This is a genomic window from Salmonella sp. SAL04196 (assembly GCF_046550835.1).
Lineage (GTDB): Bacteria > Pseudomonadota > Gammaproteobacteria > Enterobacterales > Enterobacteriaceae > Salmonella > Salmonella enterica.
On record NZ_JBGDXE010000007.1, the window covers coordinates 113,795 to 171,390 of the forward strand.

At 53.9% G+C, this 57,596-nt stretch carries 46 protein-coding genes, 1 pseudogene and 1 riboswitch (1 of these 48 cut by a window edge); of the genes and pseudogenes, 21 read left to right on the forward strand and 26 right to left on the reverse strand.

The genetic code is table 11. From position 1 onward, the window contains the following. Positions 1–553 carry the 5' portion of a YiiQ family protein gene (locus ACLJPE_RS20035; RefSeq protein ID WP_000802241.1) on the reverse strand. Its footprint begins 44 nt before the window's first position, so only the first 553 of its 597 coding nucleotides appear in the window; it begins with the start codon at positions 551–553; the stop codon falls past the left edge of the window. A 100-nt stretch (positions 554–653) separates the two neighbouring features. Here ACLJPE_RS20035 and ACLJPE_RS20040 point away from each other — a divergent pair, with 100 nt between their 5' ends. Continuing rightward, complete coding sequence (locus tag ACLJPE_RS20040) at positions 654–1,082, forward strand: DUF805 domain-containing protein (protein ID WP_000155237.1); 429 nt, start codon at positions 654–656, stop codon at positions 1,080–1,082. A gap of 109 nt (positions 1,083–1,191) precedes the next feature. Here the strand turns inward: ACLJPE_RS20040 and fpr are convergent, their stop codons facing one another. From fpr to ACLJPE_RS20060, 4 genes are all read right to left on the reverse strand, one after another. Continuing rightward, the gene (fpr, locus tag ACLJPE_RS20045) at positions 1,192–1,938 is read right to left on the reverse strand and encodes a ferredoxin--NADP(+) reductase (protein ID WP_000796303.1); all 747 of its coding nucleotides are present in this window, start codon (positions 1,936–1,938) and stop codon (positions 1,192–1,194) included. Positions 1,939–2,034: 96 nt separating this feature from the next. Beyond that, the gene (gene glpX, locus ACLJPE_RS20050; protein WP_001250624.1) at positions 2,035–3,045 is read right to left on the reverse strand and encodes a class II fructose-bisphosphatase; all 1,011 of its coding nucleotides are present in this window, start codon (positions 3,043–3,045) and stop codon (positions 2,035–2,037) included. Positions 3,046–3,156: 111 nt separating this feature from the next. Next, positions 3,157–4,665: a glycerol kinase GlpK gene (gene glpK / locus ACLJPE_RS20055; RefSeq protein WP_000136809.1), complete on the reverse strand. Its 1,509-nt coding sequence runs from the start codon at positions 4,663–4,665 to the stop codon at positions 3,157–3,159. A gap of 20 nt (positions 4,666–4,685) precedes the next feature. Continuing rightward, a complete protein-coding gene (locus ACLJPE_RS20060; protein WP_000084285.1) occupies positions 4,686–5,531 on the reverse strand; it encodes an MIP/aquaporin family protein in 846 nt (281 codons plus the stop codon). 398 nt (positions 5,532–5,929) lie between these two features. Here ACLJPE_RS20060 and zapB point away from each other — a divergent pair, with 398 nt between their 5' ends. After that, positions 5,930–6,169 carry a septal ring assembly protein ZapB gene (gene zapB / locus ACLJPE_RS20065; protein WP_000051370.1) on the forward strand — a complete coding sequence of 80 codons (240 nt, stop codon included), beginning with the start codon at positions 5,930–5,932 and terminating at the stop codon, positions 6,167–6,169. Positions 6,170–6,390: 221 nt separating this feature from the next. Here the strand turns inward: zapB and rraA are convergent, their stop codons facing one another. The 7 genes from rraA to priA form a co-directional block, all read right to left on the reverse strand. Continuing rightward, on the reverse strand, positions 6,391–6,876 hold the full coding sequence (gene rraA / locus ACLJPE_RS20070; protein WP_000872918.1) for a ribonuclease E activity regulator RraA: 486 nt from the start codon (positions 6,874–6,876) through the stop codon (positions 6,391–6,393). 92 nt (positions 6,877–6,968) lie between these two features. Beyond that, on the reverse strand, positions 6,969–7,898 hold the full coding sequence (menA, locus tag ACLJPE_RS20075; RefSeq protein ID WP_000139639.1) for a 1,4-dihydroxy-2-naphthoate polyprenyltransferase: 930 nt from the start codon (positions 7,896–7,898) through the stop codon (positions 6,969–6,971). 66 nt (positions 7,899–7,964) lie between these two features. Continuing rightward, the gene (gene hslU, locus ACLJPE_RS20080) at positions 7,965–9,296 is read right to left on the reverse strand and encodes an HslU--HslV peptidase ATPase subunit (protein ID WP_001293360.1); all 1,332 of its coding nucleotides are present in this window, start codon (positions 9,294–9,296) and stop codon (positions 7,965–7,967) included. Between the two features lie 9 nt (positions 9,297–9,305). Beyond that, positions 9,306–9,836, reverse strand: coding sequence for an ATP-dependent protease subunit HslV (gene hslV, locus ACLJPE_RS20085; protein ID WP_000208240.1), 531 nt, complete (start codon positions 9,834–9,836; stop codon positions 9,306–9,308). 91 nt (positions 9,837–9,927) lie between these two features. After that, positions 9,928–10,917 (reverse strand): cell division protein FtsN, encoded by a 990-nt coding sequence (ftsN, locus tag ACLJPE_RS20090; RefSeq protein ID WP_000068800.1) that lies wholly within the window; start codon positions 10,915–10,917, stop codon positions 9,928–9,930. A 93-nt stretch (positions 10,918–11,010) separates the two neighbouring features. Then, positions 11,011–12,036 carry a DNA-binding transcriptional regulator CytR gene (gene cytR, locus ACLJPE_RS20095; protein ID WP_000841337.1) on the reverse strand — a complete coding sequence of 342 codons (1,026 nt, stop codon included), beginning with the start codon at positions 12,034–12,036 and terminating at the stop codon, positions 11,011–11,013. Positions 12,037–12,190: 154 nt separating this feature from the next. Next, positions 12,191–14,389, reverse strand: a complete 2,199-nt coding sequence (gene priA / locus ACLJPE_RS20100) for a primosomal protein N' (RefSeq protein WP_001528891.1) — start codon at positions 14,387–14,389, stop codon at positions 12,191–12,193. 203 nt (positions 14,390–14,592) lie between these two features. Here priA and rpmE point away from each other — a divergent pair, with 203 nt between their 5' ends. Beyond that, a complete protein-coding gene (gene rpmE / locus ACLJPE_RS20105) occupies positions 14,593–14,805 on the forward strand; it encodes a 50S ribosomal protein L31 (RefSeq protein ID WP_000715284.1) in 213 nt (70 codons plus the stop codon). 44 nt (positions 14,806–14,849) lie between these two features. Here rpmE and ACLJPE_RS20110 read toward each other — a convergent pair whose 3' ends face one another. From ACLJPE_RS20110 to metJ, 3 genes are all read right to left on the reverse strand, one after another. After that, the gene (locus ACLJPE_RS20110; RefSeq protein WP_000792791.1) at positions 14,850–15,512 is read right to left on the reverse strand and encodes a TIGR02117 family protein; all 663 of its coding nucleotides are present in this window, start codon (positions 15,510–15,512) and stop codon (positions 14,850–14,852) included. A 200-nt stretch (positions 15,513–15,712) separates the two neighbouring features. Beyond that, the gene (locus ACLJPE_RS20115) at positions 15,713–17,503 is read right to left on the reverse strand and encodes an aryl-sulfate sulfotransferase (protein ID WP_410966019.1); all 1,791 of its coding nucleotides are present in this window, start codon (positions 17,501–17,503) and stop codon (positions 15,713–15,715) included. A gap of 457 nt (positions 17,504–17,960) precedes the next feature. Further along, on the reverse strand, positions 17,961–18,278 hold the full coding sequence (gene metJ, locus ACLJPE_RS20120) for a met regulon transcriptional regulator MetJ (RefSeq protein ID WP_000852811.1): 318 nt from the start codon (positions 18,276–18,278) through the stop codon (positions 17,961–17,963). A gap of 264 nt (positions 18,279–18,542) precedes the next feature. Between metJ and metB the strand changes: the two genes are divergently transcribed. Further along, positions 18,543–19,703, forward strand: coding sequence for a cystathionine gamma-synthase (gene metB, locus ACLJPE_RS20125; RefSeq protein WP_000197212.1), 1,161 nt, complete (start codon positions 18,543–18,545; stop codon positions 19,701–19,703). A 2-nt stretch (positions 19,704–19,705) separates the two neighbouring features. Beyond that, positions 19,706–22,138 carry a bifunctional aspartate kinase/homoserine dehydrogenase II gene (locus ACLJPE_RS20130; protein ID WP_039514605.1) on the forward strand — a complete coding sequence of 811 codons (2,433 nt, stop codon included), beginning with the start codon at positions 19,706–19,708 and terminating at the stop codon, positions 22,136–22,138. A gap of 62 nt (positions 22,139–22,200) precedes the next feature. Here the strand turns inward: ACLJPE_RS20130 and ACLJPE_RS20135 are convergent. Further along, positions 22,201–22,631, reverse strand: a pseudogene (locus ACLJPE_RS20135) (hypothetical protein). A 234-nt stretch (positions 22,632–22,865) separates the two neighbouring features. Then, positions 22,866–23,990, reverse strand: coding sequence for a hypothetical protein (locus ACLJPE_RS20140; protein ID WP_023233055.1), 1,125 nt, complete (start codon positions 23,988–23,990; stop codon positions 22,866–22,868). 135 nt (positions 23,991–24,125) lie between these two features. On the opposite strand from ACLJPE_RS20140, the gene ACLJPE_RS20145 reads away from it, so the two are divergent. The 3 genes from ACLJPE_RS20145 (at position 24,126) to katG (ending at position 29,112) form a co-directional block, all read left to right on the forward strand. Beyond that, positions 24,126–25,682 (forward strand): bifunctional metallophosphatase/5'-nucleotidase, encoded by a 1,557-nt coding sequence (locus ACLJPE_RS20145; protein WP_023233056.1) that lies wholly within the window; start codon positions 24,126–24,128, stop codon positions 25,680–25,682. A gap of 194 nt (positions 25,683–25,876) precedes the next feature. Then, positions 25,877–26,767 carry a methylenetetrahydrofolate reductase gene (metF, locus tag ACLJPE_RS20150; protein WP_000007507.1) on the forward strand — a complete coding sequence of 297 codons (891 nt, stop codon included), beginning with the start codon at positions 25,877–25,879 and terminating at the stop codon, positions 26,765–26,767. A 164-nt stretch (positions 26,768–26,931) separates the two neighbouring features. Next, complete coding sequence (gene katG, locus ACLJPE_RS20155; protein WP_000108117.1) at positions 26,932–29,112, forward strand: catalase/peroxidase HPI; 2,181 nt, start codon at positions 26,932–26,934, stop codon at positions 29,110–29,112. 106 nt (positions 29,113–29,218) lie between these two features. Here katG and ACLJPE_RS20160 read toward each other — a convergent pair whose 3' ends face one another. The 3 genes from ACLJPE_RS20160 to ptsP are packed head-to-tail and all read right to left on the reverse strand — an operon-like array spanning position 29,219 to position 33,508. Further along, a complete protein-coding gene (locus ACLJPE_RS20160) occupies positions 29,219–30,322 on the reverse strand; it encodes a glycerol dehydrogenase (protein WP_000374031.1) in 1,104 nt (367 codons plus the stop codon). An 11-nt stretch (positions 30,323–30,333) separates the two neighbouring features. Further along, positions 30,334–30,996 (reverse strand): fructose-6-phosphate aldolase, encoded by a 663-nt coding sequence (fsa, locus tag ACLJPE_RS20165; RefSeq protein ID WP_000424861.1) that lies wholly within the window; start codon positions 30,994–30,996, stop codon positions 30,334–30,336. Between the two features lie 10 nt (positions 30,997–31,006). Then, the gene (gene ptsP, locus ACLJPE_RS20170) at positions 31,007–33,508 is read right to left on the reverse strand and encodes a phosphoenolpyruvate--protein phosphotransferase (RefSeq protein ID WP_001128494.1); all 2,502 of its coding nucleotides are present in this window, start codon (positions 33,506–33,508) and stop codon (positions 31,007–31,009) included. A gap of 308 nt (positions 33,509–33,816) precedes the next feature. Between ptsP and ACLJPE_RS20175 the strand changes: the two genes are divergently transcribed. The 5 genes from ACLJPE_RS20175 (at position 33,817) to ACLJPE_RS20195 (ending at position 38,826) form a co-directional block, all read left to right on the forward strand. Then, positions 33,817–34,896: a PTS fructose transporter subunit EIIC gene (locus ACLJPE_RS20175; RefSeq protein ID WP_000661597.1), complete on the forward strand. Its 1,080-nt coding sequence runs from the start codon at positions 33,817–33,819 to the stop codon at positions 34,894–34,896. 14 nt (positions 34,897–34,910) lie between these two features. Then, positions 34,911–35,231 carry a PTS fructose-like transporter subunit IIB gene (locus tag ACLJPE_RS20180; protein WP_000161258.1) on the forward strand — a complete coding sequence of 107 codons (321 nt, stop codon included), beginning with the start codon at positions 34,911–34,913 and terminating at the stop codon, positions 35,229–35,231. A 98-nt stretch (positions 35,232–35,329) separates the two neighbouring features. Continuing rightward, on the forward strand, positions 35,330–37,627 hold the full coding sequence (locus tag ACLJPE_RS20185) for a formate C-acetyltransferase (RefSeq protein ID WP_000149714.1): 2,298 nt from the start codon (positions 35,330–35,332) through the stop codon (positions 37,625–37,627). After that, complete coding sequence (locus tag ACLJPE_RS20190; RefSeq protein ID WP_000171728.1) at positions 37,593–38,471, forward strand: [formate-C-acetyltransferase]-activating enzyme; 879 nt, start codon at positions 37,593–37,595, stop codon at positions 38,469–38,471. The genes ACLJPE_RS20185 and ACLJPE_RS20190 overlap by 35 nt, the downstream gene beginning before the upstream one ends. Before the next feature lies 1 nt (position 38,472). Continuing rightward, the gene (locus ACLJPE_RS20195; protein ID WP_000290522.1) at positions 38,473–38,826 is read left to right on the forward strand and encodes a PTS fructose-like transporter subunit IIB; all 354 of its coding nucleotides are present in this window, start codon (positions 38,473–38,475) and stop codon (positions 38,824–38,826) included. Here the strand turns inward: ACLJPE_RS20195 and ACLJPE_RS20200 are convergent. From ACLJPE_RS20200 to argE, 4 genes are all read right to left on the reverse strand, one after another. Next, positions 38,813–39,664: a helix-turn-helix transcriptional regulator gene (locus tag ACLJPE_RS20200; protein ID WP_000274596.1), complete on the reverse strand. Its 852-nt coding sequence runs from the start codon at positions 39,662–39,664 to the stop codon at positions 38,813–38,815. The genes ACLJPE_RS20195 and ACLJPE_RS20200 overlap by 14 nt on opposite strands. A 160-nt stretch (positions 39,665–39,824) precedes the next feature. Next, positions 39,825–41,558: a phosphoethanolamine transferase CptA gene (locus ACLJPE_RS20205; protein ID WP_001192092.1), complete on the reverse strand. Its 1,734-nt coding sequence runs from the start codon at positions 41,556–41,558 to the stop codon at positions 39,825–39,827. 210 nt (positions 41,559–41,768) lie between these two features. Next, complete coding sequence (gene ppc / locus ACLJPE_RS20210; protein ID WP_001005549.1) at positions 41,769–44,420, reverse strand: phosphoenolpyruvate carboxylase; 2,652 nt, start codon at positions 44,418–44,420, stop codon at positions 41,769–41,771. 391 nt (positions 44,421–44,811) lie between these two features. Next, a complete protein-coding gene (gene argE, locus ACLJPE_RS20215) occupies positions 44,812–45,963 on the reverse strand; it encodes an acetylornithine deacetylase (RefSeq protein ID WP_000800208.1) in 1,152 nt (383 codons plus the stop codon). An 88-nt stretch (positions 45,964–46,051) separates the two neighbouring features. On the opposite strand from argE, the gene argC reads away from it, so the two are divergent. From argC to oxyR, 4 genes are all read left to right on the forward strand, one after another. Continuing rightward, complete coding sequence (gene argC / locus ACLJPE_RS20220; protein WP_039514938.1) at positions 46,052–47,056, forward strand: N-acetyl-gamma-glutamyl-phosphate reductase; 1,005 nt, start codon at positions 46,052–46,054, stop codon at positions 47,054–47,056. A gap of 7 nt (positions 47,057–47,063) precedes the next feature. Further along, a complete protein-coding gene (gene argB / locus ACLJPE_RS20225) occupies positions 47,064–47,840 on the forward strand; it encodes an acetylglutamate kinase (RefSeq protein WP_086776771.1) in 777 nt (258 codons plus the stop codon). Positions 47,841–47,957: 117 nt separating this feature from the next. Next, a complete protein-coding gene (argH, locus tag ACLJPE_RS20230; RefSeq protein WP_052893975.1) occupies positions 47,958–49,334 on the forward strand; it encodes an argininosuccinate lyase in 1,377 nt (458 codons plus the stop codon). Positions 49,335–49,617: 283 nt separating this feature from the next. Continuing rightward, positions 49,618–50,535, forward strand: a complete 918-nt coding sequence (oxyR, locus tag ACLJPE_RS20235; protein WP_001025919.1) for a DNA-binding transcriptional regulator OxyR — start codon at positions 49,618–49,620, stop codon at positions 50,533–50,535. On the opposite strand, the gene sthA is transcribed toward oxyR, so the two are convergent. Next, the gene (sthA, locus tag ACLJPE_RS20240) at positions 50,518–51,918 is read right to left on the reverse strand and encodes a Si-specific NAD(P)(+) transhydrogenase (RefSeq protein ID WP_001120789.1); all 1,401 of its coding nucleotides are present in this window, start codon (positions 51,916–51,918) and stop codon (positions 50,518–50,520) included. The genes oxyR and sthA overlap by 18 nt on opposite strands. Before the next feature lie 198 nt (positions 51,919–52,116). On the opposite strand from sthA, the gene fabR reads away from it, so the two are divergent. Further along, entirely contained in the window at positions 52,117–52,752 is a 636-nt protein-coding gene (gene fabR, locus ACLJPE_RS20245) for an HTH-type transcriptional repressor FabR (RefSeq protein WP_000971958.1), read from the forward strand. A gap of 15 nt (positions 52,753–52,767) precedes the next feature. Continuing rightward, positions 52,768–53,127, forward strand: coding sequence for a YijD family membrane protein (locus tag ACLJPE_RS20250; RefSeq protein WP_000813838.1), 360 nt, complete (start codon positions 52,768–52,770; stop codon positions 53,125–53,127). A gap of 46 nt (positions 53,128–53,173) precedes the next feature. Here the strand turns inward: ACLJPE_RS20250 and trmA are convergent, their stop codons facing one another. Beyond that, positions 53,174–54,274 carry a tRNA (uridine(54)-C5)-methyltransferase TrmA gene (trmA, locus tag ACLJPE_RS20255; RefSeq protein ID WP_000186966.1) on the reverse strand — a complete coding sequence of 367 codons (1,101 nt, stop codon included), beginning with the start codon at positions 54,272–54,274 and terminating at the stop codon, positions 53,174–53,176. A gap of 114 nt (positions 54,275–54,388) precedes the next feature. Further along, positions 54,389–54,582, forward strand: a riboswitch (cobalamin riboswitch). Between the two features lie 65 nt (positions 54,583–54,647). Here trmA and btuB point away from each other — a divergent pair. Together btuB and murI are read left to right on the forward strand one after the other, a co-directional pair. Next, positions 54,648–56,492, forward strand: a complete 1,845-nt coding sequence (gene btuB, locus ACLJPE_RS20260) for a TonB-dependent vitamin B12 receptor BtuB (protein ID WP_000591411.1) — start codon at positions 54,648–54,650, stop codon at positions 56,490–56,492. Then, a complete protein-coding gene (gene murI / locus ACLJPE_RS20265) occupies positions 56,437–57,288 on the forward strand; it encodes a glutamate racemase (protein WP_000201804.1) in 852 nt (283 codons plus the stop codon). The genes btuB and murI overlap by 56 nt, the downstream gene beginning before the upstream one ends. Positions 57,289–57,596 lie beyond the last annotated feature (308 nt).

Here is a 57,596-nt window from a genome sequence, read left to right on the forward strand (position 1 = left end):
GTTCAACCGCGAAGGTCAGCCCCTTTTCGCCGTTATCTGCGACAACATAACGTACCGCGCCTTCGGTCTCGGCGTAATAGTGTTTACCTTTACCGGCGATAAGCATCTTTTGCAGTTTTTTCTGGCTTTGCTCTTTTGTCAGCAACGGGGCGACAGTGCGAATAATGGCGGCCATATATTCCAGCGCTTTCGCTTTCGCCGCTTTCTGTTCCGGCCCCTGAATGGGCAGCCAGGTAATCTGCATACTTTTCACTTTGAGCGTACCGCGCTCCAGCGCCGTGGAGGCATACAGATTTTCGTTAATCTTACTGGCGGCGCGGGTCAGATTCGCCTTATCGCGGCTATTCTCAATGGCGCGAAATTCATTGAGCGGCAGATCGGGATTCTGGCGGTTAAAGTTCTCACGAAACTGGCTAATAGAAAGATCAAAGGTTGGCGAGCCCGCCAGCAGATAGGGCGCTGTCGTGGTCGATGAAGAGAGCTGCGCGTGCGCCGTTATGCTGGCGGTGAGAGCAGAAAACAACAGTAAAAACAGAGTACATCCTGGCTTCATCAATCTTACCTTTCGTTAGGACTGCTCACGATTAAAACGATAACTGTCGGGCTTGTCAAAAGGGTAAACTGTAGCGGAAGGCAAAATATAAGGAACTTACATGACCATACAGCAATGGTTATTCTCATTTAAAGGGCGTATCGGACGCCGTGATTTCTGGATTTGGATCGGCCTCTGGTTTGCCGGGATGCTGGCGCTATTTTCGCTGGCGGGGAAAAACCTGCTTGATATCCAAACGGCGGCATTTTGCCTGGTGTGCCTGCTGTGGCCGACCGCCGCCGTCATGGTCAAACGTCTGCATGACCGGGGACGCTCCGGCGCGTGGGCGTTGCTAATGATTCTGGCGTGGATGCTGCTGGCCGGAAACTGGGTGATGCTGCCGGGGATGTGGCAGTGGGTCGTCGGGCGATTTATTCCGACGCTGATCCTGGTGATGATGCTTATCGATCTGGGCGCGTTTGTCGGTGTTCAGGGGGAAAATAAGTTTGGGAAAGCGACACAGGACGTGAAGTTTAAGGCAGAACCGTGAACGGGCGGTAAACCGTAATTTGCCCGGTGGCGCTGACGCTTACCGGGCCCACAGATTGGTGATGATTTGCAGGAGGCCGGATAAGCCCCAGCCGCCATTCGGTAAAACATCACCAGTAATGTTCAGCCGTCATATGCCCCGGTCGGCGGCGCAGATGTTTAGTCATCTGTCGGGTCTCTTTCAGCAGTTGCTGCGTATCGCGCACCATCTGCGGGTTCCCGCACAGCATGACGTGGCTGGTCTCTTTATCCATCGGTAATCCAACGGCTTTTTCCAGCTCGCCGTTTTCAATGAGCGCTGGCACGCGTCCGGTAAGCGAGCCTGGCACGCTCTCCCGGCTGACCACCGTTTGGATGCGCAGCTTGCCTTCATAACGCTGTTGCAGTTCCAGCATTAGCGGCAGATAGCTTAAATCGGCGGCGAAGCGTGCGGCGTGGACCAAGACCAGATTTTTAAAGCGCGCGACATCCTGGCCATATTGCAGAATAGACAAATACGGGCCAATAGCGGTTCCGGTTGCCAGCATCCATAGCGTCTCGCAGTCAGGCACTTCATCCAGTACAAAGAAACCCGACGCGTCGCTGACCACTTGCACCTCATCGCCAGGTTTTAGCGCCGCCAGCCGCGGGCTGAGCTTTCCTTGCGGCACCGTCACCAGATAAAACTCTAAATTCGGATTGTCAGGCGCATTCACATAGGAATACGCGCGCTGAACGCGCTCGCCATCGATCTCCAGTCCGAGTTTGGTAAATTGGCCTGCAGTAAAAGGATTAATGGGGGCGTGAACGGTCAGGCTGAACAGTGCGTCAGTCCAGTTTTGCACCTTAGTGACTTTACCTGTTACCCAATCGGCCATGGTTTTCTCCTGTTCTGAATCGCTAACCTTATCTTCGTTCGTCAGGAGAAAGATTTCCAGCCCCGCGAGGCTGGAAGGCTCTAACTAACAAATGCGCTAGAGGATATGCGCCTGTACATCCGGATCTTTACGATCAAGATAGTGGATAGACTGAATGCGGCGGATGGTGCGTGATTTGCCGCGGATCAGCAGCGTTTCCGTCGTGGCAATATGGCCTTTCCGGCTAATTCCTTCCAGCAGATCGCCTTTCGTGATGCCGGTCGCGGAGAAAATAACGTTATCGCTACGCGCCATATCGCCCAGGCATAACGCCTTGCCCGCTTCAATGCCCATTGCTTTGCAGCGCGCCAGTTCCTGTTCGCCAATGCGGCGGTTTTCTTCGCTGTCGCCTTTCACGTCATGGCGCGCCAGCAGACGCCCCTGCATATCGCCGTCCAGCGCGCGGATCACCGCTGCGGATACCACGCCTTCTGGTGCGCCGCCAATCCCGTACAGCACGTCGACTTCGCTATCCGGCATACAGGTCAGAATTGAGGCCGCGACGTCGCCGTCAGGAATGGCAAACACGCGTACGCCCAGTTTAGCCATCTCTGCGATGACCTCGTCATGACGCGGTTTTGCCAGAATGGTCACGGTCAGATCGCCAAGCGGTTTACCCAGCGCATCCGCGATGTTGCGCAGGTTATCCGCCAGCGGCAGATTGAGATCAATTGCCCCTTTGGCGCCCGGACCGACAATCAGTTTTTCCATATACATATCAGGTGCATTCAGGAAACAGCCTTTATCGCCGACCGCCAGCACCGCCAGCGCGTTCGCCTGGCCCATCGCCGTCATGCGCGTGCCCTCAATCGGATCGACGGCGATATCTACCGCATCGCCGTGGCCGGTACCGACTTTCTCGCCGATATAGAGCATCGGGGCCTCGTCGATTTCGCCTTCGCCAATCACGATGGTGCCGTCAATGTTGACCTGGTTGAGCATGATACGCATGGCGTTAACCGCCGCGCCGTCCGCGGTATTTTTATCGCCGCGTCCCAGCCATTTGTAGCCAGCCAGCGCCGCCGCTTCGGTCACACGGGAAAATTCGATGGCAAGTTCTCGTCTCATAACAAACTCGTAGCAAAAAGGAGTGGCGCGCAGTGTAGCACAGGGGAAGGAGGGAATAATTGATGTGTGTGCGGAGTTGCCCCCGCACAAAGATTTTGCCGGATGGCGACCTTACTTGTCGTGCTCTTCCCACGCCATTGCGCGTTTAACCGCTTTCTTCCAGCCGCTGTAACGGTAGTTACGCTCGGTGGTTTCAATGCCGGGGCGGAATTCTCGTTCAATGACGGCTTTTTCCTGCAACTCGTCCAGGTTCTGCCAGTAACCGACGGCCAGACCAGCCAGATAGGCGGCGCCCAGCGCGGTCACTTCGCGCACTTCCGGGCGTTCCACCCGCGTGCCGAGAATATCTGACTGGAACTGCATCAGGAAGTTGTTGGCCACTGCGCCGCCGTCCACACGCAGAGCGTGCAGGCGGATACCGGAGTCGGCCTGCATCGCTTCCAGTACGTCGCGGGTCTGGTAAGCGATGGATTCGAGCGTCGCGCGGATAATGTGATTAGAGTTCACGCCGCGGGTCAGGCCAAAAATGGCGCCGCGGGCATACGGATCCCAGTACGGCGCGCCCAGACCGGTGAAGGCCGGAACCACGTAGACACCGTTGGTATCTTTCACTTTCGTGGCGAAATATTCGGAGTCGAACGCGTCGCTGATGAGCTTCATTTCATCACGCAGCCATTGAATGGACGCTCCCGCCATAAACACCGCGCCTTCCAGCGCATAGTTGACTTCGCCGCTTGGGCCGCAGGCGATGGTGGTCAGCAGGCCGTTTTCCGATTTTACCGCTTTCTCGCCGGTGTTCATCAGCATAAAGCAGCCAGTGCCGTAGGTATTCTTTGCCATTCCTTCCTTTACGCACAGTTGGCCGAATAGCGCGGCCTGCTGATCCCCGGCAATCCCGGCGATAGGAATACGTGTACCGCCTTTACCGCCAATATTGGTCTGGCCGTAGACTTCGGAGGACTTACGTACCTGGGGCAGCATCGCGCGTGGGATATCCAGCACGTCCAGCATCTTATCGTCCCAGTCCAAATCATGGATGTTGAACAGCATGGTTCGTGAGGCGTTGGTGTAATCCGTAACGTGGACGCGGCCCTGCGTCATCTTCCAGATAAGCCAGGTATCCACCGTACCGAACAGCAGCTCGCCACGCTTCGCGCGTTCGCGCGAACCTTCCACATGGTCAAGGATCCATTTCACTTTAGTGCCAGAGAAGTACGGGTCGACGACCAGACCGGTATTGTCGCGGATGTAATCTTCCAGGCCGTCGCGTTTAAGCTGTTCGCAAATATCGGCGGTACGACGGCACTGCCAGACAATAGCGTTGTATATCGGTTTGCCGGTTTCACGTTCCCAGACGATCGCGGTTTCACGTTGGTTGGTGATACCGATAGCGGCAATCTGATCGGAACTGATATCGGCCTTAGCCAGCACTTCTACCAGCGTTGAGCTTTGGGACGCCCAAATTTCCATCGGGTCGTGTTCTACCCAGCCTGGCTTAGGATAAATTTGCTCAAATTCACGCTGTGATACGCTGACGATATTCGCGTCATGATCCATAACGACCGCGCGGGAGCTGGTGGTACCCTGGTCGAGCGCAACGATATATTTTTTTTCAGTCATAATTTTGTCCCGTAATCAGATTACAGCGAAGCATTTTGTTGTGTGGTCGCGGTGGAGTCCTTCTCTTCCACGACGCAGGTATCGCACGGCAAATGACGGCCAATAAATTTGCGATAAGCAAACGCGCCCAGAATGGCGCCGACGATGGGGCCAAACAGTGGCACCAGGAAGTAAGGAATGTCTCTACCGCCGGTAAACGCAATTTCACCCCAGCCGGCAAGCCCGGCGAACATTTTGGGGCCAAAGTCACGCGCCGGATTCATCGCAAACCCGGTCAACGGCCCCATAGAGGCACCGATAACGGCGATCAGTAAACCAATGAGCAGTGGCGCAAGCGGACCGCGAGGTACGCCGTTTCCGTCGTCGGTCAGCGCCAGAATCAGCCCCATCAGAATAGCGGTAATCACCATTTCAACCGCGAAGGCCTGCACAAAATTGATATGAGGATTCGGGTAAGTTGAGAAAATGCCTGCGAGATCGAGACTTTCAACGCTGCCACGGACGATATGGTGGGTTTGTTCGAAGTCCACAAAAAGATTGTAATAAAGCCCGTAAACTAACGCCGCTGCGCAAAAGGCGCCGGCAACTTGAGAAATAATAAAAGGAACAACTTTACGTTTGTCGAAACAGGCAAATAGCCAGAGTGCGATGGTCACTGCCGGGTTCAGGTGTGCGCCAGAAACACCTGCCGTCAGGTAGATAGCCATCGCTACCCCCAGACCCCAGATGACGCTGATTTCCCACTGTCCAAAAGTAGCTCCGGCAACTTTAAGCGCAGCGACACAACCCACACCGAAAAAAATCAACAACCCGGTACCGAGGAATTCAGCAATGCACTGGCCTTTTAAGGTTGATGTTTGACTCATAATCGGATCCTGAAGAGTATGTAATGATTATTGGTATGCGAGGAGGTCATGGACATCCACGATGCCCTGTAGGCACACTGTTAATTTATCGTTAACGAGCAAAAACGAGAAATATCGAAATCAAAATGTGTGTACTGCGTCAATAAAATGAGCGTTATCGCGCCATGAGGCGCATTTTGAGACAGCAGAAGAGAGTGAATTGAATCATTTCATTAACCAATATGTTAACACTTTTAAGTTATTGAATGAATGTTACCAGGAGATGGATGAAAATTGCTGCAAACCGCGATCTACGCGGTATGTCGCTGGACAGCGAGAGCGGGGCTTCATACAATCGACACTATATATTGTGCGCGTTTACGTGAAGCGTCGCCTTGCAATTCAGGAGAGGTAAGATCATGTCTTTAGAAGTGTTTGAGAAACTGGAAGCAAAAGTACAGCAGGCGATTGACACCATCACCCTGTTACAGATGGAAATTGAAGAGCTGAAAGAAAAGAACAACAGCCTGACGCAGGAAGTGCAGTCTGCACAGCATCAGCGTGAAGAACTCGAGCGTGAAAATAATTCTCTGAAGGAACAGCAGAGCGGCTGGCAGGAACGTTTGCAGGCGCTGCTTGGTCGTATGGAAGAAGTCTAATCCTCGTCATATTTCACGTTATGGCGGCGTTGGCTGCGTGCGTTCACCCCAGTCACATAGTGGCCTATGCTCCTGGGGATTCACTTACTTGCCGCCTTGCCCTGACGCGAAATCTATAGAGGATTTAGAATGCGGATACCGGTGGGTCGGATAAGGCGTAAGCTGCCATCCGGCAATCAGCGACAACGCATAAAAAAGGCGCCTTACGGCGCCTTTTTTGATCACTCGATATCAAGCGGGTCTTCGGAAAGGATAATCCCGGTGTTGTCGGCATAGAGATGATCGCCGGAGAAGAACGTCACGCCGCCGAAATTGACGCGCACATCGCTTTCCCCAATGCCTTCACCTGCGGCGCCAACCGGAATGGCGGCGATCGCCTGAATGCCGATATCCAGCTCTTCCAGATCGTCCACCTGACGCACCGCGCCATAGATAACCAGCCCTTCCCATTCATTTTGCGTAGCCAGACGCGCCAGCTCCGCATCGACTAATGCACGACGGACAGAACCGCCGCCATCGACCAGCAGAACCCGACCACGGCCATTTTGTTCGAGCAGATCGTACAGCAACCCGTTGTCCTCGAAACATTTTACCGTGATGATTTGTCCGCCAAACGACGACCGTCCTCCAAAATTGGAGAACAGCGGTTCCACGACGTTGACATCTTCCTGATAGATGTCACAAAGCTCGGAAGTATCGTATTTCATAGGCTTAACGTTCAGTTGCTGCGAGAATTTTTAGTATATCGCGCTAAGTATACTGTTGGCAAAATCATCAATTGTTAATTGATATTTGTCAGTTAAACGGCCCACTGACTTAAGAGTATCCCAATCACAAATAACAGGTTGGTTAACAACGCGCCTTTAACGGTACGTTCAAGCATTGGGCGCATTGCCGCAGGCTCCCTTTCGCGCATTACGTAGCGCGCTTGTTTAATGAGCAATGGCGCGGCCAGAATAAACAACCATCCCCACGGACTGTGTAGCGAGAGCAGATTAAACAGCGCCAGACAGAGCAGCGCGCCTAGCAACAGGCAGGCGTGATAACGACGCGCGTTGACATCGCCGAGTCGTACCACAAGGGTGTTTTTGCCGTTCTCTCTGTCGCTATTAATATCGCGCAGGTTATTAATATTCAGCACCGCCGTCGCCAGTAAACCGCAGGCGGTGGCCGGGAGAATTAGCGCCGGAATCAACGTATGCGCCTGGAGGTACCAGCTCCCCATGACACTTAGCCAGCCAAAGAATACCAGGACAGAGATATCACCCAGCCCGATATAACCGTAGGGCCGATTACCCACGGTGTAGGTGATGGCGGCGATAATCGACAGCCCGCCCAAAATCAGGAAGCCGACAAAATCGGTTAACGTATGGCACGCGACCGCCACCAGCGCCAGTCCGGAGATACAGATCAGCACGACGGTAATGATTAACGCCCGCTTCATCTCCTGCCGGGTGATGACGCCTTTTTGCATTCCCCGCAGCGGCCCGATGCGATCCGGTTTATCACTGCCTTTGACAGCGTCGCCGTAATCGTTGGCGAGGTTGGATAAAATTTGCAGCAGCCCGGCGGTGATAAGGGCCAGCAGTGCGACCAGAGGATCGAAATAGCCTTGCCACCATGCCAGGGCCGTACCGACGATAATCGCTGCGAAGGCGAGGGGTAAGGTTTTGGGTCGTAAGCTTTCCAGCCAGGCCTGGGTGCGGCTAATTTGTTGTTGTTCAGTCATATTTAGCGCCAATAAAAATGGGGCTTTTCAGCCCCATCAACAGTGATGAAAATGCATTGGACGCGATTATAAGATAAAACGGCTTAGATCTTCATCTGCGACCAGCGCATCCAGATGTTTGCTCACATATTCCGCATCAATTGTGATGTTTTGGCCGTGCAGATCGCTGGCGTTATAGGAAATCTCTTCCATCAGACGCTCCAGTACGGTATGCAGACGGCGCGCGCCGATGTTTTCGGTGGTTTCGTTAACCTGCCAGGCGGCTTCGGCAATACGTTTAATACCGGAATCGGTGAACTCGATATTGACGCCTTCAGTTGCCATCAGCGCTTTATACTGCACGGTGACGGAGGCGTTTGGCTCGGTCAAAATGCGTTCGAAATCGCTGGTGGTCAGCGCCTGAAGTTCAACGCGAATCGGCAGACGGCCCTGCAGTTCCGGGATCAGATCAGACGGCTTCGCCACCTGGAACGCGCCAGAGGCGATAAACAGAATATGATCCGTTTTGACCATGCCGTGTTTGGTCGAAACCGTGCAGCCTTCTACCAGCGGCAGTAAGTCGCGCTGTACGCCTTCGCGTGAAACATCCGGGCCGGAGGTTTCGCCACGCTTACAAATTTTGTCAATTTCATCGATAAACACGATGCCGTGCTGTTCAACCGCGTCGATAGCGTCCTGTTTCAGCTCTTCCGGGTTGACCAGCTTAGCAGCTTCTTCTTCAACCAACAGTTTCATCGCGTCTTTAATTTTCAGCTTACGCGGTTTCTGTTTCTGACCGCCCAGGTTCTGGAACATAGACTGCAACTGGCTGGTCATCTCTTCCATGCCCGGAGGCGCCATAATCTCTACGCCCATCGGCGCGGCGGCGAGGTTAATCTCGATCTCTTTATCGTCGAGCTGGCCTTCGCGCAGTTTTTTGCGGAACGTTTGACGGGCGGCAGAAGGCTCCTGCTGCTGTTCGGCCTGGCCCCAGTTATTTTTTGCGGGTGGGATCAGTACGTCGAGAATACGCTCTTCCGCCAACTCCTCCGCACGATAGCGGTTTTTCTCGATAGCCTGTACGCGAACCATTTTCACAGCGGCATCGGTCAGATCGCGGATGATAGAGTCCACTTCTTTCCCGACGTAGCCCACTTCGGTGAATTTGGTGGCTTCGACTTTAATGAACGGCGCGTTGGCGAGTTTTGCCAGACGACGGGCGATTTCGGTTTTACCGACGCCGGTCGGGCCAATCATCAGAATATTTTTCGGCGTTACTTCGTGGCGCAGCTCTTCATCAAGCTGCATACGACGCCAGCGGTTACGCAATGCAATCGCCACGGAACGCTTTGCGTTATCCTGGCCGATAATGTGTTTGTTCAGTTCGCTGACAATTTCGCGTGGGGTCATTTCAGACATGAGAGGTCCTTACGCTTTGGCGGTCAATTCTTCAATGGTGTGGAAATGGTTGGTGTAAATGCAGATATCGCCTGCAATATCCAACGCCTTTTCAGCAATTTCGCGCGCGCCGAGCTCGGTATTTTCTAACAGAGCGCGAGCGGCAGCCTGGGCATAAGGACCGCCGGAGCCGATAGCAATTAAATCGTTTTCAGGTTGCACGACATCGCCGTTACCCGTGATGATGAGCGAGGCGGTTTCATCCGCGACGGCCAGCAACGCTTCCAGTTTGCGTAGCATACGGTCGGTACGCCAGTCTTTCGCCAGTTCAACGGCGGCTTTGACCAGGTGCCCCTGATGCATTTCCAGTTTACGTTCAAACAGCTCGAACAGCGTGAATGCATCCGCAGTACCGCCCGCAAAGCCCGCAATGACCTTGTCGTTGTAGAGGCGGCGGACTTTCTTCACGTTGCCTTTCATTACTGTGTTACCCAGTGTGGCCTGACCATCACCGGCGATTACCACGTGGCCGTTACGGCGTACGCTTACTATTGTTGTCACGAGCAGACCCCTTGGTTACTAATGCTGAATTGCGGCCCCGTACGGCGTACGGGGCATAATGCAAGTATAGATGGGGGAGATTTTGAGGGTTTCAACCCCCGGTGGCGAGTCGAATGCAGTTTGTATGGCCCGCCATCTTCAGACGGTTAATGGTGCTGTCGGCATTTTCTTTACCTTTCACCGGCCCGATAACCACGCGATTCCAGCCGTTATTGGTGGTGATTTTGGAGTCAAAGCCTTCAAACGCCAGCTGAGCGCGGACGCTTTCTGCCTGCTCGGCGCCTTTGAATGAACCACATTGCACCATCCAGCGACGCTCATCTTTTTTCTCTGCTGTCGCCTTCGGCGCTTCAGGCGCGCGCGTAATTGGTGCGGCTTTCGGCGCTGCCGCGCTGGTATGCGCCGGCGTTTGCAGCAAATCCTGATAAGGTTGCTGCGAGGCCGTCTGCTTCGGCGGCTGACTTTGGCGCGCAGGTTGCGCCGGGGCGGACTGTACCGTGCGTGTTTGCGGCTGCTCGTTTACCCGCGGCTGCGTACGTGGTTGCTGAACAGGCTGCGTTTGAGCCCACTGCTGCTGCTGCTGCTGCTGCTGCTGCGCCTGACGCTGGCGCTGTAGCGTTTGCTGGCGTTGTTCTGGCGTCTGCTCGTTCCACGGCACTTCGTTAAGTTGCGTCGGCTGCTGACGCATATCCGCCTGCATCTGCTCCAGGAGTTGACGCTGCTCGCTGGTGAGCTGATTCGGATTCATGACTTCGCCGCCGGCGGACGGTTCCGTTGGCGTACGCACGCCCGGCTGGCGACTTTCCAGCTCTTTGATGTAACGCCAGCGCTCTTCCGGTTTTGGCGGAAGCCCATTGCCGGTGACTTTCTGGTTTTGTAGCGTTTCGGACTCTTCTTTCTTATGGTGAGTAATGAAGTACAGACCGCCGATAAAGGTCACAAGGACGGCTGCCGCAATCGCGACCATTGCCGGCGAGACGGCAGGCATGTTGCTTTGCTTCTTCCGTGAGTTCCGTGAGGTGCTCTTTTTGCGCCGCGAAGGAGCCGGTTGGCCGCGACGTACATAATCTCGTTGTGCCACTATCGTTTCGCTGTATTTATTCGTTCGTCAGCCCGTCATGTTACTGAAGCGGCGGGCCTTTGACCAGACAGGTGAGTCTTAAAGCTATTTACTTTAGGGTAAAGCGCGCGTAGAACCGCGAATAATCAGCTCGCAATCCATTAAACGCGAGCCGCTGCTCACATTTTGCCCCTGCATCTGATCGAGCAACAGCAGCATCGCCTCGCGACCAATGTCAAAACGCGGCTGCGCCACGGTTGTCAACGGAGGGTCGCAAAACTCGGCCAGCGCGATATTGTCAAAGCCGATAATCGACAGATCGTCAGGCACTTTCAGACCCTGGCGCTTGGCCCAGGAGAGGGCGCCCAGCGCCATTACGTCGCTATGACAAAAGACGGCGGTAGGCGGCAACGGTTGCTCAAGCAACTGCTTTAATGCGTTTGCCCCGGCTTCAAAGGTAAAGTCGCCACGGGCGATGTAATGCGGATCGACCACAATGCCACTGCGTCTTAATGCCTGTACGTAACCTTGTAAGCGATAGTGACAGAGCGGCATATCTTCCGGCCCCGCAATACAACCAATCCGCTTGTGGCCCAAATCCAACAGGTAGTTCATGGCATTGAACGCGGCGGTGAGGTTATCGATATGTACCGTCGGCAGTTCAAGCTCCGGCGCGAACTCATTCGACATCACCATCGGAGGCAAATTGCGCTGCTCCTCAACGCTGGCGTCAAAGGGCAGTCGGGAACTGAGAAGTACCATGCCGTCGATCTGTTTGGTGATGATGAGATTAAGAAAGGTTTTTTCTTTCTGGTTTTGATGGGCGCAATCGCCAATCAGCACCAGATACCCCTGTTCTGCCGCGGTCACTTCGATACCACGGATAATTTCACTGAAGAAGGGATCGCAAATATCCGGGACAATCACCAAAATCGTACGGGATTCATTGCGTTTTACATTTCGCCCCATCGACTGCGGGAAATAACCCACTTCAAGCGCGGCCTGTTCAACCCGGCTACGGGTCGACTGGGAGACTTTATCGGGGTTCATTAACGCGCGGGATACGGTTGCCGTAGAGACTTTCGCCTTCAACGCAACATCCTTCATCGTAGCGGCAGTAACCTGCTTGTTCGATTTCACTCTTTCTCCTCGCCTGGGAACTGCTGGCGCAGATCTATCCCTGGTAACACTCATCGAAAACATTTTTATCAGATAGTGCGTGGAAGCGGTTACAGAATTTTCATAAAAAGTGTGATGGATCTTTAATTTTACGATCCGCCTCGCATCGTGAGGACTATCCTTCAATCGGATCGACGTCCAGAACCCATTTAACTTTCCGCGCTTCAGGGAGCGTATTGATCAACGCCAGCGTGCCGCTGATGATGTGTTGCAGGCGAATCCGTGAAGGATGCTGAAGTAAAATTTGCCAGCGATAGCGGCCGCCGCGTTTTGGCGCGAGGGCCGGAACCGGACCTAAGATCCACAGCTTATCGTCTGATAGCGGGCTGGCCTGAATCAGATTACGCAACTGCTGGAGAAAGACGGGCGCCTGCTGATTGTTGTGATCCTCTGCGCGAATAATGACGTGGCTGGTCCACGGCGGAAGCTGGAGCGTTTGCCGTTCCGCCAGCGCCTGTTCCGCAAACGCATCATAGCCTTTATACAGTAACGTTTGCAGCAGGGGATGCTCAGGATGGTGCGTTTGGAGCACCACTTCGCCCTGTTTGCCCGCGCGCCCGGCGCGGCCGGAAACCTGAGTGTAGAGCTGGGCGAAGCGTTCCGCCGAACGAAAATCTGCGGAAAAAAGCGCGCCATCGACGTCCAGCAACGCCACCAGCGTGACGTCCGGGAAGTGATGGCCTTTCGCCAGCATTTGTGTGCCTATCAGAATGCGCGCTCCGCCGCGGTGAACTTCCGCCAGATGCTGCTCCAGCGCGCCTTTACGACTGGTGGTATCACGGTCGATTCGTGAGATCGGCACGCCGGGGAAGAAGGGCGCCAGCACCTGCTCCAGCTGTTCCGTCCCTAACCCAACCGGTAGCATATGTGTGGAGCCGCAGGAGGGGCACTGACGCGGTACCGGACGTTGGCTGTCGCAGTGATGACAGCGTAAATGATGCTGCGCCTGGTGCAGCGTGTAGTAGTGATCGCAACGCGGGCACTCCGCAATCCAGCCGCAGTCGTGGCAAAGCAGCGCGGGCGCGAATCCCCGGCGGTTAAGAAATAAAATTACCTGATTGTCGGCCTGGAGATGTTGGCGCATACGGGCGATAAGGGCGGGCGCCAGTCCCGCCTGAAGACGCTGGCCTTTTAAATCCAGTACATGCTGCAGGGCTGGGCGGGCGTTGCCTGCGCGCCGCGTCAGACGCAGCATCCGGTATTTTTTCTGCCGCACGTTGCATAGCGTTTCCAGGGCTGGGGTGGCGGAGCCGAGAATAATCGGGATCTGTTCGCTATGGGCGCGATACACAGCCAAATCGCGGGCATGGTAGCGCCACCCTTCCTGCTGTTTATAAGAGCTGTCGTGCTCTTCGTCGATGACAATCACGCCAAGATTTTTAAACGGCGTAAACAGCGAGGAGCGCGTGCCGATGACAATCGCCGCTTCGCCGTTTTTCGCTTTCAGCCATGCCGAAAGACGCTCGCTGTCGTTTAGCCCGGAATGCAGCACTTCCACCGGCGCGTTAAAACGTTCGCGAAAACGGGCGATCGTTTGCGGCGTCAGGCCGATTTCCGGCACCATCACCAGCGCCTGTTTGCCCTGGGCGAGGACGTTTTCCAGCACGCTCAGATACACTTCGGTCTTGCCGGAACCGGTTACGCCTGCCAGCAACCAGGCGGAGAAACCGTCCGACGCGCTGTGAATCGCGCCGACTGCTGTCGCCTGTTCGGTATTCAGCCGCAGGCGCTCTCCTGCGACGGCATAACGCTCCCGCCAGTCGGTAAACGCGGGCGTTTCACTGGCAAGCTCACAAAGCCCCTTACGCCGCAGCGTTTGCAGCGTGGCGTCAGTAAAATCAAGCTCGGCTACCTGATAGCGCCAGATCTTTCCTTGCCGTAGCGCCGCCAGCGCCTGTTGTTGTTTGGCGGAGCGTTTCAGGCTGTTGATGTCGGCGGCTTGCCCCTCTTCGGTGGCGAACCAATACCATAGGGGCGCGTTGCTGGCTGGTTTTCCCTGACGCAGTAAAACCGGCAGAGCGTGAAACAGAACGTCGCCGAGGGGATGGTGGTAGTAATCCGCCGCCCAGAGGAGTAAGCGCCAGATGGAGGGAGAAAAGATGGGCTCGTTATCCAGGATTTCAATGACCGATTTTAATTCATCGAGCGGCAATTCGCTGTGGTCGCTAACCGAGACGACAATGCCCACGCGCTCTTGCTGCTTGCCGAACGGCACGCGCACGCGGCACCCGGCTTTGGCGACCTCGCCTTCCGGCAGCAGGTAATCAAAGGTTCGGGGAAGCGGAACGGGCAAGGCAACGTGCGCGACGGACATAGCATCTTCCTGACTTGAAATTTCGTCGGGTAGTATACACATTACGATAAGGGAGCGCGGATCAGTTTGCATACGGTGGTCAAATTCTGTATGATTCGCCGCCTTTGGTGCGTGTTGTGAGCATCAAACCCTTTACTATTAACTTCGCGTGGTGTCTGGCGTTAGGGCTGGAAGAGCGACGCGGCCTTACACTGAGGTTCCCCATGAAAAAAGGTATTCACCCGAATTACGTAGAAATTACTGCAACCTGTTCTTGCGGTAATGTTATCAAAACCCACTCTACCGTGGGTCACGACCTGAACCTGGACGTGTGCGGCAAATGCCACCCGTTCTTCACTGGTAAGCAGCGTGTTGTTGATACCGGTGGTCGTGTTGAGCGCTTCAACAAGCGCTTCAGCATCCCTGGCAGCAAATAAGTTACCGCCAGAAAAAAAGCGCCGCAGGGCGCTTTTTTTGTTTTCTAGGGATAACAGTATTTGTTCAGACACATTCTGTGATCCGTAATCGCTTTCATTACGCTTCCTGCCGTGAGTTTTAACGAAGGATTTATAGTCAGTCCCGCGCTTTCCAGCCCCTTCGCTGTCCATTTATTGCAGGTATTGAGTATGCCGTAGCGGCCATTCGCGGCGTAAAACTGGCTATCGCCGTAAATTCCTTGTTTTAACGGAATCAGATTACCCTCTGCGTCACGCGCAAAGCTGCGGCCCAGATAACGCATCAGACTGTTACGCTGGTTTGTGTGCAGGAGCAGTGATTTTATCTCGCTACCGGCGAAATAGCGTTCTGGTTTACCGGAAAAGGCGACGATGTGCATAACCGCGCCGGATGACCAGAACATGGCCTGGAGCGTAAGCGCGGTGGTTATTTCTTGTGACTGATAAAAGCCCTTATCTCCCCAGCCGATTTCATACCACTGCGTCTCCTGAGCGAACCGTTTTTTAAGCTGTGGCAGAACGGTATTAACATCATGGGCCGGCGCAATAATTCCCGTGTGCCAGCCATGACTGACGATATAGATTTCCGTCGGGGAGGGATGTCCGCCTGTCGTAGGTTTTACGGCTTGTGGAAAGGTTGTGCAGCCATATAGCAATAAACTTAACCAGGCGATAAAGAGATTTTTCATGACATATCACCAGCAAAGGCGCGGTATGTTGTGGCGTTTGTCTAATGACGCTGCGTTTATCGGGTCGGTGCCGGATTGGTAATTCATTGATATTTTTGCATTCCTCTTCGAGGGCAATAAGGCGAATGTCATAACTACAATACGTTTTAACCATTCAGGCGGAAGTTAGCTTCCGCCTGTTTTACTTTTACTATCTCGCTTTATTTTTTAAACATCTGCTCTGGATCGATAATCAGCGCCCGATAACCCAGCATACCGGCACGGTTACTGTGTACTTTTAGCTCCAGCATCACATCCTGAGTACCGTCTTTGACTTCATCCAGAACGGAAACGATCGGTTTTGTACCGCTCATTCCCGCTGTAGCCGAGTACATGAACATCGTTTTGGTTTCCGGGCGATATTCCGTGACGGAAGTAATGGCGCTGTACCAGTCAAAACCGCGCTCTTTACCATATTCCCACATTTGGGAAACCGTCATATTTTTTTCGTCAATCTGATATTCCACGCCGCGGGAATATTTCATTGACGGCATGGCCGGTTGTTCCATGCCGCGCGCATCGCCGTTATCAAAGGCGGTCACGACGGTTTTACCTCCGGTGCTTTTGGATGGCACTAACCAACCGGTATGTTGTGTCCATGTCCAGTCAAATCCACCGTCGCAGTGGTGCGCTTCGCAGGTCAGCGGTTTACCGTTGCTGTCTACGGGTTTCAGCACTTTTTTCGCCAGTTCGCCTTTCCAGCCGGATGGATCGGAAAGTATCCATTTCACTTTTTTATCGCGACCAATTTTGATGATGGCAGACTGGTGGCGCGAGCTAATGATAATGCTGTCGTCGCGAGGATCGTAGCTGACGGAGTTGACATGCGCCCAGTTGCGGCCCGGGCCGGAGCCCGCGATATCGCCGAAGGGTTGTTTTGCAAGCTGCTCTTTGGTCATGACCTGACCGGAATGTTCGGCATCGACGCTCAAACATACCGCTCCCTGATCCATCGCCAGAATAACGTCGTCACGATAGGGGTCGAGGATTTTTGGCAGATCCCAGTAATCGACGGTATCGCCGTTCTGGTCAACTTCAAGAATATGATCACGCACAGTATTGATGGTGTATTTACCATTTAATGGATAATTTTCTTTTGCGACACGCAGCAGGTAGGTGCCTTTCGGCGTTTCGGTAATGGCGTGCGAAAAATCAATAAATCCTTTTGGCAGTCGTTTATCGGAAATAACGCGGCCTAAGAAATCATATTTAAAGTAACGTTGACCCTGAACAAAAATAAGATTGCCATCGTTAACCTGATGGAAGCTCATCATGGAACCAAAGCGCGTTATATCATCCTGGTTACGGAATTTATCAATATTCATATAGCCGCGAACGTCGCCATTCGTATCGCTAATCCAGTTGATACCGGTATAATCCCAGTTCGCCGCGCCGCCTGCGACATGCATAATGTGGCCGGCTCTTGGCATCCCTGTTATATGGTTAAAAAGATATAAGCGATTTTTAAGCGAGCTATCGACTTTAACCGGTTCTACCGTAGGAAGAACGGCAGTTTGCCCGGTAGTAGAGGGCAATGATACCGGTGCGGCGTAAATGGACCACGTATAAGTTTGTTTTTTACCTTCTTCAGTCCAGTCAACTTTAACCTTATTGACATAATCTGGATACAAGCCAAATACAGGTATGCCGTCATGGGTATTTATAGCCTGCGGGCCGACATCATAACTGATCGGGATGCCTTTTTCCCCTTTCCCTAAAACGGTAACCTTCACGTCCTGTACATTATGATTGGCTTTATTAATGATTGCTGTTAATGGGAAAACGCCGCCGTAGGGAGCGACATCGACCATACCTAATGGCCCTTCATGTACTGGAATGACATCTGCTGATGCGACCATTGGCCTGTTTGGGTCTAAAACGCCTGAGGCTAAAACGCTGCCGCTCAAACACAGGCAACATAATACAGGTAAGACTTTCCTTGTAAATAACATGTTTATTTCCCCATTCGATATTATCGATAAGTTGAATGTATATTAACTTTCTTATTTGTTGGAGATGAAAAAACATTTAAAAAAGTAAAACAATCCGCGGAGGGGAATAATGATGCTGGTCACAAATATGAGGTATTCATGGTCTTTTTAACAATACTCATCGTTATACTATTTGTTCAGTAAATATATGGTGGTGTATTATTATTCATGTGCGCTTTGCTACGTGAAACTTTAAATAAAGATTGGAAGTTTAAATATAATAAAATTATATCGGTTATGGCATGTCGGGAATTTTTTTTCAGGAAAGTAACGAAGAGAAACTTATCATGTCTGACAAATTTATCTATCGAGGGCTATTCGGGAAGATGAACATTTAGAAAAATGTCGGAGATAGCCGCGTACAGGGGGAATCGTTAAAAAAGCGCGGCCAGAGGCGTTCTGACCGCATGCTTTGCTATCAGTATTCCCACGTTTCCGGGTCAATCCCCATCTCACGCATGATCTCTTTTGCCGCTTCCGGGATTTCATCGCTGCGCTCTTTTCGCAGATCGGCATCATCCGGCAAGGGTTGCCCGGTAAAGGCGTGCAGAAATGCTTCACACAACAGCTCGCTGTTGGTGGCGTGGCGCAGGTTGTTCACCTGACGACGCGTACGTTCATCGGTGAGGATTTTTAACACCTTCAGAGGAATGGAAACCGTAATTTTTTTGACTTGCTCACTCTTCTTACCGTGCTCAGCGTATGGGCTGATATATTCGCCGCTCCATTCAGCCATGAGATACTTAATCCTCTTCGTCATTAATATTGAGGTCTGAACCTGAGCCCGGACCATAATCGCGCGTAGTTTACCGTAGTGGCGCGGCCCTGACACGAAGTTAGCGGTCGCAGATGTGCGCTAATGCATATAATTTTAACGGCTATTTGCGGTTTGCTCAATCTATACGCAAAGAAGTTTAGATGTCCAGATGTATTGACGTCTATTGTGGTAGTGGTTAATCTGTGGCCTGACTTTCACCGACTCAGCCAGGAATATCTTCATATGACGCGTAAACAGGCCACTATCGCAGTGCGTAGCGGATTAAACGACGACGAGCAATACGGCTGCGTTGTGCCGCCAATCCATCTCTCCAGTACCTATAACTTTACCGGTTTCAATGAGCCGCGCGCGCATGATTATTCCCGCCGCGGTAATCCCACGCGTGATGTGGTTCAGCGCGCATTAGCGGAACTGGAAGGCGGCGCGGGCGCGGTATTGACGAATACCGGCATGTCGGCGATTCATCTGGTCACCACCGTTTTCCTCAAGCCGGGCGATCTGCTGGTCGCGCCGCATGATTGCTACGGCGGCAGTTATCGTCTGTTTGACAGTCTGGCGACACGCGGCTGTTATCGTGTGCGATTTGTCGATCAGGGCGATGAACGCGCCTTACAGGCGGCGCTGGAAGAAAAACCGAAGCTGGTACTGGTAGAAAGTCCAAGTAATCCATTGTTACGCGTGGTGGATATTGCGAAAATCTGTCGGCTGGCGCGCGAGGCGGGCGCAGTGAGCGTCGTTGATAACACGTTTTTAAGCCCGGCGCTGCAAAATCCGCTGGCGTTGGGTGCCGATCTGGTGTTGCATTCATGCACGAAATATCTCAACGGTCATTCGGATGTCGTGGCCGGCGTGGTGATTGCTAAAGATCCGGAAATGGTCACTGAACTGGCGTGGTGGGCGAATAATATTGGCGTCACTGGCGGGGCGTTTGATAGCTATCTGCTGCTGCGCGGTTTGCGAACTCTGGTGCCGCGTATGGAGCTGGCGCAGCGCAACGCGCAGGCGATTGTGAAATATCTGCAAACCCAGCCGTTGGTGAAAAAACTGTATCATCCGTCGCTGCCGGATAATCAGGGACATGAGATTGCCGCGCGTCAGCAAAAAGGCTTTGGCGCAATGTTGAGTTTTGAACTGGATGGGGATGAGGAGACGCTGCGTCGTTTTCTGGGCGGGCTGTCGCTGTTTACGCTGGCGGAATCTTTAGGGGGAGTGGAAAGTTTGATCTCTCACGCCGCCACCATGACGCATGCCGGTATGTCGCCGCAGGCGCGTGCCGCCGCCGGGATCTCCGAAACGCTACTGCGTATCTCCACCGGTATTGAAGATGGCGAAGATTTAATTGCCGACCTGGAAAATGGCTTCCGGGCTGCAAACAAGGGGTAAACATGAGTGTGATTGCGCAGGCAGGGGCGAAAGGTCGTCAACTGCATAAATTTGGCGGCAGTAGTCTGGCGGATGTGAAGTGTTACCTGCGTGTCGCAGGCATTATGGCGGAGTATTCGCAGCCTGACGATATGATGGTAGTGTCCGCCGCAGGCAGTACCACCAACCAGTTGATTAGCTGGCTCAAGTTAAGCCAGACCGATCGCCTTTCTGCGCATCAGGTATTACAGACGTTACGCCGCTACCAGTGCGATCTGATTAGCGGTCTGCTTCCCGCCGACGCGGCAGATGATTTAACCAGCGCTTTTATTAGCGATCTGGAACGTCTTGCCGCCTTGCTCGACGGCGGCATAACGGATGCCGTCTATGCCGAGATTGTCGGACACGGCGAAATTTGGTCGGCGAGATTGATGTCCGCCGTCCTGAATCAGCAGGGGCTGGATGCCGCCTGGCTGGACGCGCGCGCATTTTTACGCGCCGAACGCGCCGCACAGCCGCAGGTTGATGAAGGGCTATCTTATCCTTTATTGCAACAGCTACTGGCGCAGCATCCTGGCAAACGTCTGGTCGTGACCGGCTTTATCAGCCGCAATCATGACGGCGAAACGGTCCTGTTAGGCCGGAACGGTTCCGACTATTCCGCCACGCAAATCGGCGCGCTGGCGGGCGTTTCCCGCGTGACCATCTGGAGCGATGTCGCGGGCGTTTATAGTGCCGACCCGCGCAAAGTGAAAGATGCCTGCCTGCTGCCGTTGCTGCGTTTGGACGAAGCCAGCGAGCTGGCGCGTCTGGCGGCGCCTGTTCTGCACGCCCGCACGCTACAGCCAGTGTCCGGCAGCGATATCGATTTGCAGTTGCGCTGTAGCTACACGCCGGATCAAGGTTCAACCCGAATTGAACGTGTGCTGGCTTCCGGGACGGGCGCGCGTATCGTGACCAGTCACGATGATATCTGTCTGATTGAGTTTCAGGTGCCCGCCAGCCAGGATTTCAGGCTGGCGCATAAAGAGCTCGACCACATTTTAAAACGGGCGCAGGCGCGTCCGTTGGCGGTGGGCGTGCATCGCGATCGCCAGCTATTGCAGTTCTGCTATACCGCCGAGGTAGCGGGTAGCGTACTGAAACTCCTCGACGATGTCGGGCTGCCGGGGGAATTGCGCCTGCGGCAGGGGCTGGCGCTGGTGGCGATGGTCGGTGCGGGCGTCACTCGCAATCCGCTACACTGCCATCGCTTCTGGCAGCAGCTTAAAGGTCAGCCAGTGGAATTTACCTGGCAGTCGGAGGAGGGCATCAGTCTGGTGGCGGTGCTGCGTACCGGCCCGACTGAGAGCCTGATTCAGGGGCTGCATCAGTCGGTTTTCCGCGCCGAAAAACGCATCGGCCTGATGCTGTTCGGTAAGGGGAACATCGGTTCCCGTTGGCTGGAACTGTTTGCCCGTGAACAAAGCACGCTTTCCGCGCGTACTGGTTTTGAATTTGTGCTGGCGGGCGTGGTAGATAGCCGCCGTAGCCTGCTGAATTATGAAGGGCTGGACGCCAGCCGCGCGCTGGCATTCTTTGATGATGAAGCCGTTGAGCAGGACGAAGAGTCGCTATTCCTGTGGATGCGTGCGCATCCGTATGATGATTTAGTGGTGCTGGATGTGACAGCAAGCGAGCAACTGGCCGATCAGTACCTTGATTTCGCCAGCCACGGTTTTCATGTGATTAGCGCTAATAAACTGGCGGGCGCAAGCGCCAGCGATAAGTATCGCCAGATTCATGACGCGTTTGAAAAAACCGGGCGTTACTGGCTGTATAACGCCACCGTGGGCGCGGGATTGCCGATCAACCACACGGTGCGGGATCTGATTGACAGTGGCGATACGATTCTCTCGATCAGCGGGATCTTCTCCGGGACGCTATCCTGGCTGTTCCTGCAATTTGACGGCACGGTGCCGTTTACCGATCTGGTGGATCAGGCCTGGCAGCAGGGGCTGACCGAACCCGATCCGCGCGTCGATCTTTCCGGAAAAGATGTCATGCGTAAGCTGGTGATTCTGGCGCGCGAGGCGGGATACGACATCGAGCCGGATCAGGTGCGTGTAGAATCGTTGGTGCCGGCGCACTGTGAAGAAGGGTCTATCGATCACTTTTTCGAAAACGGCGACGCGCTGAATGAACAGATGGTGCAGCGTCTGGAGGCAGCCCGCGAACTGGGGCTGGTGTTGCGTTACGTGGCGCGTTTCGACGCCAATGGCAAAGCGCGCGTCGGCGTTGAAGCGGTGCGTCCGGAGCATCCGCTGGCGGCGCTGCTGCCGTGCGATAATGTCTTTGCTATTGAAAGCCGCTGGTATCGCGATAACCCGTTGGTGATCCGTGGGCCGGGCGCGGGTCGCGATGTGACCGCCGGGGCGATTCAGTCTGACATCAACCGCCTGGCGCAGCTATTGTAATACGCCTGCCTGCCGGATAGCGGCTTCGCCAGATCCGGCAGCGGGCAAACCGGGGTATCTGTTTATTCTTCGTCAGATGCGTTTTCTGCATTGGCGACGATAAATCGATTCATCTTCGCCTGAATAATGGCTATGCCGACAGGGGGGAACAGCAAGGCCCAAAATAGCGCCCAGCCGCTCTGTATCCCCGTATTTTCGTTTGCATTCGCCAGCAATGTTCGGATTTCGCCGCTAAGCGTCAGACACAATATTGCTGTGCTATGATAAGCCTGACTACGTCAGATGGGCCATTTATGCAAACGAGAATAACACCAATACGATCGGCTGGAATAGACAGTGATTTACTCCAAAAATAAACACCATACGACGATCCCAGCGAACTGATAAAAGAGAGCACCAAAAAGAAAAAAGTGATCCCCCAGAATCGATAGCTACTCAGGAGATCGGCGCAGGTCCATTTTTTATCTGACATTGACGGTAAAGTAATTTCCATATTTATCCCTTGTTTTCCATAGAAAATAAGAATGTATAGATCTATTCAAATCGATAATAAATATTTATTATGTGAACAACGTTTATAGCCGATTTTAACTTAAAACGAAGGGCCATTTTATCAAATAGTTCTATTCTTTTTCAGCGTATAAAAGCAGGATGTGAGGTGATTAAATCTATAGCGCCTTCTGAATGATAATCTGTGATTTTTTATGCGTGGCATTACATCATTGGGTTAAATGTGATTCCATTGTGAGTTATATTTTTCCGTCAGCAAATACAGAATTTGCGTGACGCGTTTGGCGGAATAGTGGGCGCTTTGCTGGAATTCAGGTTGTTGCCATAGCCAGGTAACAAAGCGGCGACTGGCCGCCAGATTAACGGCGACACCTTGTTCTAAGTGGGAACCGGTTAACGAACAGACCATTTTGCGGTTGTGACCTTGCCCCCAGAGTTGCCACTGATTTTGCCACCATCCCTGCCATGTTTTGCCTAACAGTTGCCACTCTGCGCGGCAATCGTCATCGTTTATCTCTTCCTCAGCGAACCACAGCGAGGAGAGACGCTGGCGAAACCGCTCCGCCCATGCCGTAATGACCGCGCCGCGCAAAAAACACTCATGGGCAATGATGTGTGTCGCGACATCAGGAAAGCGGTTTTTCAGCACCCGAAAATGACCATGCGCCGTAATGACCGGGCGAAGTATTGTTCCTTGCGCGTTACGTTTAAGCGCCGCCGGGCCATACTGAATCTCATCGAACTGGCTGCGCTGTAAAAATTGCCGTTCTTTAATGGCGATACGGTGAATAATATCGCCATTCTCACCCTCGGGCGGCGCAATTCCTTTCCAGTGGTAATGCAAACTCTTTCCGGCAGAAAGTAACGTGAAATTGCTGGAAAGGTGAAGAACATTGCCGCGAACAGCGTCAAAACTGAATAAAAAGTACAATTGTTGGAAGGCATTCGCTCCCTGAAACGGTACGAGCAGCGGAATACTGCAAATCTGTTCCGGCGTTTCGGCGACATTCAGCGCGTGCTGTTTTGGCGTCCAGACCTTTTTACAGTACTGGCACTGAAGTCGCTGCGTTCCGCCGGGATTACGTCCATAGCGAATCCATGTTTTTTGATAGCAGTCGGGACAAAAGTGACCATGCTCTTTGGCATATTGCGCGATATAAGCAGACGCCCAGCGGCGAAATTCCCCCTCGTTGAAGAGCGGCGGATAACTGCCGCAGGCTCGACAATGCAATGCCGGATAACCCAGGCGATAGTCCGGCCACACATAATCCGGCGAGTCAGGCAGCCCAAGATTGCGACAACCAGCGCTTTTGCAGGCATTAATGGTGAACAGAGGCGGCATACATTTTACCAACGATTTTGGCAGGTCGTTGATTCTGCCTTCATAAAACGGTAGGCGGATGTGAGGACTCTCACATAAAAAAACCTTTCAGAACGTAACGTAGCGAATCTTTATATGACTGAAAGGGACTTATTTATGAAAGTAAAACTGCTTGCTGCCGGTATTTTGTTCACGCTGCCGTTCTGGGCCTGCGCCAAAGATGTCACCATTATTTACACCAACGATCTTCATGCTCACGTAGAGCCTTATAAAGTGCCGTGGATTGCTGACGGTAAACGCGATATTGGCGGCTGGGCCAATATCACTACGCTTGTGAAGCAGGAAAAAGCCAAAAATAAGGCGACGTGGTTTTTTGATGCCGGAGATTACTTTACCGGACCCTATATCAGCAGCCTGACGAAGGGTAAAGCGATTATCGATATTTTGAATACCATGCAGTATGACGCTGCCACTATCGGTAATCATGAGTTCGATCATGGTTGGGACAATACATTGTTGCAACTGAGCCGGGCAAAATTCCCTATCGTGCAGGGCAATATTTTTTATGAGGACAGCAGTAAATCCTTCTGGGATAAGCCGTACACCATTGTTGAAAAAGATGGCGTCAAGATTGGCGTAATCGGCTTACACGGTGTCTTTGCTTTTAATGATACGGTTTCCGCCGCGACGCGCGTAGGCATTGAGGCACGCGATGAAATTAAGTGGCTGCAACGTTACATTGATGAACTTAAAGGTAAAGTCGATCTGACCGTCGCGCTGATTCACGAAGGCACCCCGGCCCGCCAGTCCAGCATGGGGAATACCGATGTGCGACGCGCGCTGGATAAAGATATTCAGACCGCAAGTCAGGTAAAAGGGCTGGATATTTTGATTACCGGCCACGCGCATGTCGGTACGCCGGAACCGATTAAAGTCGGCAATACGCTGATCCTCTCAACGGACAGCGGCGGCATTGATGTCGGCAAACTGGTGCTGGACTACCAGGAAAAGCCGCATCAGTTTACGGTGAAGAACTTCGAGCTGAAGACCATTTTTGCTGATGAGTGGAAGCCCGATCCGCAAACGAAACAGGTGATCGACGGCTGGAACAAAAAGCTCGATAAAGTCGTGCAGCAGACGGTGGCGCAGTCGCCGGTTGAGTTGACCCGCGCGTATGGCGAATCGTCGTCGCTGGGGAATCTGGCGGCGGATGCGCTGCTTTTTACGGCGGGGAAAGACACCCAGTTAGCGCTTACTAACTCTGGCGGTATCCGCAACGAAATCCCGGCTGGCGCGGTGACGATGGGGGCGGTAATCAGTACCTTCCCGTTCCCTAATGAACTGGTCACGATGGATTTAACCGGTAAACAATTGCGCAGCCTGATGGAGCATGGCGCCGGATTAAGCAACGGCGTATTGCAGGTGTCTAAAGGGCTGGAGATGAAGTATGACAGCAGCAAACCTATCGGTCAGCGGGTTACCGTGCTGACGCTCAATGGCAAGTCGATTGACGATGCTACGGTTTATCACATTGCCACCAACAGCTTCCTTGCCGACGGCGGCGATGGTTTTGCGGCGTTCACGGAAGGCCAGGCGCGGAATACCTCCGGCGGCTACTATGTGTCGAATGCGATAGTCGATTACTTCAAGGCGGGCAACACCATCACGGATGAGCAGCTCAAAGGGATGCGCGTTGCGGATGTGAAGAAGTAATTTCCCCTGCCGCGGCGCGTTCAGTGTCGCGGCGTGACATGAAGAAAATTCAACTTTGCTGAATATTCCTCATTCTTTGGCGTGATTTTTCAGTTGACGTCCTTCTGCTTTTCCGTCATTTTTACATCTGGACGTCTAAACGGATAGATGTTTACAACACAACAAATAATAACATGCGATTGATGAGGTAAGGTATGAGCTTTTTTCACGCCAACCAGCGGGAAGCCCTGAATCAGAGCCTGGCGGAAGTACAGGGTCAGATTAACGTTTCGTTTGAATTTTTCCCGCCGCGCACCAGTGAAATGGAGCAAACCCTGTGGAACTCCATCGATCGCCTGAGCAGTCTGAAACCGAAGTTTGTTTCGGTAACGTATGGCGCCAACTCCGGGGAACGTGACCGCACTCATAGCGTTATTAAAGGCATTAAAGAGCGTACTGGGCTTGAGGCCGCGCCGCACCTTACCTGTATTGACGCCACGCGCGATGAGCTGCGTACCATCGCCCGCGACTACTGGAATAACGGTATCCGCCACATTGTCGCTTTGCGCGGCGATTTGCCGCCGGGCAGCGGTAAGCCGGAGATGTACGCCGCCGATCTGGTTGGTTTGCTCAAAGAGGTGGCCGATTTCGATATTTCAGTAGCGGCCTATCCGGAGGTACATCCGGAAGCGAAAAGCGCGCAGGCCGATCTGCTTAATCTGAAGCGTAAAGTGGATGCTGGCGCTAACCGCGCGATAACCCAATTTTTCTTCGATGTGGAAAGCTACCTGCGTTTTCGCGACCGCTGTGTTTCCGCCGGTATCGACGTAGAAATTATTCCCGGCATTTTACCGGTGTCTAACTTTAAACAGGCGAAAAAATTTGCCGATATGACCAATGTCCGCATTCCGTCCTGGATGTCACTGATGTTTGAGGGGCTGGATGATGACGCAGAAACCCGCAAGCTGGTGGGCGCTAACATTGCGATGGACATGGTGAAAATTTTAAGCCGCGAAGGAGTGAAGGATTTCCACTTCTACACGTTGAATCGTGCGGAAATGAGTTATGCCATTTGCCACACGCTGGGCGTAAGACCCGGTTTATAATCTCCAGCTCCCTGCCGGGAGCTTTATTACACCTCATATTGATCTACATCTCTGTAACTAAAAATATAAAAGGTATTAGCTATCGAATCTGTGGATTAATTCAACTATATCTATTTGCTCCTGGTGTATATCGTAACGGTAACACTTCAAAAGGGAGCTGAGATATGAGCACGACCGACGATACCCATAACACGTTATCCACTGGAAAATGTCCTTTCCATCAGGGGGGGCATGACCGAAGCGCAGGCGCAGGGACAGCCAGCCGCGACTGGTGGCCGAACCAGCTTCGTGTGGATCTTTTGAATCAACATTCCAACCGTTCTAACCCGCTGGGTGAAGACTTTGACTACCGCAAAGAGTTTAGCAAGTTAGACTACTCCGCCCTGAAAGGGGATCTCAAGGCGCTGCTGACCGATTCACAACCGTGGTGGCCCGCCGACTGGGGCAGCTATGTCGGTTTGTTTATTCGTATGGCCTGGCATGGCGCTGGCACCTACCGTTCTATTGATGGTCGTGGCGGCGCGGGTCGTGGTCAACAGCGTTTTGCGCCGCTTAACTCCTGGCCGGATAACGTCAGCCTGGATAAGGCGCGTCGTTTGTTGTGGCCGATTAAGCAGAAATATGGCCAGAAAATTTCCTGGGCTGACCTGTTTATTCTGGCGGGTAACGTGGCGCTGGAAAACTCCGGCTTCCGTACCTTCGGTTTTGGCGCCGGGCGTGAAGATGTCTGGGAACCGGATCTGGATGTGAACTGGGGCGATGAAAAAGCCTGGTTGACTCACCGACACCCTGAAGCGCTGGCAAAAGCGCCGCTGGGCGCGACCGAGATGGGCCTTATCTACGTTAACCCGGAAGGGCCGGATCACAGCGGCGAACCACTTTCTGCCGCCGCCGCTATTCGCGCTACCTTTGGCAATATGGGGATGAACGACGAAGAGACCGTGGCGTTGATCGCTGGCGGGCATACCCTCGGTAAAACCCACGGCGCGGCAGCGGCATCCCATGTAGGGGCCGATCCGGAAGCCGCGCCGATTGAAGCGCAGGGCTTAGGTTGGGCCAGCAGCTATGGTAGCGGCGTTGGCGCGGATGCTATCACCTCTGGGCTGGAAGTGGTCTGGACGCAGACGCCGACCCAGTGGAGCAACTATTTCTTCGAGAACCTGTTCAAATATGAGTGGGTACAAACCCGTAGTCCGGCTGGCGCTATCCAGTTTGAAGCGGTAGACGCGCCGGACATCATCCCGGACCCGTTCGATCCGTCGAAAAAACGTAAGCCAACTATGCTGGTCACCGACCTGACGCTGCGTTTTGATCCGGAGTTCGAGAAGATTTCCCGTCGTTTCCTTAACGATCCGCAGGCCTTTAATGAAGCCTTTGCTCGTGCCTGGTTCAAACTGACGCACAGAGATATGGGACCAAAAGCGCGTTACATCGGACCGGAAGTGCCGAAAGAAGATCTGATCTGGCAGGACCCGTTGCCGCAACCGCTCTATCAGCCAACGCAGGAAGACATTATCAACCTGAAAGCGGCGATCGCTGCATCCGGGCTTTCTATTAGCGAGATGGTTTCGGTTGCCTGGGCATCTGCGTCTACTTTCCGCGGCGGCGATAAGCGTGGCGGCGCTAACGGCGCGCGTCTGGCATTAGCGCCTCAGCGCGACTGGGAGGTCAACGCCGTTGCGGCTCGCGTTCTGCCGGTATTAGAAGAGATCCAGAAAACGACGAATAAAGCTTCGCTGGCCGATATTATTGTGCTGGCGGGCGTGGTCGGTATCGAGCAGGCGGCCGCTGCTGCGGGTGTCAGCATCAGCGTACCTTTTGCGCCGGGCCGGGTGGATGCGCGTCAGGATCAGACCGACATCGAGATGTTCTCGCTGCTTGAACCGATTGCCGATGGATTCCGTAACTATCGTGCGCGTCTGGATGTGTCGACGACCGAATCGCTGTTGATTGATAAAGCGCAGCAGTTAACGTTGACCGCGCCGGAAATGACGGTACTGGTTGGCGGGATGCGTGTGCTGGGAACCAACTTTGACGGCAGCCAGAACGGTGTCTTTACCGACAGACCGGGCGTGCTCAGTACAGACTTCTTCGCTAATCTGCTGGATATGCGTTACGAGTGGAAACCGACCGACGAATCTAATGAGCTGTTCGAAGGCCGGGATCGTCTGACTGGCGAGGTAAAATACACGGCGACCCGCGCCGATCTGGTGTTTGGTTCCAACTCCGTACTGCGCGCGCTGGCGGAAGTTTACGCGTGTAGCGATGCGCACGAGAAGTTTGTGAAGGACTTCGTCGCGGCATGGGTGAAAGTGATGAACCTGGACCGTTTCGATCTGTTGTAAATCTTATGCCGGATGACGCTAACGCTTATCCGGCCTACCGTCTCATATGCCCACCGGGCAAAAAAATCCCCGCGCAATTGCGGGGATTTTTCATTGCAAGCCGACCTTATTCCCATTCCTGCAAGAAGCGTTGACCGTACTGGTCGGCGACCAGCAGCGCGGCGTACACTTCATCCGGCGTTGCGCCGCCAGGCATGTTATGAATAGTTTCACCTTCTGCGCAGGAGGCTTCCGCGACGGTGCGCATTTTTGCCGGGATATCCTGTTTAATATCCAGTTGCGCCAGCGTAATCGGCAGACCAACGGAATGGCACAGCGCCGCAACGGTTTCGATCTCTTCGACCGGCGCGTTTTCCAGCACCAGTTGCGTCAGCGTACCGAAAGCGACCTTCTCACCGTGATAATAGTGGTGCGCATCCGGAATCGCCGTTAAACCGTTATGAATCGCGTGTGCTGCGGCCAGACCGCCGCTTTCAAAACCGACCCCGCTCAGGTAGGTGTTGGCTTCGATGACGCGTTCCAGCGCTGGCGTGACGACGTGCTGTTCGGCGGCCAACATGGCTTTTTCGCCTTCTTCGATCAGCGTGTTATAGCATAGCTCCGCCAGCGCCAGCGCGGCCTGTGTACACTTACCGCCCGCCATTGTGGTGGCGCCGCTGCGTGAGCAGGCGCGCGCTTCAAACCAGGTCGCCAGCGCATCGCCGATACCGGCTGCCAGCAGACGCGCCGGCGCGCCCGCCACTATCTGCGTATCGACAATGACCATATTCGGGTTATGCGGCAGCAGCAGATAACGGTCAAACTCACCGGCATCCGTATAAATAACCGAGAGCGCGCTGCACGGTGCGTCGGTAGAGGCGATGGTCGGCGCGATAGCGACCGGGACGTTCATAAAGTGCGCCAGCGCTTTGGCGGTATCCAGCGTTTTACCGCCGCCGATACCCAGTACGGCACCACACTGACTTTTCTCGGCGACGGCGCGCAGCCTGTCGATCTCATTTTGCGAACATTCGCCTCCAAACGGGGCGATTTCTACTGACAAACCGGCATCCGTCAGGCTTTTGCGCAGCGTCTCTTCGGCAAATCCCAGCACGAATTTATCGCCCACAACCAGCCAGTTGTTCGCCATTGGTTTTAAATAATCGCCAAGACGCGCGATGACGTTTGCACCCTGAATATACTTACCTGGTGACTGAATAATGCGATCCATACATTTCTCCCCTACAGGTTCAGATTACCAAAAGCGTTTTTCCAGTCTTGCTCAAACTTCTCTATTGCTGACTCTACCGCAGGCGTATTGAGCATTTGTTGCGCTACATCTAAAGGAAGGGTAATCGCCTGGCAACCTGCCAGTAAGCAATCCAGCGCCTGCCGCGGCGTTTTAAAACTGGCCGCCAGTACCATGCTGTCGGGCGCGTGATGTTCCAGTAGCGTTTGCAGCTCCTGAACCATACGAATGCCATCGCCGCCCTGCGCATCAACGCGGTTGACGTAGGGAGCGACATATTTTGCGCCCGCCAGCGCCGCCAGCAGGCCCTGCGATGCGCTGTAGACGGCGGTGCCCAGCGTCACGATGCCTTCTTTTTTCAGCAATTTAATCGCTGCAAGACCTTCGGCGGTCACCGGAATTTTAACCACAATGCCGGGGATGGCGTTATTCAGCCGTTTGGCTTCTTCCACCATCCCTTTTGCGTCGCGGCTCATGGTCTGCGCAAATAAAGTGCCTTCTTCGCCGATGGCGTTTTGCAGCCTGGGCAGCACATCCCAGATAGGTTCTTTGCTGGCTGCCACAATGCTTGGATTGGTGGTGACGCCGGCAATCGGGAAAATGCGCGCCAGACGTTCAACTTCCGCCACGTTAGCGGTATCCAGATAGAGTTCCATAGTCTTTCCTTTACAGTTCAAGTTCATGTTGCAGCAGGCTGGCGATAGCGTCGGCGGAAGCGGCGTTAACCAGCGTGTTGCGGAATTCTTCGTGCATGATGCGGCGGGCCAGGCGCGAGAAAATACGCATATGCTGGTCGCCCGCGGCGTGTTTGTTAAGCGTCAGCATAATGATGAACTGCGCCTCGTCATCTCCCCAGCGTACCGGCGCGTTCAGGCGCGCCACGCTGATGGTGGACTGTTCGATATGTTCCGATTTGCTGTGCGGAATGGCAAAGCTAAAGCCCAGCCCGGTGGAGAATACCGCCTCGCGCGCCCATAGATCGGCTTCCAGTTTGCGCGGGTAGCGGCAGCGGCCCGCCAGCAGCAGATTGTCGGTCATGCCTTTAATCACCTCCTCTTTGCTGCGCCAGTCGCTATCAAGCGTTATGCATTGGGCGGTAACCAGCGGGGCATCCTGCTGCGACATGCGGAACTGCGCCAGCAGATGCTCCACCTCCAGCGAGGTGCGGCAGGCCATCGCCTGATTCAGCAACTGGCGGCAGGCTCGGCTGTCGAGTTGTGCCATCCGCGCTTTGGCGGCGGGAATCGACGGCGCGCCCATGCTGATCTCGTCCAGCCCCAGACCTACCAGCAATGGCAGAACCGAACCTTTGGCCCCCAGTTCGCCGCACAGACCAATCCATTTGCCCTGACGATGTACCGCCTGCACCGCGAAATCCAACGCGCGCAGGAAGGCGGGATTCAGGCTGTTGTAGTGACGAGTGACTTTGGCGTTATCACGGTCTACCGCCAGCAGGTATTGTGTTAGATCGTTACTACCAATACTAAAGAAATCAATCTCTTCACAGCATTGATCGATGATGAACATCACCGACGGCACTTCCAGCATAATGCCGAGTGGGATCTTCTCATCGAACGGGATGTGTTCATTACGCAGCTGCTGTTTGGCTTCCGCCAGCTTCTCTTTGACCCACAGAATCTCTTCCATAGAGGAGATCATCGGGATCATGATTTTCAGGTTGCCGTGGGCGGACGCGCGGAGGATCGAGCGTAGCTGGGTGGTAAACAGAGAAGCGTACTCTTCATAAATACGGACGGCGCGATAGCCGAGGAATGGGTTGGCTTCGGCAGGAATATTCAGATAATCAACGGGCTTATCGCCGCCTATATCCATTGTGCGCACAATAATGCTGCGTCCCTTTGCGGACTCCAGCGCCTGGCAAAAAATATTGTACAGCTCGTTTTCGTCCGGCGCGCAGGCGCGGTCCATATACAGCATTTCTGTGCGGAACAGGCCAACCGCTTCCGCGCCGTTACTAAAGGCCGCTTGCGCCTCGACGGAGTGCGCGATGTTGGCGGCGACCTCCATGCGGATGCCGTCAGCGGTGCGCGCTTCCTGGGTCAGCCAGATGCGCTGCTGTTCGCGCAGGGCGTCTTGCACGCGGGCTTCCTGCTGATAGTAACGAGTGACAGGCTCGTCAGGCGCAACGACAATCGCGCCTGCGTTGCCGTCAATATAAACCGTCTGCTGACGCCACGGTGTTAAGGCCTTAATCTCCACGCCAACCAGGGTGGGAATGTTGAATGAGCGGGCGAGAATCACTGTGTGCGAAGTGGTGCCGCCGCTTTTTAACAGCAGACCTTTGAGAAAGGTTTTATCCAGTTCGAGGAACTGGCTTGGCGTCAACTCTTCCGCCATACAGATAGATGGCCGCGTCAACTGGCCCGGCGCCGGAAAGCGCTGCTCACCGTAAATGTGTTGCAGTAACTGGAAGCAAACGTCACGAACATCCAGCGCGCGTTCCTGTAAATAGCTGCTGCTGGCGCGAGCGAACTCATTGCAGAAATGGTTCGCGCTTTCCACGATTGCCTGCGCGCAGCTTAAACCGCGCAGAACGCCGTCCAGTAAATGCTGACGCAGTGAGGCGTCGCCTGCCAGCGAACGATGGGCTTCCAGAATCGCGCTGGCGGCACCGTCACTGTCGAGCTGACGAAACTCAATATGCTTTATCAACATCGCTAAGCCATTGTCCAGCGCGGCTTGTTCCGTCTCTGTGTCGTTAGCGGTCGGGAGTTCGCCGAGCGCATTGAGATCCAGGGAAGAGAGTGGCGTCAGTACGCCGCCCGCGCTGCCGCTACACACGCTACGGGCGCGGTAAATCTGCGGATTCAGCTGGGTCAACGACGCCGGAAGCGGCTCCAGTTCGCTGTTTTTAATCTCCGCCAGCGGCGCGTCGCAGAGTGGGAATTCATCGCGCAGCCATTGACTCAGACGCTGGCAGGCAACCTGTTCATCGGCACCGGAAATCACCAGCTGACAGTGGTCGCCAGCCAGCGTGTCGGTGCCAATCAGCGCCAGCGCGCTTTTGGCGCTGCCTTTGCGATCGGTGCGCAGGTTGTGCCACTCAATTTGCGACGTGAAGGTATTACACAGCGTTTCTACGTGGCTTGCCGGGCGCGCATGTACGCCATTCGGCAGTTCACAGGTAAATTCCACAATCAGGGGCATTGCCTCTCTCCCATAACGATTCTCTCGCTACAGCATAAAAGGAGGTAGCCGGAATACGCCATGTGACAAATCTGTCAAAAGCTGGATAAATGTAATGTAGCGCAAAAAGTGCGAGTTGTCTCACAACTTAGCGTGGTAGCGCGGGTTTTACCTTTTTCAGAAGTTATGAAGCGGATCGCATTTTTATGCTGATATTACAAAAATCCAGTAAATGGCCTTTTTATCCACTGTCTGCGCGGCAATGGATTGCCTATTGTTTTCCGCAGTAACTTTATGGACATGGGCTTTATCCAGCCCGGGAGCGACTTATGAAAGAGTTGGTACAGATCCTGAAAAATACCCGCCAGCACCTGATGACCGGTGTTTCGCATATGATCCCCTTTGTGGTGGCTGGCGGAATTTTGCTGGCAGTCTCCGTCATGCTATATGGCAAGGGCGCCGTACCCGATGCCGCCACCGATCCGAATCTTAAAAAACTGTTTGATATCGGTGTCGCCGGGCTGACGCTGATGGTGCCTTTCCTCGCCGCATACATCGGCTACTCCATTGCCGAACGCTCCGCGCTGGCTCCTTGCGCGATTGGCGCCTGGGTGGGTAACAGCTTCGGCGCGGGTTTTTTCGGGGCACTTATCGCCGGACTTATCGGCGGGATCGTGGTGCATTACTTGAAGAAAATCCCGGTGCATAAGGTGCTGCGTTCTGTGATGCCTATTTTTGTGATTCCCATCGTTGGCACTTTTATCACCGCGGGCATCATGATGTGGGGGCTGGGCGAACCGATCGGCGCGCTGACAAGCAGCCTGACCCAATGGCTGCAAGGGATGCAGCAGGGCAGCATCGTGCTGCTGGCGGTGATCATGGGGCTGATGCTGGCTTTTGATATGGGCGGCCCGGTTAACAAAGTCGCTTATGCGTTCATGCTGATTTGCGTGGCGCAGGGCGTATATACCGTGGTGGCTATCGCCGCGGTGAGCATCTGCGTACCGCCGCTGGGACTGGGGCTGGCGACGCTGATTGGCCGCAAGAATTTTTCTGTTGAAGAGCGCGAAGCCGGTAAAGCCGCGCTGGTCATGGGCTGCGTGGGCGTAACGGAAGGGGCGATTCCTTTCGCCGCTGCCGATCCGCTGCGCGTGATCCCATCCATTATGGTGGGCTCCGCTTGCGGTGCGGTAATGGCCGCGCTGTTTGGCGCGCAGTGTTATGCCGGTTGGGGCGGTTTAATTGTTCTGCCAGTCGTGGAAGGCAAGCTGGGTTATGTCGCGGCAGTCGCCGTGGGCGCGGTGGTAACGGCAGTCTGCGTTAACGTGCTGAAAAGCCTGACGCGTAAGAATGTGTCGCAAGTTGACGAAAAAGAAGACGACCTGGATTTAGATTTTGAGATGAATTAAGCGAGGAATAAGCCATGACTAAAATTATTGCAGTAACCGCGTGTCCTTCTGGTGTTGCGCATACCTATATGGCGGCCGAAGCGCTGGAAAGCGCAGCCAAAGCGAAAGGTTGGGATGTGAAAGTGGAGACTCAGGGCTCGATTGGGCTGGAAAATGAACTGACGGCAGAGGATGTGGCGAGCGCCGATATGGTGATTTTGACTAAAGATATCGGCATCAAGTTCGAAGAGCGGTTTGCGGGTAAAACTATCGTTCGCGTCAATATCAGCGACGCGGTAAAACGCGCCGACGCCATTATGAACAAGATTGACGCCCATCTTTCGCAAACCGCGTAACGTTAAAATGCCCGATGGCGCAAGTTTATCGGGCCTGCTCACAGGCCCGATAAGAGATTTATGCCGCCATCCGGCGCTCGTGTCCACAGGAGCTCCTCATGACCCATCGTATTCAACGCCTCAAAGCCGCTCTGTTTCAGAATCACCGTGAAATTTCTCTGGAGCGCGCGCTGCTTTATACCGCCAGCCATCAGCAGACGGAGGGCGAACCGGTCATTTTGCGCCGCGCCAAAGCGACGGCGTATATCCTTGAACATGTTGAAATTTCGATTCGTGACGAGGAGCTGATTGCCGGAAACCGAACCGTTAAGCCGCGCGCAGGTATTATGTCGCCGGAAATGGACCCGTATTGGCTGCTTAACGAGCTGGATCGGTTCCCGACGCGTCCGCAGGACCGTTTTGATATCAGCGAAGAGGATAAGCGCCTCTATCGTGAGGTTCTATTCCCGTACTGGGAAAAACGGTCGATGAAAGATTTTATTAACGGGCAGATGACCGATGAGGTGAAAGCCGCCGTCAGCACCCAGATTTTTAGCATTAACCAGACGGATAAAGGGCAGGGGCATATCATTATTGATTATCCACGCTTGCTCAATAACGGGCTGGGTGAACTGGCGGCGCAGATGCGCGCGCGCTGCGAGCAACAGCCGGAAAACGACTTTTATCAGGCCGCTCTGTTGTTACTTGAGGCATCGCAACGCCACATCCTGCGTTATGCCGTACTGGCGGAACAGCAGGCGGAGCGCTGCCCGGACGCTCGACGTCGTCAGGAACTGCTCACCATTGCCGCCAATTCGCGGCATAACGCGCAGCACAAACCACAGACGTTCTGGCAAGCATGTCAGCTGTTCTGGTACATGAACATTATTTTGCAGTACGAGTCCAACGCCAGTTCGCTGTCGCTCGGGCGCTTCGACCAGTACATGCTGCCGTTTTATCAGACTTCGCTCACTCAGGGCGACGATCCGGCGTTCCTGAAAGAGTTGCTCGAGTCGCTGTGGGTGAAATGCAACGATATCGTGCTGCTGCGTTCCACCAGTAGCGCGCGCTATTTTGCCGGTTTCCCGACGGGGTACACCGCGCTGCTGGGCGGATTGACGGAAAGCGGACGCAGCGCGGTAAACGTGCTCTCTTTTCTCTGCCTGGATGCCTACCAGAGCGTGCAGTTGCCGCAGCCGAATCTCGGCGTGCGCACTAACGCGCTGATTGATACGCCGTTCCTGCTCAAGACCGCCGAGACCATTCGCCTCGGTACCGGCATTCCACAGATTTTCAATGACGAAGTGGTGGTTCCCGCGTTCCTTAACCGTGGCGTGTCGTTGGAGGATGCGCGCGATTATGCGGTGGTGGGATGTGTTGAGCTGTCGATTCCGGGCAGAACCTACGGGCTGCATGACATCGCCATGTTTAATCTGCTGAAAGTGATGGAAATCAGCTTGTATGAAAATGAGGGCAACGACACTCTTACTTATGAGGCGTTGCTGGCGCATATTCGCGCCAAAATCAGTCACTACATTACGCTAATGGTAGAAGGCAGCAATATTTGCGATATCGGCCATCGTGATTGGGCGCCGGTGCCGCTGCTCTCTTCGTTTATCAGCGACTGCCTGGAGAAAGGGCGAGACATCACCGACGGCGGCGCGCGCTATAACTTTTCGGGCGTACAGGGCATCGGTATCGCCAACCTGAGTGATTCCCTTCATGCGCTCAATGGGCTGGTATTCGATCAGCAGCGCCTGAGTTTTGATGCGCTGCTGTCGATCCTGAAAAACAACTTCGCCACGCCGGAAGGGGAAAAGATCCGCGCCAGGCTTATCAACCGCTTCGAAAAATATGGCAACGACATTGATAATGTCGATAACATCAGCGCCGAACTGCTGCGGTATTACTGCAAAGAGGTGGAAAAATACCAGAATCCGCGCGGCGGCCAGTTTACGCCGGGTTCATACACGGTTTCCGCGCATGTGCCGCTGGGAGCGGTGGTCGGCGCGACACCGGACGGGCGTTTTGCCGGAGAACAGTTGGCGGATGGCGGCCTGTCGCCGATGCTCGGACAGGATATGCAAGGGCCGACGGCGGTACTAAAATCAGTAAGTAAGTTGGATAACACGCTGCTGTCGAACGGTACGTTGCTGAACGTGAAGTTTACTCCTGCGACTCTGGAAGGAGAGGCGGGACTGCGCAAGCTGGCGGATTTCCTGCGCGCGTTTACCCAGCTCAAACTGCAGCACATCCAGTTTAATGTGGTGAATGCCGACACATTGCGCGAAGCGCAGCTACGGCCTCAGGATTTCGCTGGGCTGGTGGTGCGCGTGGCGGGCTACAGCGCCTTCTTTGTCGAGCTGTCGAAGGAGATTCAGGATGACATTATTCGCCGCACCGCGCATCAGTTGTGAGGTTGTGGGGGCGCGAGATGAAGAGACCGCGCGTATCTTCAATATCCAGCGTTATTCGCTGAATGACGGGCAGGGGATTCGTACGGTGGTCTTTTTTAAGGGCTGTCCGCATACCTGTCCGTGGTGCGCTAATCCGGAATCTATCTCGCCGCGCATTGAAACGGTGCGCCGGGAAAATAAATGCCTGCGTTGCACGCCGTGTCTGCGGGATGCCGACGAATGTCCTTCCGGCGCGTTTGAGCGTATTGGGCGTGATATTACGCTGGATGAACTGGAACGCGAAGTGCTGAAAGACGACATCTTCTTTCGTACTTCCGGCGGCGGGGTGACGCTTTCTGGCGGCGAAGTGCTGATGCAGGCGCCGTTCGCCACGCGCTTCTTACAGCGATTGCGGCGTTGGGGCGTTCCTTGTGCTATTGAAACGGCTGGCGATACGTCGGCCAGCCGTCTACTGCCGTTGGCAAGGGCGTGTGATGAGGTATTGTTTGATCTGAAAATTATGGATGCGGAGCGGGCGCGCGAGGTGATCAACATGAATCTGCCGCGCGTACTGGAGAATTTACGGTTACTGGTTAGCGAGGGAATCACGGTGATCCCTCGTTTGCCGTTGATTCCTGGCTTTACGCTTAACGCAGAGAATCTGCAGTGCGCGTTAACATTGTTGAGATCATTAGGAATAAAGCAGGTTCACCTGCTACCGTTTCATCAGTACGGCGAGCCGAAATACCGGCTGCTTGGAAAATCATGGATGATGAAAGATATTCCCGCGCCGTCGGTGCAAGAGATCGCTCTGTTTCGGGAGATGGTGGAGCAAGCAGGATTTCAGGTCACCACAGGAGGTTAATATGGCAGTACCTGTACGGCATCTGGTGGCAGTGACCGCCTGCGTGAGCGGTGTAGCGCATACCTATATGGCTGCTGAACGGCTGGAAAAACTTTGCCAGCAGGAGAAGTGGAGCATCAAGATTGAAACCCAAGGGGCACTCGGTACAGAGAACCGCTTAACGGAAGAGGATATCCGCCGTGCCGATGTCGTGTTGCTCATTACCGATATCGAGCTGGCGGGCGTGGAGCGATTTACCCGGAGTCGCTATGTCCAGTCGGGGATCAGCGCTTTTTTGCGGGAGCCACAGCGGGTAATGAGCGCTGTGCGTAAACTCCTTTCCGCGCCGCAACATACCCACCTTATCCTGGAGTAATCTGCTTTTCCGTTAGCTGGCTGTGATACTGGCGGCGATACTCCGACGGCGAGCGTTCCGTATTTTTGCGAAACAGGCGGCAGAAATAGTTACTGTCGACAAAGCCGCAGCGGTGCGCCACCTCTTTCACTTTCAGGTCATAGCCCTTCAGCAACGTTTTGGCGTGTTCCAGTCGCGTATGGTTCAGATATTCGTTAAAGCCGATGGCCCCCGTTTTCTGGAACAGGTGCGAGAGGTAATTTGGCGAGATATAGAACGCCTGTGCTACCGATTCGCGCGTCAACGGCGCGGCGTAGCGTTCATCAATATACTCCCGAATGGCTTCAAAAAGCGCGCGGCTGCGGGAGGCGGTCTGGATTTGGCTGCCGAGCAGATCGCGGCAATGGCTTAGTAGGCTGGCGACAATCAATCTGGCCGTTTGCTGCTCTTGCGGCTGCATCTGCATCTCATTAAGCGTTTGTAACAGGAAAGAGCCGATACGCGGGCCGCGGCGCGCAACGTGCTGTTTCGTGAGGTTTTGATGCTGCTGACCGTCCCAGTGGACCACGCTGAAACCTAACTGCTGTTTGCCAAACAGAATGCTCAGGGTGGTGACGGGCGTTTGCCATTGCGGGATGTTCCAGCCGCCAGCCGGAACGTAGAGAACATCGCAAGGAATGAGCGGGGCGGTAATGCTCATGTCAGTAAGCTCGCCCTCCAGCACAATCTCCAGCCGCGGAAAATCCACCTGGTACGCCAGTTCCGGCGCTGGGCCGCTGGCGCTGGCAAAATAAATCTGGCGCAGCGGCAGCGGACCGTTGATGAGACGGGAGAGAAGGTGGCTGACGTCGTGATACATGATAATCCCCTGCCGATCGCAAACAGAGGAAACAGTAACGTCGAAAACCGATGTCCTCAAGCGATTATTGCCGGATAGCGGCGCTTTGCGCCTTATCCGGACTACGGGAGAGAAGCACGCCAGGCCCGATAAGCGTTAGCGTTATCGGGCAGCATACAGGCTATTGATTACCGACCTGATCGCCATACGGCAACGTATCATAATCAATCAGCGCGTTTTTCTTATACGGGTTGCCAATCCAGCGCGTGGTCTCTTTGAACTGCGGGTTGGTGATGGAACGTGTCGGGTCGTAACCATCATAGGTCAGGCCCGCTAAGTCCGACCAGGTATGGATAAGCTCGGAACTGCTGTACTTACGATCGACATCCTGTGAGAAGTCGCGCGGATGCGCCGCCTGCCATTTCTCTGAGGTCCACAGCAGGAACGGCACCGTATACATATGACGGGTTGGCGAATCTTCGTTTCGTCCCTGCGTTTTATGCGGCGGCGTGTCATACACTTCTTCACCGTGATCGGAGAAGTAGAGCAGGAAACCGTTCGGATCGGTCGCTTTATAGTCCTTAATCAGGCTGGCGACAACATAGTCGTTATACAGATTCGCGTTGTCGTAATCGTTATACGACTCCAGTTCGTCGCTGCTTAATCCCGGCGGAACATGGTCGGTTTTACCATCAAACTTGCCCTGGTTTTCTGGATAGCGGAACTTGTATTTAATGTGCGTTCCCAGCAGATGCACAATAATGAATTTTTTCGGCGCCGGGTCGGCTAACACCGCTTTAAACGGCGCCAGCACGTTGCTGTCATATTCGCGTGCGCTTTGAGTGCGCTGCTGGTTCATATAGAACTGCTTATCAGTCTGCTTAGAGAACACGGTCAGCATGGTATTACGCGCCGTCATCGTCTGCTGGTTAGTGATCCAGAAGGTTTTATACCCGGCCTGTTTCATCATATTCATCAGCGATGGCTTCGTCAGATACCAGTCCGGGTTCTTTTCGTCCGCGAACGTTAGCGCCTGTTGCAGAATCTCAATGGTGTACGGTCGCGAAGTTACCACATTATTAAACACGGTCAGCCCGGGGTCGGTTTTATGCAGTGCGTCCAGTTCCGGCGTGGTTTCGCGCGGATAACCGTACAGACTCATACGGCCACGCTGGGTCGATTCGCCAATCACCAGTACCAGCGTGCGCGGCGCATCGCCGGAGTGGTCCTGGAAGTTAGCCAGCGGCGGCAGGGCATCGTTTTCATTCAGCAGTTTATTCAGCGAAGCGAGCTGTAAACGGTACTGATAGTAGCCAGTAATAAATTGCCACGGCGCGGCGGGCTCCATTCGTGACGCCAGGCTATCCAGCGTTTTCTCCATCGACTTATGCTTGATAAAGGTATTCATCGCGATGGGATGGAGGATCAGCCCGTACAGCAGGGCAAACGACACCAGATAGCGCCAGGGGGATGGAATATAAACCGGGCGCAGACGTGTCCACAGCAGAATCGCCGCTACCGTATAAGCCAGCGCGACAAGAACAATTTTCAGACTGAAATATTGGCTTAAATATTCGCTGGCTTCATTGGCGTTGGTTTCAAACATCACAAACAGCACGCTTTGCGAGAACTCCTGCCCGTAGATTACGTAATAGCTCAGCGCCGCCAGCGAGGCGGCCCAAAGTACGACGCCAATAACGGCAGCAATAACCCGGATGCGGCCTGGAAACAGAAAGACCGGGATCAGCCACAGTGAGCTGTACAGTAGCGAATCCCGCAGACCGTTTGTCCCACTGTATCCGGTGAGATAAATAATGGCCTGCAGGAGGGTGGAAAAGAACCAAAAGTAGAGCAGTGCCCAGCCCAGGGCTTTCCAGCTAAACGCGGGTTTAGTCTGGAGTAATGTGGATTGCATAATGAGAGCCTGTCTTTAATCGTAGCGCCAAACGTAACGCCTGAACCTTAAAAGAATCTGAAGCAAACCTGCTTTATGCCGCACGTTTTGCTAAGAAAGATTTACAAATGCATAAAATGCAGACAGGAATATATTGAAAAAATGACCAGGATGACAGCAGTATTTCATGCCGCCCCCACATAACTGCGTGAGGGCGGCTTTCTTTTGGCGTTAGCCGGTGTTGCGCATACCGGCGGCGACGCCCGCAATCGTGACCATCAATGCCTGTTCGACGCGAGGATCGGGCGATTTGCCCTGCTCTTCAGTCAGACGGGAACGATACAGCAATTCGGCCTGCAACACGTTTAATGGATCGGTATAAACGTTTCTTAACTGAATGGACTCCGCAATCCACGGTAAGTCGGCCATCAGGTGCGAATCGTTGGCAATCGCCAGCACCACTTTAATGTCTTCTTCCAGCAGGTCTCGTAGCTCTTTGCCCAGCGGCCAAAGCGTTTTCGCCACCAGGCGCTGATCGTAATAGTCGGCCAGCCACAGGTCGGCTTTTGAGAACACCATTTCCAGCATCCCAAGACGCGTGGAGAAGAACGGCCAGTCGCGGCACATGGCTTCCAGTTCGCTTTGTTTACCGTCTTCCACCACTTTTTGCAGCGCAGTACCCGCGCCCAGCCAGGCTGGCAGCATCAGGCGGTTTTGCGTCCAGGCGAAGATCCACGGAATCGCGCGCAGCGATTCGACGCCGCCAGTTGGACGACGTTTCGCCGGACGTGAGCCGAGCGGCAATTTGCCCAGCTCTTGCTCCGGCGTCGCGGAGCGGAAGTACGGTACAAAGTCTTTATTTTCGCGCACGTAGCCGCGGTAGGTTTCACAGGAGATGACGGAAAGCTCATCCATAATATGACGCCAGCTGTCTTTCGGTTCCGGCGGCGGCAGCAGGTTTGCTTCCAGAATTGCGCTGGTGTAAAGCGAGAGGCTGCTGACGGTGACTTCCGGCAGGCCGTATTTGAAGCGGATCATCTCGCCCTGCTCGGTCACGCGCAGACCGCCTTTCAGACTGCCTGGCGGTTGCGAAAGCAGCGCCGCGTGGGCTGGCGCGCCGCCACGGCCAATAGAGCCGCCGCGGCCGTGGAAGAGGGTGAGCTCGATGCCGGCTTTTTCACAAGTTTTGATCAGGGCGTCCTGCGCCTGATACTGCGCCCATGACGCGGCCATAACGCCGGCGTCTTTCGCCGAGTCGGAGTAGCCGATCATGACCATCTGCTTACCCTGAATCAGCCCGCGATACCAGTCGATATTCAACAACTGGGTCATCACGTCGTCGGCGTTGTTCAGGTCGTCGAGGGTTTCAAACAGCGGCGCGACCGGCATGGCAAAGCCGATACCTGCCTCTTTCAGCAGCAGATGCACAGCCAGCACATCAGACGGCGTTTTCGCCATTGAAATCACGTAGGCGGCGATTGACCCTTTTGGTGCTTCGGCAATAACCTTGCAGGTTTCAAGCACTTCGCGGGTATCGTTGCTCGGCTCCCAGTTACGCGGCAGCAGCGGACGTTTGGAATTCAGCTCGCGGATCAGGAAGGCCTGCTTGTCGGCTTCCGACCAGCTTTCGTAGTCGCCAATACCAAGGTAGCGGGTAATTTCGCCCAGCGCTTCGGTATGGCGGGTGCTCTCCTGACGGATATCAATACGCACCAGCGGTACGCCGAAACATTTCACGCGGCGGAGCGTGTCGAGTAACTCGCCGTTGGCGATAATGCCCATGCCGCAGGCCTGTAACGACTGGTAGCAGGCGTACAGAGGTTCCCAGAGCTGCTCGTTTTGCGTCAGCAGGCCATCCGGTTTGGGCAGTTTCTCACCTTTCAGACGCGCTTCCAGCCAGGACTGGGTCGCCATCAGACGGGCGCGCAATTTTTTCATCAGGTAGCGATACGGTTCAGACGCGCCTTCTTCGCCCACTAACGCCAGCAGCTCCGGCGTGGCGTCGACCATCGACAGTTCTGATACCAGAACATGAATGTCTTTCAGGAACAGATCGGTGGCTTTCCAGCGGCTTAACAAGAGTACGTGGCGGGTGATATCCGCCGTCACGTTCGGGTTGCCGTCACGGTCGCCGCCCATCCAGGAGGTAAAACGTACCGGCACAAAATCCACCGGCAATTTGTAGCCGAGATTTTCTTCCAGCTGTTCGTTCAGTTCACGCAGATAGTTAGGTACGCCCTGCCACAGGCTGTTCTCAACCACGGCGAAGCCCCATTTGGCTTCATCCACCGGGCTTGGACGCTGCTTGCGGATCTCATCCGTATGCCAGGATTGGGCAATCAACTGGCGCAGGCGACGCATCACCTGGTGGCGTTCGTAGTCGGCGATATCGGTATTATCAAGCTGTTTCAGACAGTTATTGATTTCACCCATCTTGTGAATAAGCGTACGGCGGGTAATTTCTGTCGGGTGGGCGGTTAGCACCAACTCCAAAGACAGCGACTCTACCGCTTTTTTGATGGTTGCGTCGTTGAGGTCCGGTTGGTTTTTCAGTTTGCGCAGAGTGCGGGCAATCACTTCCGGGTTGCTGGCGGCTTCGCCTTTTGGCGAAATGCTGTGGTATTGCTCGGCAGTATTGGCCAGGTTCAGGAACTGACTAAACGCGCGCGCAACTGGCAGTAGCTCGTCATTAGACAAATTTTGTAGCGTGGTGAGCAGCTCCTGGCGATTAGCTTCATTGCCGGCGCGTGAAGATTTGGATAGCTTACGGATTGTTTCTACGCGATCAAGAATGTGTTCTCCCAGCGCATCCTTGATGGTTTCTCCCAGCACCTTGCCGAGCATACTGACATTACTACGCAACGCGGAATATTGTTCGTTCATATGATCCCAGACACCCCATCTCTGTTGTAATTGTCCTGCATCTTTCACGCTGCGGCGGCGTTGGCTGCGCTCTCCCACCCAGGTCACTTACTTATGTAAGCTCCCTGGGATGTGCTCGTTTGCCGTCTTGCCGCAACGCGAAATCTTTCGGACCAAGCTTTTTCACATCACTTCTCATCTTTATAAAGCCACGTAAAACCCGTGGCGTCAATTACTGCGAAATCGGTTCAGCAAACGAAAAAATGGCGGTAATTTATTAAAGTTAATTCGCATCGTGCCAAATAAGAAATGCTTATGAACATGTGGCGTAGAGATGCCGGATGGCGCTGCGCTTATCCGGCCTACAAGACGGGGGAGGCCCGGTAAACATCGTGTCACCGGGTAATATGCATTAATGCCAGCAAAAATGATGTACTACCTGGGTAATCAATTCCCGGGTTGGCTTAATAAAACGCGTTTCGAGATATTCATCCGGCTGATGCGCCTGATTAATTGAGCCCGGACCAAGCACCAGCGTTGGGCATAATGTCTGCATAAACGGCGCTTCAGTACAGTAGTTCACCACGTCGGTTTTTGTTCCCAACAGTTTTTCTACTACTTCAACCAGTTGGTGGTCCGGTGGACACTCGTAACCTGGAATCGGCGGATGTAATTCCGCCACCGTCAGGCGGCCCGGCCAGCGTTCGCTTACCGGGGCCAGCGCGTCGTTAAGCAGTCCATTAAGGTCGTTTAACGTCATGCCCGGCAGTGGACGAATATCCATATGCAATTCGCAGCAGGCGCAGATACGGTTTGAGGCATCGCCGCCGTGGATATGGCCCAGATTCAGCGTTGGATACGGAACGGTAAACGCCTCGTAGTGATACCGCGCTTTCAGCGAGTCACGCAGTTGCATGATATGGCCAATCGCATCGTGCATCAGTTCAATGGCGTTAACCCCACGCGCCGGGTCGCTGGAATGACCGGACTGCCCCAGGACGCGAACGACATTAGAGATATGCCCTTTGTGCGCGCGTATCGGTTGCAACGACGTCGGTTCGCCAATGATCGCGCAGTCCGGACGTAATGCCGTGGTTTCGGAAAAATAACGCGCCCCCGCCATGCTGGTCTCTTCATCGGCGGTCGCCAGAATGTAGAGCGGCTTTTTCAACTTTGTGACGTCAACGTCACGTAGCGCGTCCAGAATAAAAGCGAAGAAGCCTTTCATATCCGCAGTGCCCAGACCATAGAGCTTATTGTCGTGCTCGGTCAGCGTGAACGGGTCGCGCGTCCAGCGTCCGTCATCAAAGGGAACCGTGTCGGTATGGCCGGTCAGCAGCAAACCGCCCGCGCCATGTCCGGTGCTGGCGAGCATATTGAATTTGTTTCGCGTTCCTGGAACCGGTTGAACCTCTACGTTGAAACCAAGATCGCTGAACCAGCCTGCAAGCAAAGTGATTAAAGACGCATTACTTTGATCCAGGGATTCTTCGGTTGCGCTTATCGACGGTGTGGCAATCAGAGCGCGGTAAATCTCGATAAATGGCGGTAAAACGTTTTTCATTGTTGACACACCTCAGGTCATGATAGTATCAATATTCATGCATTAATTATGAATAAAAATACATTAACGTTGAGCATAAAGGAACCCGATGTTGAATACGCTGATTGTAGGCGCTAGCGGTTATGCGGGCGCAGAGCTTGTAAGCTACGTAAATCGCCACCCACATATGACCATAACCGCTTTGACCGTCTCAGCGCAAAGCAATGATGCAGGAAAGTTAATTTCTGATTTACATCCGCAGTTAAAAGGGATTGTCGACCTGCCATTGCAACCGATGTCGGATGTACGTGATTTTAGTGCAGATGTTGATGTGGTGTTCCTGGCGACAGCGCATGAAGTGAGCCACGATCTGGCGCCGCAATTTTTACAGGCCGGATGCGTCGTATTCGATCTTTCCGGCGCGTTTCGGGTAAATGATCGCGCCTTCTATGAAAAGTACTACGGATTTACTCATCAGTATCCTGAGCTGCTGGAGCAGGCGGTGTACGGTCTGGCGGAGTGGAATGCCGATAAACTGAACACGGCGAATCTGATTGCGGTTCCTGGTTGCTATCCAACCGCAGCGCAGTTGTCGCTAAAACCGCTGATTGACGGCGGTCTTTTGGATCTGACGCAGTGGCCGGTAATTAATGCCACCAGCGGGGTGAGCGGCGCGGGGCGCAAGGCGGCAATATCGAACAGTTTCTGTGAAGTGAGTTTGCAACCGTATGGCGTGTTTACGCATCGTCATCAGCCGGAAATCGCCGCCCATCTGGGCGCGGAGGTCATCTTCACCCCGCATCTGGGGAGTTTCCCGCGCGGGATTCTGGAAACCATTACCTGCCGCCTGAAAGCGGGAGTAACCCATGCGCAGGTCGCCGACGTGTTGCAAAAAGCCTATGGCGACAAACCGCTGGTGCGCCTGTATGACAAAGGCGTTCCGGCGTTAAAGAACGTCGTCGGGCTGCCGTTCTGCGATATTGGTTTTGCCGTCCAGGGCGAACATCTGATTGTGGTGGCAACCGAAGACAACTTGTTGAAAGGCGCAGCGGCGCAGGCGGTGCAGTGCGCTAATATTCGTTTTGGCTTCGCTGAAACGCAGTCTCTTATTTAAGGGTGAAATGATGAATCCATTAATTATCAAGCTGGGTGGCGTATTACTGGATAGCGAAGAGGCTCTGGAACGTCTTTTTACCGCGCTGGTCAACTATCGTGAGTCCCATCAGCGTCCGCTGGTGATTGTTCACGGCGGCGGTTGCGTGGTGGATGAGCTGATGAAAGGGCTTAATTTGCCAGTGAAAAAGAAAGACGGCCTGCGCGTGACGCCTGCCGATCAGATTGGCATCATTACCGGCGCGCTGGCGGGAACCGCTAACAAAACTCTGCTGGCCTGGGCGAAGAAACACCATATCGCCTCTGTTGGTCTGTTTCTGGGCGATGGCGACAGCGTAAAAGTGACCCAACTCGATGAAGCTTTAGGCCACGTCGGGCTGGCACAGCCGGGGTCGCCGAAGCTGATTAACATGCTGCTGGAAAATGGCTTTCTGCCGGTGGTCAGCTCCATTGGCGTAACAGACGACGGCCAACTGATGAACGTCAACGCCGATCAGGCGGCAACCGCGCTGGCGGCGACGCTGGGGGCCGATCTGATCCTGCTTTCTGACGTGAGCGGTATTCTGGACGGCAAAGGCCAGCGTATCGCCGAAATGACGGCGTCCAAAGCCGAGCAGCTTATCGACCAGGGCATTATTACCGACGGGATGATTGTGAAAGTGAATGCGGCCCTCGATGCTGCGCGGGCGCTGGGTCGCCCTGTGGATATCGCTTCCTGGCGTCATGCGGAGCAACTGCCGGCGCTGTTTAACGGCACGCCGATTGGCACGCGTATTCTGGCTTAACTATTTGTTTGCCCGATGGCGGCTGCGCCTTATCGGGCCTACGTGAACAGAAATTATAGGCCGGATAAGCGTAGCGCCATCCGGCAGTGAAATTCGAAGAATTTAAGGAAGTCTATTATGGCACTTTGGGGTGGGCGTTTTACACAGGCGGCAGACCAGCGGTTTAAACAATTCAATGATTCGTTGCGCTTCGATTACCGTCTGGCGGAGCAGGATATTGTCGGTTCTGTGGCCTGGTCCAAAGCATTGGTCACGGTAGGCGTACTGACTGCCGATGAGCAACGACAGTTGGAAGAAGCGCTGAACGTGCTGCTGGAAGAGGTTCGCGCGAATCCGCAGCAAATCCTGCAAAGCGATGCGGAAGATATCCATAGCTGGGTGGAAGGTAAGCTCATCGACAAAGTGGGTCAGTTGGGTAAAAAGCTGCACACCGGACGCAGCCGTAACGATCAGGTGGCGACGGACCTGAAACTGTGGTGCAAAGAGACGGTGAGGGAACTGCTTACCGCTAACCGCCAGCTACAGAGCGCGCTGGTGGAAACCGCGCAGGCGAACCAGGACGCGGTAATGCCGGGATATACCCATCTGCAACGCGCGCAGCCGGTGACTTTCGCCCACTGGTGTCTCGCGTATGTCGAAATGCTGGCGCGCGATGAAAGCCGCCTGCAGGACACGCTTAAACGTCTGGACGTGAGTCCTCTAGGCTGTGGCGCGTTGGCGGGAACGGCCTATGAAATTGACCGTGAACAATTGGCAGGCTGGCTGGGCTTTACGTCTGCGACCCGCAACAGCCTGGACAGCGTGTCCGATCGTGACCACGTACTGGAACTGCTTTCTGATGCGGCTATCGGCATGGTGCATCTGTCACGCTTCGCGGAAGATCTGATTTTCTTTAATTCTGGTGAAGCGGGTTTTGTAGAGCTTTCTGACCGCGTGACTTCCGGTTCATCGTTAATGCCGCAGAAGAAAAACCCGGACGCGCTGGAGCTGATTCGCGGTAAGTGCGGTCGCGTACAAGGGGCACTAACCGGCATGATGATGACCTTAAAAGGTCTGCCGCTGGCGTATAACAAAGATATGCAGGAAGACAAAGAAGGGCTGTTCGATGCGCTCGATACCTGGCTTGACTGCCTGCATATGGCGGCGTTGGTGCTGGACGGTATTCAGGTGAAACGCTCACGTTGTCAGGACGCGGCGCAACAGGGGTATGCCAACGCCACGGAGCTGGCGGATTACCTGGTCGCGAAAGGCGTGCCGTTCCGCGAAGCGCACCATATTGTCGGCGAAGCGGTGGTAGAAGCTATTCGCCAGGGTAAGCCGCTGGAAGCGTTGCCGCTGGCCGATTTACAGAAATTCAGCCGCGTGATTGGCGACGATGTGTATCCGATATTGTCTTTGCAGTCGTGTCTGGATAAACGGGCGGCAAAAGGCGGCGTTTCTCCGCAGCAGGTGGCGCAGGCCATCGACGATGCCATGGCGCGCCTCGCGTTATAAGCCTTATAAGCGTAGCGCCATCAGGCAATACTGCCCGGCCGAGCATCAGCGACGCCGGGCTTTTTTACGCAAAAAAAAGCGGACCAGAGGTCCGCAAAAGTTCACGTTGGCTTTAGTTATTTCGGGTTCGAGAGATACCCTCTGAACGGGCGGTGTCTTCAAGGGTTAAACGAGAAACCGCTCCGTTCTGTGATGTATTATTAATCAGAAAGGTTGATAGGGATAATCGTTCATTGCTATGCTACCTATCGCCATGAACTATCGTGGCGACGGAGGATGAATAATGAATATTCGTGATCTTGAATATCTGGTGGCGTTAGCCGAACATCGCCATTTCCGGCGAGCGGCGGACTCCTGTCACGTCAGCCAGCCAACCCTTAGTGGGCAAATACGTAAGCTGGAAGATGAGCTGGGCGTTATGCTGCTGGAGCGTACGAGCCGTAAGGTGCTGTTTACCCAGGCGGGCCTACTGCTGGTGGATCAGGCGCGTACCGTACTGCGTGAGGTCAAGGTGCTCAAGGAGATGGCAAGCCAACAAGGCGAGACGATGTCCGGCCCGCTGCATATTGGTTTAATCCCAACAATTGGTCCCTATTTGCTGCCGCTTATCATTCCAATGTTGCACCAGACTTTCCCGAAGCTGGAAATGTATCTGCATGAGGCGCAAACGCATCAGTTGTTAGCGCAACTCGATAGCGGCAAGCTTGACTGCGCTATTCTGGCGCTGGTGAAAGAGAGCGAGGCGTTTATCGAAGTGCCGCTGTTTGATGAGCCCATGATGCTGGCTATTTATGAGGATCATCCGTGGGCGAATCGCGATCGCGTGCCGATGTCCGATCTGGCGGGCGAGAAATTGCTGATGCTGGAAGATGGCCACTGTCTGCGCGATCAGGCGATGGGGTTCTGTTTTGAAGCGGGAGCGGATGAAGATACCCATTTCCGGGCGACCAGTCTGGAAACGCTGCGCAACATGGTGGCGGCGGGCAGTGGTATTACACTACTCCCCGCGCTGGCCGTACCGCAGGAGCGTAAGCGCGACGGCGTGGTTTATCTGCCATGCATTAAGCCGGAGCCGCGTCGTACCGTGGGGCTGGTTTATCGCCCGGGATCGCCGCTGCGTAGCCGTTATGAGCAACTGGCAGAGGCCATCCGTGGCGCAATGGATGGCCATTTCGACAAGGCGTTAAAACAGGCGGTTTAAGCCGTTCAACGCCGCAACCCGATAAGCTTCCGCCATGGTTGGGTAGTTAAAGGTGGTGTTAACGAAGTATTCGATGGTGTTACCACCACCTTTCTGCTCCATGATCGCCTGGCCGATATGAATAATTTCGGCGGCGCGTTCGCCAAAGCAGTGAATCCCCAGAATTTCTTTGGTTTCGCGGTGGAAGAGAATTTTTAGCGTGCCGACGTTCATGCCGACGATTTGCGCTCGCGCCAGATGCTTAAACTGCGCGCGGCCCACTTCGTAAGGCACTTTCATTGCCGTTAACTGCTGCTCGGTTTTGCCGACAGAACTGATTTCCGGAATGGTATAAATCCCGGTGGGGATATCTTCGATAAGATGTGCGGTCGCTTCGCCTTTCACCAGCGCCTGCGCTGCAATACGCCCCTGATCGTAGGCGGCGGAGGCCAGACTGGGATAGCCAATCACGTCGCCCACCGCATAGACGTGCGGCAGGGCGGTCTGGTACATACTGTTGACTTTGAGCTGTCCACGGCTGTCTGTTTCCAGACCAATATTCTCCAGCGCCAGCGAATCGGTGTTACCGGTACGGCCATTAGCATAGAGCAGGCAGTCAGCCTTCAGTTTTTTACCGGATTTCAGGTGCATGATGACGCCATCATCGCAGCCTTCGATTTTCTCATACTCTTCATTGTGGCGAATAACCACGCCGCTATTCCAGAAATGGTAAGAGAGAGAGTCGGACATCTCCTGATCGAGAAAGGCCAGCAGGCGATCGCGGGTGTTGATCAGATCCACTTTCACATCCATACCGCGGAAGATGGACGCATATTCGCAGCCGATAACGCCGGCGCCGTAAATAATAACGTGGCGCGGTTCATGGTGGAGACTCAGGATTGAGTCGCTGTCATAAATGCGCGGATGCGAGAAATCCACATCATTGGGATGGTAAGGACGCGAACCACAGGCAATAACAAATTTTTCTGCCGTCAGGGTTTCAACCGTGCCGTCATGGCATTCCAGCGCCAGGGTATGTTCGTCAATAAAATGGGCGTTGCCCTGCAAGATTTCACAGTGGTTACGCTCATAAAACCCCTGACGCATACGCGTTTGTTGATTAATCACGTTATCGGCATGATTAAGGATATCGGCGAATGAAGAACGAAGAAGACGGGAGTGGTCGCTATAGAGCGGGTTTTGATTAAATTCAATAATGCGGCTGACGGCGTGGCGAAGGGCTTTGGATGGAATGGTGCCCCAGTGGGTACATCCGCCGCCAACGTTATGATAACGCTCAATCACCGCGACGCGTGCTCCTTGCTTAACCAGACCCATTGCAGCGCCTTCACCGCCGGGGCCTGACCCTATGACGACTGCATCATAATCCCAGGAATGTGGCATGGTATTACTCACCTGTTTTTATACATAAAATAAACACGATGATAACATTTGCCCAGCTTTAACCCAATTATCGTTGTGCTTTTTTGCGAAGCCGGAGCACAAACTGTCTGTAAACAATCATTCACAATCCAGTGTGAACCCGTTACTTTTATTCTCTGGTATAGTGCCGAATAAGGCATATGGAAGGATTCAGACATTGTGATGGGTGTTAGAGCGCAACAAAAAGAAAAAACCCGGCGTTCGCTGGTGGAAGCTGCATTCAGCCAACTGAGCGCTGAGCGGAGTTTCGCCAGCCTGAGTTTGCGTGAAGTGGCGCGTGAAGCGGGCATTGCGCCAACGTCGTTTTACCGTCATTTTCGCGATGTCGATGAACTCGGTCTGACGATGGTGGATGAAAGTGGTCTGATGCTGCGTCAGTTGATGCGTCAGGCGCGACAGCGCATCGCGAAAGGCGGCAGCGTCATTCGCACGTCGGTCTCCACATTTATGGAGTTTATCGGCAACAACCCCAACGCCTTCCGTCTGTTGTTGCGCGAGCGTTCCGGCACTTCAGCGGCGTTTCGTGCCGCCGTCGCGCGGGAGATTCAGCATTTTATTGCGGAACTTGCCGACTATCTGGAACTCGAAAACCATATGCCGCGCGCGTTTACTGAAGCCCAGGCCGAAGCGATGGTGACTATTGTTTTTAGCGCGGGCGCAGAGGCGTTGGACATCGGCGCTGAACAGCGTCGGCAATTAGAAGAGCGGCTGGTATTGCAACTGCGCATGATTGCGAAAGGGGCGTATTACTGGTATCGCCGTGAGCAAGAGAAAATAGCACATCATTCCGAATAACGTGAAGGACGAGTAATGAAACAGTCAGGTCAAGATAAAGGTACGCTGTTGCTGGCGCTCATCGCTGGCTTATCGATTAACGGCACATTCGCGGCGCTGTTTAGCGCTATTGTGCCGTTCTCCGTATTCCCGGTTATCTCGCTGGTGCTGACGGTATATTGCCTGCATCAGCGCTACCAAAATCGTACTATGCCGGTAGGTTTGCCGGGGTTGGCCGCCGCTTGTTTCATTCTTGGCGTTTTACTGTATAGCACCGTCGTGCGTGCAGAATATCCGGATATTGGCTCTAATTTCTTCCCGGCGGTGCTGTCGGTGATTCTGGTATTCTGGATTGGCTTTAAACTGCGTAACCGCAAGCAGGACACCGCGGAATAGTGTGCGAATGCCGGATGGCGGTATAACCGGCCATCCGACGTACATTTTACCTTGCGGTAAGTAATACCCCGCATTCCATATGATGCGTATACGGGAACTGATCGAATAGCGCCAGGCGAGACACCGTGTGCGTCTGGCTTAACGTTTCCAGGTTTTTACACAACGTTTCCGGATTGCAGGAAATGTACAGAATACGTGGATAAGCCTGCACCATTTTTTCCGTTTCGCTGTCCAGACCGCTGCGCGGCGGATCGACAAAAATGGTTTCGCACTGATAGCGCTTCAGGTCGATCCCCTGCAGGCGGTTAAACTCACGAACGCCATTCATCGCCTGGGTAAACTCTTCCGCCGCCATGCGAATAATTTGTACATTATCAATATGATTAGCGGCAATATTGTACTGTGCGGCAGCGACGGACGGTTTGGCGATTTCGGTTGCCAGCACGCGGTCAAAATTGCGCGCCAGCGCTAAAGAAAAATTGCCGTTGCCGCAATACAACTCAAGCAGATCGCCTTTTGAGTCTTTCGTCACCTCCAGCGCCCACTCTAACATCTGAATATTCATGGCGGCGTTTGGCTGCGTAAAGCTGTTTTCGACCTGGCGGTAGATCATCTCTTTACCTGCCACAGGCAGACGCTCATCAATATAATCCTGATCCAATTCGATTTTAGTTTTAGTGGCCCGGCCAATCAGGTGTACGTTCAGACCTTGCGCGCGTAAAGCATCGCGTAACGCAGTGGCGGCTTCACGCCACTCTTCGTCCAGCTTCTTATGGTACAGCAACGACACTACCGCCTGGTTGCTCAAGGTCGTGAGATAATCGATCTGGAACAGCTTATGCCGCAGTGCATGATTATCGCGCACGCCGGCAATCATCGCCTTCATTAAGGTATTAATCAGTTGGCTGGCCGCCGGGAAGGTGTCAACGCGAATGCGGCTTTTGGTCTGCTGATCAAACATAATGTGGTACAGGTCATCGCCGTCATGCCACAGGCGAAATTCCGCACGCATACGATAGTGACTGACCGGCGAGCGAAATACTTCCGGAACCAGGTCAGAAAACGGCGCCATCATACTCTGCAAGCGCGCCACTTTTTCGGCCAGCTGCGCCTCATACTGTTCTGTCGGAAGATGTTCGGGGGTCATATCGCATCCTGAATAATAAAAGTACGCGGGGATTGTAGGGATTGCTCAGTGGATGTCCAGCTATTGATGATTTCTGATTTGTGATGCGCGGTCTGGACAGGGTGTTGTGACAGACGGTAGCATCCGTGGGCCGGTCCTGTGAGTTAATAGGGAATCCAGTGAAAATCTGGAGCTGACGCGCAGCGGTAAGGAAAGGTGAGATGAGAGCGTAAGCAGACACTGCCTCCGGCGGGAAGTCATCATTTCTGCTATCCAGCCAACGGATAACCCTCCAAGCCCGAAGACCTGCCGGCTAACGTCGCATCTGGTTTTTCATCATCGCGTACTATCGATGAAGCCTGCGGCATCCTTCTTATATTGTGGATGCTTTACAATGATTAAAAAAGCTACGCTGCTGACGGCGTTCTCCGTCACGGCCTTTTCCGCTTGGGCGCAGGACACTAGCCCGGATACCCTGGTTGTCACCGCCAACCGTTTTCAGCAGCCGCGCAGCGCGGTTTTGGCGCCCGTTACCATCGTGACGCGTCAGGATATTGAACGCTGGCAATCGACCTCCGTAAATGATGTTCTGCGCCGTTTGCCTGGCGTCGATATTGCGCAGAGCGGCGGCGCCGGACAAAACTCCTCCATTTTCATTCGCGGCACCAACTCCAGCCATGTACTGGTATTGATTGACGGCGTGCGTCTGAATTTAGCAGGCGTGAGCGGGTCCGCCGATCTCAGCCAGTTCCCGGTGTCGCTGGTACAGCGCATTGAATATATTCGTGGTCCGCGTTCCGCTATTTATGGTTCCGATGCTATCGGCGGCGTAGTGAATATCATTACGACGCGCGATAACCCAGGCACAGAATTAACCGCTGGATGGGGAAGCAATAGCTACCAGAATTACGACCTCTCGACGCAACAGCAACTTGGCGAAAACACGCGGGCGACGTTGATCGGCGATTACGAATACACCAAAGGGTTTGACGTGGTAGCGAAAGGCGGTACCGGGATGCAGGCGCAGCCTGACCGGGACGGCTTTTTGAGTAAAACGCTTTATGGCGCGTTAGAGCATACCTTTTCTGATCGCTGGAGCGGATTCGTGCGTGGTTATGGCTACGATAACCGTACCGATTACGACGCCTATTACTCGCCGGGCTCGCCGCTGATTGATACACGCAAACTTTATAGCCAAAGCTGGGACGCCGGGCTGCGCTTTAATGGCGAACGTATTCAGTCTCAGCTGGTTTCAAGCTATAGCCACAGTAAAGATTACAACTATGATCCGCACTATGGCCGGTATGATACCTCCGCCACGCTGGATGAGATGAAACAGTACAATGTTCAATGGACCAACAGTGTGGTCGTGGGGCACGGTAATGTTGGGGCGGGCGTAGACTGGCAGAAACAGACTACCACGCCAGGTACCGGCTATGTGCCCGAGGGATATGACCAGCGTAATACCGGGGTTTACCTGACAGGATTACAACAGTTGGGTGACTTCACTCTGGAAGCGGCGGCGCGCAGTGATGACAACTCCCAGTTTGGTCGTCACGGTACATGGCAAACCAGCGCGGGATGGGAGTTTATAGAAGGTTATCGCTTTATTGCTTCCTACGGAACCTCCTACAAAGCGCCTAATTTGGGCCAACTGTATGGTTATTACGGTAATCCGAACCTGAATCCTGAAAAGAGTAAACAGTGGGAAGGCGCATTTGAAGGGCTAACCGCTGGCGTCAGCTGGCGTATTTCAGGTTATCGTAACGATATTAATGACATGATCGATTATGACGATCATCTGCAAAAATATTACAACGAAGGTAAGGCGCGCATTAAAGGTATTGAGGCGACGGCGAATTTCGATACCGGACCGTTAACGCATACGGTCAGTTACGATTACGTTGATGCGCGTAATGCGATTACCGATACGCCATTACCCCGGCGTTCCAAACAGATGGCAAAATATCAACTTGACTGGGACGTTTACGATTTTGACTGGGGGGTGACATATCAATACCTTGGTTCCCGCTATGATTCGGATTACTCCGCTTACCCATACCGGACGGTAAAAATGGGCGGCGTCAGTTTATGGGATCTTACGGTTGCATATCCGGTCACCTCACATCTGACAGTTCGTGGTAAAATAGCCAACCTGTTCGACAAAGATTACGAGACAGTTTATGGCTACCAAACTGCAGGACGAGAATACACCTTGTCTGGCAGCTACACCTTCTGAACCACGTCCCACCGTGCTGGTATTTGATTCCGGCGTCGGTGGATTGTCGGTCTATGATGAGATTCGGCGGCTCCTGCCGGATCTCCACTATATATATGCTTTTGATAACGTGGCTTTCCCCTACGGGGAAAAGAGCGAAACGTTTATCGTTGAGCGCGTTGTCGAGATTGTGACTGCGGTACAGCAGCGCTATCCCCTTTCACTGGCGGTGATTGCCTGCAATACCGCCAGTACGGTCTCACTTCCCGCATTACGTGAAAAGTTTGCCTTCCCGGTGGTGGGCGTTGTGCCTGCGATTAAACCAGCGGCGCGGCTGACCGCAAATGGCGTCGTCGGGCTACTGGCGACGAGAGCCACGGTCAAACGTCCTTATACTCACGAGCTGATTGCGCGCTTCGCTAATGAATGTCAGATAGCGATGTTGGGGTCGGCAGAACTGGTGGAACTGGCGGAAGCTAAACTACATGGCGACTCGGTATCGCTGGAAGAGCTGCGCCGCATATTACGCCCATGGCTACGAATGCCGGAGCCGCCTGATACGGTCGTTCTGGGGTGTACGCATTTCCCTCTATTACGGGACGAGCTTTTGCAAGTCCTGCCCGAAGGGACGCGGTTAGTGGATTCCGGCGCGGCGATAGCGCGTCGTACAGCCTGGCTGTTGGAACATGAAGCGCCGGATGCGAAATCAACCGATGCCAATATTGCTTATTGCATGGCAATGACGCCAGGAGCTGAACAATTATTACCCGTTTTACAGCGTTATGGCTTTGAAACGCTCGAAAAACTGGCGGTTTAATGGCGTTTTGGGTAAATACCAGGCACTTGAGAAATTATTTTAAATTTCCTCTTGTCAGGCAGAAATAACTCCCTATAATGCGCCACCACTGACACGGAACAACGGCACACAGGCCGCCGGGTAAGCGGGGTTCAGACCAGAACCTCACGGAGAAAAGCGAAAATAAACGCTTGACTCTGAAGCGGGAAAGCGTAATATGCACACCCCGCGCCGCTGAGAAAAAGCGAAGCGGCACTGCTCTTTAACAATTTATCAGACAATCTGTGTGGGCACTCGAAGATACGGATTCTTGACGTCCTCGGACGAAA

Excerpts from the sequence above, each read along its gene's own strand:
- ACLJPE_RS20060 (WP_000084285.1), bottom strand. The coding sequence starts at position 5,531 with ATGAGTCAAACATCAACCTTAAAAGGCCAGTGCATTGCTGAATTCCTC.
- metF (WP_000007507.1), top strand. The coding sequence starts at position 25,877 with ATGAGCTTTTTTCACGCCAACCAGCGGGAAGCCCTGAATCAGAGCCTG.
- ACLJPE_RS20200 (WP_000274596.1), bottom strand. The coding sequence starts at position 39,664 with ATGTATCACGACGTCAGCCACCTTCTCTCCCGTCTCATCAACGGTCCG.
- ACLJPE_RS20160 (WP_000374031.1), bottom strand. The coding sequence starts at position 30,322 with ATGGATCGCATTATTCAGTCACCAGGTAAGTATATTCAGGGTGCAAAC.
- rpmE (WP_000715284.1), top strand. The coding sequence starts at position 14,593 with ATGAAAAAAGGTATTCACCCGAATTACGTAGAAATTACTGCAACCTGT.
- fpr (WP_000796303.1), bottom strand. The coding sequence starts at position 1,938 with ATGGCCGATTGGGTAACAGGTAAAGTCACTAAGGTGCAAAACTGGACT.
- ACLJPE_RS20140 (WP_023233055.1), bottom strand. The coding sequence starts at position 23,990 with ATGCCGCCTCTGTTCACCATTAATGCCTGCAAAAGCGCTGGTTGTCGC.
- glpK (WP_000136809.1), bottom strand. The coding sequence starts at position 4,665 with ATGACTGAAAAAAAATATATCGTTGCGCTCGACCAGGGTACCACCAGC.
- hslU (WP_001293360.1), bottom strand. The coding sequence starts at position 9,296 with ATGTCTGAAATGACCCCACGCGAAATTGTCAGCGAACTGAACAAACAC.
- ACLJPE_RS20110 (WP_000792791.1), bottom strand. The coding sequence starts at position 15,512 with ATGAAAAATCTCTTTATCGCCTGGTTAAGTTTATTGCTATATGGCTGC.
- ACLJPE_RS20190 (WP_000171728.1), top strand. The coding sequence starts at position 37,593 with ATGACATTATTCGCCGCACCGCGCATCAGTTGTGAGGTTGTGGGGGCG.
- argC (WP_039514938.1), top strand. The coding sequence starts at position 46,052 with ATGTTGAATACGCTGATTGTAGGCGCTAGCGGTTATGCGGGCGCAGAG.
- ACLJPE_RS20205 (WP_001192092.1), bottom strand. The coding sequence starts at position 41,558 with ATGCAATCCACATTACTCCAGACTAAACCCGCGTTTAGCTGGAAAGCC.
- ACLJPE_RS20130 (WP_039514605.1), top strand. The coding sequence starts at position 19,706 with ATGAGTGTGATTGCGCAGGCAGGGGCGAAAGGTCGTCAACTGCATAAA.
- sthA (WP_001120789.1), bottom strand. The coding sequence starts at position 51,918 with ATGCCACATTCCTGGGATTATGATGCAGTCGTCATAGGGTCAGGCCCC.
- ACLJPE_RS20250 (WP_000813838.1), top strand. The coding sequence starts at position 52,768 with ATGAAACAGTCAGGTCAAGATAAAGGTACGCTGTTGCTGGCGCTCATC.
- fsa (WP_000424861.1), bottom strand. The coding sequence starts at position 30,996 with ATGGAACTCTATCTGGATACCGCTAACGTGGCGGAAGTTGAACGTCTG.
- argB (WP_086776771.1), top strand. The coding sequence starts at position 47,064 with ATGATGAATCCATTAATTATCAAGCTGGGTGGCGTATTACTGGATAGC.
- rraA (WP_000872918.1), bottom strand. The coding sequence starts at position 6,876 with ATGAAATACGATACTTCCGAGCTTTGTGACATCTATCAGGAAGATGTC.
- oxyR (WP_001025919.1), top strand. The coding sequence starts at position 49,618 with ATGAATATTCGTGATCTTGAATATCTGGTGGCGTTAGCCGAACATCGC.
- ACLJPE_RS20180 (WP_000161258.1), top strand. The coding sequence starts at position 34,911 with ATGACTAAAATTATTGCAGTAACCGCGTGTCCTTCTGGTGTTGCGCAT.
- ptsP (WP_001128494.1), bottom strand. The coding sequence starts at position 33,508 with ATGCCCCTGATTGTGGAATTTACCTGTGAACTGCCGAATGGCGTACAT.
- trmA (WP_000186966.1), bottom strand. The coding sequence starts at position 54,274 with ATGACCCCCGAACATCTTCCGACAGAACAGTATGAGGCGCAGCTGGCC.
- metB (WP_000197212.1), top strand. The coding sequence starts at position 18,543 with ATGACGCGTAAACAGGCCACTATCGCAGTGCGTAGCGGATTAAACGAC.
- ACLJPE_RS20115 (WP_410966019.1), bottom strand. The coding sequence starts at position 17,503 with ATGTTATTTACAAGGAAAGTCTTACCTGTATTATGTTGCCTGTGTTTG.
- ACLJPE_RS20145 (WP_023233056.1), top strand. The coding sequence starts at position 24,126 with ATGAAAGTAAAACTGCTTGCTGCCGGTATTTTGTTCACGCTGCCGTTC.
- priA (WP_001528891.1), bottom strand. The coding sequence starts at position 14,389 with ATGTCCGTCGCGCACGTTGCCTTGCCCGTTCCGCTTCCCCGAACCTTT.
- btuB (WP_000591411.1), top strand. The coding sequence starts at position 54,648 with ATGATTAAAAAAGCTACGCTGCTGACGGCGTTCTCCGTCACGGCCTTT.
- menA (WP_000139639.1), bottom strand. The coding sequence starts at position 7,898 with ATGACTGAACAACAACAAATTAGCCGCACCCAGGCCTGGCTGGAAAGC.
- ACLJPE_RS20175 (WP_000661597.1), top strand. The coding sequence starts at position 33,817 with ATGAAAGAGTTGGTACAGATCCTGAAAAATACCCGCCAGCACCTGATG.
- zapB (WP_000051370.1), top strand. The coding sequence starts at position 5,930 with ATGTCTTTAGAAGTGTTTGAGAAACTGGAAGCAAAAGTACAGCAGGCG.
- metJ (WP_000852811.1), bottom strand. The coding sequence starts at position 18,278 with ATGGCTGAATGGAGCGGCGAATATATCAGCCCATACGCTGAGCACGGT.
- glpX (WP_001250624.1), bottom strand. The coding sequence starts at position 3,045 with ATGAGACGAGAACTTGCCATCGAATTTTCCCGTGTGACCGAAGCGGCG.
- argE (WP_000800208.1), bottom strand. The coding sequence starts at position 45,963 with ATGAAAAACGTTTTACCGCCATTTATCGAGATTTACCGCGCTCTGATT.
- ppc (WP_001005549.1), bottom strand. The coding sequence starts at position 44,420 with ATGAACGAACAATATTCCGCGTTGCGTAGTAATGTCAGTATGCTCGGC.
- murI (WP_000201804.1), top strand. The coding sequence starts at position 56,437 with ATGGCTACCAAACTGCAGGACGAGAATACACCTTGTCTGGCAGCTACA.
- argH (WP_052893975.1), top strand. The coding sequence starts at position 47,958 with ATGGCACTTTGGGGTGGGCGTTTTACACAGGCGGCAGACCAGCGGTTT.
- ACLJPE_RS20040 (WP_000155237.1), top strand. The coding sequence starts at position 654 with ATGACCATACAGCAATGGTTATTCTCATTTAAAGGGCGTATCGGACGC.
- ACLJPE_RS20195 (WP_000290522.1), top strand. The coding sequence starts at position 38,473 with ATGGCAGTACCTGTACGGCATCTGGTGGCAGTGACCGCCTGCGTGAGC.
- ACLJPE_RS20185 (WP_000149714.1), top strand. The coding sequence starts at position 35,330 with ATGACCCATCGTATTCAACGCCTCAAAGCCGCTCTGTTTCAGAATCAC.
- katG (WP_000108117.1), top strand. The coding sequence starts at position 26,932 with ATGAGCACGACCGACGATACCCATAACACGTTATCCACTGGAAAATGT.